This is a genomic window from Providencia manganoxydans (assembly GCF_016618195.1).
GTDB lineage: Bacteria > Pseudomonadota > Gammaproteobacteria > Enterobacterales > Enterobacteriaceae > Providencia > Providencia manganoxydans.
The window spans coordinates 403,700-461,370 of record NZ_CP067099.1 but is presented as its reverse complement, the minus strand read 5'-3'; the positions used below and the strand labels follow the sequence as shown (position 1 = coordinate 461,370).

Here is a 57,671-nt window from a genome sequence, read left to right as displayed (position 1 = left end):
GACATCATCTAATAGTGGTTTATTATTACAAAGTAATAAACTATTGCCAGAATCAGTTTTTGCTAATAATTCAGGGGAGTAATAACCAACAGGGTTACCTTCACGTTGGTAATCATGATGTGTTCTTGCAGACCAAGTTGCTATTCCGAATTCATCAACCAAACATTCAAAACGATCAAATGACCAAATAACATTGCCATACCAGTCTAATTGCACAATTTTTTTGTCTTCATGACATTGAAAATTGTGTTCGATTTCACTGCAACAAAGTAAATCTCCGTTAGGTAACATTTTACTAAGAGCACCTAACGCTTTTGGCCAAGCATGGATCTCATTACCATTCATATCAATCAATACGGCACCTTTATTATTTGCCGTATTAAATAATGTATAGCCATTCCATGTTTGATCTTTTTTATAAACAGTTGTTTTTGTAGGATAAACAGACGGGCACCCCATGATTTATTCCCTATTAATGTTAATAAAATAAACAGTAGAACATCGATAGCGAAATAATAATTTAATCGAAGAAAAACAATGAATAACAAAAAAATTTAGGCCTATAACAAGATTAAAAACACCATAAACAAAAAGGCCTCCATTAATTGGTTACCCAACTCTTGGAGGCCTTTTATAGATCAGGTGTTAAGGAATTAATCTTTTATCACCTATGATCGATGACTATAATTAGTGGCAACCACAGCCGCCATGTTTGTGACCGTGACCTTCACCGCCACCACAGCAACCACTTTCTTCGCCATGGCTATGACCATGACTACCACCGCAGCAACCACCTTCGTGGTCGTGATCGTGGCCATCAGCACCGTGTACGTGGCCATGAGCCAACTCTTCTTCTGTTGCTTCACGGATTGCCATGACTTCAACATTAAACTTCAGGTTTTGACCCGCCAGCATGTGGTTACCATCGACGATAACTTCATCACCTTCAATACCTGTAATTTCAACAGGTACTGGTCCCATGTCTGTGTCAGCTAAGAAACGCATACCCACTTGCAACTCTTCAACACCCATAAAGACATCTTTAGGAACGCGTTGAACTAAGTTGTCATCGTATTGGCCATAAGCGTCGTCAGAGGCAACTTCAACATCAAAATGATCACCAACAGCACGACCTTCTAATGCTTTCTCTAAACCAGAAATTAAAGAACCACGGCCATGTAGATAGTCAAGTGGCGCATTCGCCGGAGACTCATCAACTAAAACACCATCTTCTGTTCTTACTTGATAAGCCAAGCTGACTACCAAATCTTTTGCTACTTTCATGACATCTCCTACTACCCATAGGGGGAAAAATTTTGTCGATTGTACCGGAAAACAAGACTGCTGTATTGAAAATTGACAAAATTCCCCTTATTCAGGTGTAAAAATACCAATGACTTGTTCCTGTTTTCTCACATGAGGTGTTGCAGTGTCATCAACTTGGCGTTGCTGATCGCCGCAATTGACACATTCAACCACATCAATTTTATCTTCACGCCACATCATCAGTGTGTCTTGTGATTGGCATTTAGGGCAAACTGCCCCTGCGATAAACCGTTTACGTGTTGACGACATAATACTGCCCTTTATTCATCATGGTTCCAGTTATGGGGCTGGCGATGCTCCCTTAACATCTCTTTTTCAAATAGTTCATTCAGCTCTCGTCGCGCCTCTTTAACTCGAGAAACTTGGCCACTATCCCCTTCATTTTCAGGAATAATCTCTCTTAAAGTTCGCATATCTAATCGACGGAAATGCTGTTTAGCTCGATAAGCTTTATGGGGATGCATACCTGTACTAATTAATGCCTTGCTGCCTAATTCTAATGCACTAGAGAACGTTTCACGGCTAAAATCTTGAACACCATTTTGTAATAATTCATGGGCTTCTACCCGCCCTTTTGCTCGAGCGATAATATGTAAATTAGGAAAATTTTCTTGGCATAAGTGTACAATTTCCATTACTTCTTCAGGTACATCACTGGTGATCACAATGGCTTTTGCCTTTTCAGCGCCTGCCGAACGTAATAACTGCAATTCACGTGCATCACCATAGTAAACCTTATAACCATAGCGGCGCATGGTGCTGATTGCTGTGACATCCTGCTCAAGTACGGTAATTTTTACTTTATTCGCCATCAATAAACGCCCCACGACCTGCCCCATTCGGCCAAAACCAACTAAAATCACATGAGGATCGTTATCTTCAACAAAGGGCTTTTCATTTGAAACAGGATGGCGGTTATAACGGTAGTTGAGATACCCATCGATTAATTGCATTACTAATGGCGTTGTCATCATAGAGAGGGTGACAACCACTAAGAGCAGATCCATTTGCCTTTCATCAATCACGCTTGCTCCTGATGCAGTGGCAAAAATCACAAATGCAAATTCACCACCTTGGCTTAATACCCCTGCAAATTGGGCTCTTGCGCCATTACGCAGTTTAGCTATCCAACTGAGGATATAAAGGACCAACGCTTTAACCGCAACTAGCAGCAATACTCCTAGTAAAACTTGCGGTAAATAGCTCCATAGAATTTGTAAATTCAACGACATCCCTACTGAGATAAAAAATAACCCTAGTAGTAGCCCTTTAAATGGCTCAATATTGATTTCTAATTCATGGCGAAATTCGGTTTCAGCTAACATGACCCCCGCCATAAAAGTACCGAGTGCCATTGAAAAACCAAGGCTCTCCATAATCAGAGCTGAACCTAGTACGACCAATAATGCCGCAGCGGTGAAAATCTCATGAACTCCTGATTTGGCTGCTAAACGGAACATCGGACGTAGCAAATAGCGTCCAACGACCCATAAACCAACAAAGGCAATCACTTTTAAACCAATACGGTACCAATCACTGCTTGCAGTATCACCCGCTAGCAATGGGATCAGTGCCATAATAGGGATCACTGCCATATCTTGAAACAGCAATACAGAGAAGCCAAGTTGACCGCTCTCTTTATTCGACATCCCTTTTTCATTCATCAATTGTAAGGCCATCGCCGTTGATGACATCGCCATACCAAGACCACCGACGACAGCTGCTTGCCAAGAAAATTTTGCCAATAATAGCAGGCCTGCCATGATAGAAGCGGTCACCACAACTTGAGCGGTACCCACACCAAAAATAGAGCGACGTAGTTCCCACAATTTAGAGGGTTTGAGTTCCAATCCAATCAAAAACATCAGGAAAACTACCCCCATTTCAGAAAAATGGAGAATATCGTCTACATTGCGAATAAAACCCAATGCGAATGGGCCGATCACGATCCCTGCCAATAAATAACCGAGAACGGCGCCCAAGCGGATCTTCTGTGCTATAGGCACCATCACCACACCAGCACAGAGGAAGATAATTACTGATTCAAATAAATTAAGTTGATCCATCAGGATAAGCCCCCTATTTGCAGAGGCTGCTGTAACCATTCACGGTATCCCGCAATAATTTCCTGTAGATGCTCTTTACGCTGCCTACGTGCAGCATAAATAATATTAGGTTCTAACCATTGCATATCACACATGGCTGCCGTTAACTCAAATGGACGTAAAATCTCACTTAGCGGATAGCGGTTATACCCACCATGTTGATACGCCTCTTGAGGCTCTCCCGTCGTTATAATCGAACGCCAATATTTGCCTTTTAGTTTTTGATACCCCATATCTGTTGCAAAACGACGCGTTAATACTCTATCGAACCACTCTTTTAATAGGGCCGGGCAGCTATAAGTATAAAGAGGATGTTGGAACACAATAATGTCAAATTGACATACTAATTTTTGTTCGGCATTCACATCTATAAAATAGTCTGGATAAATCGCATAAAGATCATGAACCGTCACATGCTCTAAATCCTTAATGGCATCAAGCAATGCTTTATTCGCGACGGATTCTTCAGGGTCTGGATGTGCATAGAGCACTAATACTTTCGGCTTATTTGACATCTTTCCCTCCTCAAAGGCGTGTCAGACGGATAATTTTCCGTTACCATGCTGCCTGCATATTACTTTTATTTTATACTCTAAATAATTCGAGTTGCAGGTAGACGACAAACGAAGGTAGGCGGGAAACATAGATAAACTATGTAAGGTGAGCGTAGCATAGCCACTTATACCTCAATGAAAAGCCCTGCAACTTGAAGTATAACGAGTGCACACCTACACATTTTCGTATGGTCGTATACCAGCTGAAAATTCTAGGGTATTTATTATATAATTTAACATATTTTCAACTGACGGCTGCTATGATTGTTTTCTCTTCCTTACAAATTCGCCGTGGCGTGCGTGTTTTACTCGATAATGCCACCGCAACCATTAACCCAGGCCAAAAAGTTGGGCTAGTAGGTAAAAACGGTTGCGGCAAATCAACACTGCTTTCTTTGCTTAAAGGTGAATTACAAGCCGAAGCAGGCTCTGCCAATTTTCCAAGTACGTGGGCACTCGCTTGGGTGAATCAAGAAACTCCGGCATTAGACATTCCTGCATTAGAATATGTGATAGATGGCGATCGTGAATTCCGCGCTCTTGAACAACAACTACAACTTGCTAATGAAAAAAACGATGGTCATTCAATCGCTGCACTACACGGCCAACTTGATGCCATCAATGCATGGAGCATTCGCTCACGGGCATCCAGCCTGTTACATGGCCTTGGCTTTAGCCAAAACCAATTGCAAGAACCTGTAAAGTCATTTTCAGGTGGATGGCGCATGCGCCTTAACCTTGCACAAGCACTACTTTGCCGTTCCGATTTATTATTATTGGATGAGCCAACCAACCACCTTGATTTAGATGCCGTCATTTGGCTGGAAAAATGGCTAAAAAGCTATTCTGGCACACTCATATTAATCTCTCATGACCGTGACTTCCTCGATCCAATTATCGATAAAGTCCTACATATTGAGCAAGAAACCTTATTCGAGTACACCGGTAACTATTCCTCTTTTGAGCGTCAGCGCGCAACCAAGCTAGCTCAGCAACAATCTCTCTATGAGAGCCAACAAGCTAAAGCGGCTCACTTGCAAAGTTATATCGATCGCTTTAGAGCACAAGCGACTAAAGCCAAGCAAGCTCAAAGCCGTATAAAAATGCTTGAACGCATGGAAATGGTCGCTCCCGCTCATGTGGATAACCCTTTCCATTTTTCATTCCGCCAGCCTGAAAGCTTACCAAATCCATTACTGAAAATGGAAAAAGTCAGTGCAGGTTATGGTGATACAATTATTCTAAAATCAATTAAATTGAATTTAGTACTGGGGTCACGTATTGGCCTATTAGGTCGCAATGGTGCAGGTAAATCAACGCTAATCAAATTACTCGCTGATGATTTACAACCCTTACAAGGTAGCGTTTCTTTAGCAAAAGGGATCAAATTAGGCTATTTTGCTCAGCATCAGTTGGAATATTTGCATGCTGATGAATCACCATTACAACACCTTGCAAGGCTAGCACCACAAGAAACTGAACAGCAATTACGCGATTATTTAGGTGGATTTGGCTTTAAAGGTGACCAAGTCACTGACCCAAGCGGCCGTTTTTCGGGTGGAGAGAAAGCACGCTTAGTTTTGGCGCTAATTGTTTGGCAACGCCCTAATTTATTACTACTCGATGAACCGACTAACCACCTTGATTTAGATATGCGCCAAGCTCTGACCGAAGCTTTGATTGATTTTGAAGGTGCATTGGTTGTCGTTTCCCATGATAGGCATTTACTACGTTCTACCACAGATGACCTTTATTTGGTTCATGATGGTTTAGTTGAACCGTTTGATGGTGATCTGGAAGATTACCAACAATGGTTAGCGGAACAAAATAAAATGGAGTTGCAGCAGGCCCGTGATCTACAAGAAAAAGATCGCCCAGCAAATACAGCAACCGTCACGGCACAAGATAGGAAAGATCAAAAACGCCGCGAAGCCGAATTTCGCCAACAAACGCAACCTATCCGTAAACAGCTGACTGAATTAGAAAAGAAAATGGAAAAACACTCTAGTGTACTCGCTGAACTAGAAGCCACTCTTTCTGATGCAGCCATTTACGAGCAAGAGCGCAAAGCAGAGCTCGCTGAATGTTTAAAAAAACAAACAGAGCAAAAAAATGCATTGGAAGAGGTTGAAATGGCATGGATGGAGCTGCAAGAGCAGCTTGAAACCATGACCAGTGAGTTTGAATCTAACTAAGAGTATCTTAAACTTAATAGTAGGGTAGTTTGCAAACATACAAACTACCCTACTAATTAATTACTTCACACACATCACATAATACTGTCCATCAATCACTTCTGTGCCTTCCGTCTCATGTTCAAACCCAGGGAATTCCTGATCCCATGCCTGCAAACCATATAAGTAGCGAATATGAGGGCTATTTTCATCACCGAAATTTTCACCTGACAGTAGCATAGGAATACCCGGTGGATAAGGAATGATTGAGTTTGCAGCAACTCGGCCTGCTAATTGATGAATAGGAACAGCTTCTACGCGGTTGGCAACGATCTCTTGATAAGCATCTCGAGGGCTCATCATCACTTGTGGTAATTGTGAATAAGCCTGATTTAGCAATGCGCCGGGATTGTTTTTTTGTAAATAGGCAAACATTTTATCGCCTAAATCGTGTAGCCCCATTTCACCATAAATTTCAGGTGCGGATTCAACTACCTCTGGAAGTACCTTTTTTAATGGGGTATTACTGTCATAATGGCGCTTGAAAGAAAGCAGCGTATTCACTAGCGTCCCCCACTTACCTTTAGTGATCCCCATTGAAAACAAGAACATGATTTGGAAATCGGTCGTACGCGTAGGAACGATACCGTAATGGTTTAGCCACGCCGTCACCAGTGCCGCTGGCACACCTGAATCTAATAAATTGCCATCATCTCCCATACCCGGAGCAAGAATACTCACTTTGATAGGATCAAGCATCGCCCAATTATCAGGAATATCATGGAAACCGTGCCATTTATCTTCAGGATGCATTACCCAGCAGCTTTGTTCCTTCATCAATAATTCTACAGGGGCATCTTCGAATGCATGGCGCTTTCCTGTCACTGGATCCTTAACCATTTCTTGGTTCCAAGGCTTAAAGAACCATTCATCATCATTAAGAAACTCTTTATACAAAAAGGCTAATGATTGCCTAAAGTCAATCGCTTCGCGGATCACTTCATCCGTTAATGAGCGCCCACTATTACCATCCATCATATCCGCTGCAATATCATTCGAAGCACAAATGGCATACAGCGGTGAGGTGGTTGAGTGCATTAAATAAGCTTGGTTAAAGCGATTAAAATCAATGGCATTACGGCCATTTCTTACATGAATATACGAGGCTTGAGATAGTGCATTTAATAATTTATGGGTTGAATGAGTCGCAAAAATTGTCGGCTCATCCTCTGATCTTTCTTCATCTCTCATGGCGAAGTGATCACGATAAAGTGGGTTAAAGCGTGCATAGCCATACCATGCTTCATCAAAGTGAATGCGATCTAAAGAATCATCAAGGAGATCTTGTACCTTACGAGCGTTGTAACAAACACCATCATAAGTACAGTTAGTGATCACGCTGTAGGCGGGACGCTGGCCTATTTTATCCGTTGTGAGAGGGTTGCTAGCAATTTTGTGATTAATCGATTCTGAAGACATCTCTTTAGGGTAAATAGGCCCAATAATCCCATAACGGTTCCGGCTCGGAACCATATAAATCGGTTTTGCCCCTGTTAATATTAGCCCTTGTTCAATCGATTTATGGCAATTACGGTCAATCACCACCACATCATCATCGGTCATACAGGCTTGCATGATGGTACGGTTGGAGCCTGATGTTCCCACAACAACTGAATAAGATTGGTCTGCGCCAAAAATACGCGCGGCATTTTTTTCGCATTCACCAAAAGCGCCAGTGTGATCTAATAAAGAACCGACTGCTACGCGCTCAATCCCAATATCAGTACGAAATAGGTTCTCGCCAAAGAAATCATGGTAAATACGTCCAGCGGGGGTTTTAGTAAAACCGACTCCACCTTGGTGGCCAGGTGCTGCCCATGAATACTCATGGACATCACTATATTTGATAAGGCTTTTCATTAATGGTGGCAATAATTGGGAACGATAACGCTGAATAGCAGCCAATACCCGCCCTGCAATAAAATCAGCTGAGTCTTCGAGTATCCATGCAAACTCATCGACTTGCTCCATCATTTTACGATCGAAAGCCACTAAAGCTTCTTCACGGTCACTGAGAAGAAATACGGGAACATCTTCTTGTCTGCGATGTAATTGAGTGATTAAACGATGTGCTTGGGTTTGTTCATCGCGATCCGACATATCACGGCCATACAGTAGGCAATCGATACTGGTATTTGAGCGAATATAGGCAAGACCATCTTCGAAATCACGGATAATAACCGTTTCAACATGTTCATCATTGAGTTCACTTGCAAGCCTAGCCACAGCATGGCTTATCACTGAGTCTTCGTCAGTCAGTTCCGTGTAAACAATTAGCGCCCTCATTAATTGAACCTCTATAAGTTGCATTAAAATAATAATCTATATTAATAGTCTTAACGCAAATAAAGGTTTTTTGCAAAGATAGAACAAATAACTCACTGTTGAAAAAGCTATTTTTATTCATCTAATTTGTTAATCATCACTCTCGCATTCATGACTAACATTTTTGCACGAGCCTCACGCTTTTGTAATAACGCCATAAAAAGTAGGTCGGTTAGGGTATTTTGTGCCGTTCTTGATGAAATTGAGGAACTACGCCATTCATTTTCTTCTGCAATACTCTCAAGAACATAATCAGCTAACTGTGCAAGTGGCGATAATCGGCTACGCGTGATTGCGATGACATTTGCTCCTTGTTTACGACCGATACTCGCTGCGGTAAGCATATCTTTTCGCTTACCTGTAAACGAAATCACAATCTGAGTATCTTGAGGTGTCAATGTCAAAGCGGCAGCAATCTGCACATGATGGTCTGACTCGACCAGTGTCGTAATACCTATTTTTTGTAATTTATAGCTAAGATCTTTGGCTGTTAACCCTGAGCCACCAATTCCAACAATCTGTACCCGTTGTGATTTATCAATTGAATCAACAATTTTCTCAAATAACTTAAAATCAATATGGCGAGTTGTTTCGGTAATCGAGTAGTTTTTTTCCAACGCTAGCTTTTGTGCAACGACCATTAAATTGTCGCTTTGCGCGATCTTATTATGCAATGCAATATGGGGATTCGCTTCATCGAGCTGCTGACGACCAATAATCTCACTCAATGCCAGTTTTAATGCAGGATACCCTTTCACGCCGACTTTCTGGCTAAATTTAACAATAGCTGATTGGCTCACATTTAACGCTTCAGCCAGTTGCTGAGAGGATAAATTCAGAACCCGCTCGGGTTTTTCTAAAATAAACTGAGCTATCTTGCGTTGATTTTCAGCAAGCCTAGGCAATAAACAAGTGATCGTATCCAGCAAAGTCATCTAAATTCCTTTCCTTATTAATTAAATATAATAAATTATTCCTCTTAGAATAACCTCATTACTTAATATTAATCCTTTAAATTCAATAAGTAATTAACCTCGTCATTCTAATTCATACTCAAATATTCTTTCATAGTGACAATTCAGAATAGAGAACGCCGTGATCATTATCACATCACTGGAATAAATAATTCCTTAATATCCCCTCATTAACTGAGGTAGGAGTAATTAATTATGACCATTGATTTAAGCAAAATGGTAACTGAGAGCCGTAACACTGCAAGTACTAACATCGATCAACTCTCTACGATCAATATGTTGCAAGTCATCAATAATGAAGACAAGCAAGTACCATTAGCCGTCGAAAAAGTATTACCACAAATTGCACAATTGGTGGATAAAGTTGCACATGCATTTTTGAATGGCGGCCGCTTAATTTATTCAGGTGCAGGTACATCTGGTCGTTTAGGGATTTTGGACGCTAGCGAGTGCCCGCCAACTTATGGTACGCCTCATGAACAAGTCATTGGTTTAATTGCGGGTGGTCACCAAGCTATTTTCCGTGCAGTTGAAAACGCAGAAGATAAACCCGAACTTGGTGAGCAAGATCTGATTGATATTCAATTCAGTGATAAAGATGTTCTTGTGGGTATCGCTGCAAGTGGTCGTACCCCGTACGTCCTTGGCGCGCTAGCTTATGCACGCAAAATTGGTGCAGTCACCGCATCCATCAGCTGTAATCCCCATAGCCCTGTTGCCAGTGCAGCCGACATTGCCATCACTCCAATAGTAGGAGCCGAAGTGGTCACTGGCTCTTCACGCATGAAAGCAGGTACTGCGCAAAAACTGGTGCTCAATATGATCACCACTGGTGCGATGATCCGTATTGGTAAAGTCTTCGGCAATTTAATGGTCGATGTAGAAGCAACCAATGCAAAGTTGGTTGAAAGGCAAGTCAAGATCGTAATGGAAGCCACTGAGTGTGACAGGCAAACAGCGGAACTCGCATTACAACAATGTGATAGGCACTGTAAAACTGCAATTTTGATGATCCTATCTGGGCTCAATGCACAAGAGGCGCGTCAATTGCTATCAGACAATAATGGGTTCATTCGTACCGCTCTTAACGTTGCGAAATCCATTTAACACGGGAACTGATAGGGTAAATGGCATGGCTAAAATAACTAAAGAAATGATGCAGGAGATCCTGCAAAAGGTCGGGGGAAGTACAAATATTAAGCAGGCAGGTAACTGCATGACTCGCTTACGTTTGACACTCAACAATGACCAACTTGTCGACAAAACAGCAATAAAACAGATCGCAGGGGTGCTTGGTGTCATTGAAAGTGATGAACAACTACAAATTGTCCTTGGCCCCGGCAAAGCACAAACCGCTGCCGACTTAATGAATCAGATCCTCGAAAGTGGTGAACACATTGCCGCAGAAACACTGGACACATCGTTAGAAACTAACCTAAACGCTCTTGCATCATCGAATAAACAGCAAATGAAGCAAAAGCAAACGAGTGCTGTACATCGTTTTCTGTCTAAGTTTGCTACCATTTTTACTCCGTTGATCCCAGGTTTTATTGCTGCCGGCTTATTATTAGGATTTGCAACATTAGCCACGCAAACCTTCTATCCGGAAGGGCTACCAAAAGCACCTGAACAGCAAACATTCGGCGTGCACATGATTTTGTACATGTCTGTGTTTAGTAAAGGATTATTCAGCTTTTTAAGCATCTTAATTGGCTATAATGCACAAAAAGCCTTTGGTGGGAGCGGTGTTAACGGAGCCATTATTGCTGCACTATTTGTGCTTGGTTATGATCCGAACGCCACCTCAGGTGTCTTTTCGGGCATGACCAATTTCTTCGGTTGGGATATTGACCCTAGAGGAAGCATCATTGGTGTCTTGATTGCCTGTATTTTTGGTGCTTGGGTTGAAAAACAAGTACGCAAAATTATCCCAGCTAACCTTGATATGATTTTAACCTCAACAATTACGTTATTGATTGTTGGTGCTGCCGCCTATGTTGTCATCATGCCATTGGGTAGCTGGCTATTCAGCGGTATGTCATGGTTATTTATGCATTTAAATGGCAATCCATTCGGCACTGCTATACTTGCTGGCTTATTCTTGATTGCGGTAATGTTTGGCGTCCACCAAGGCTTTGTCCCTGTCTATTTTGCACTGGTTGATGCGCAGGGTTTCAACTCTCTATTCCCTATCTTAGCAATGGCGGGTGCTGGCCAAGTGGGAGCTGCATTAGCGCTATATGCGAAAGCAAAGAAAGACTCCATTTTACGTAACCAAATTCGCGGAGCCATTATTCCAGGTTTTCTTGGGATTGGTGAGCCGCTGATTTATGGTGTAACGTTACCTCGTGTAAAACCGTTTGTAACCGCATGTTTAGGCGGGGCAGCAGGTGGTTTCTTTATCGGTTTGATTGCTTGGATGGGGCTACCTGTTGGCCTTAACACAGTGTTCGGCCCATCAGGCTTAGTCGCTATTCCACTGATGACCTCTGCCCAAGGTGTATTTGCAGGTATGGCCGTGTATGTCGGTGGTATTGCAGTCGCTTATGTTTGTGGATTTATTTTTACCTATTTCTTTGGCAGCAAAAATATCGATTTAGATTAAGAATGAATCTTTCTAAAAGGGAAGCATGCATTGTTTCCCTTTTATACTGCTAACAAACGTATTTTGTGTGATAGCAGTAACTAAGAATTTGAAATAAACAAGGAAAATCAACGTATTGATTTTCGGCTGATAACACGAGGCGGGGAAAACCACGCTTTTATCCCGCCTCGTCAACAACCTCAAAGGGAAACTGCATGCTTCCCTTTATTTAATCATTACAACGCTGCGACTTGAAATATGGCAAATACATTTATTCAAACCAAATCAGTGGCACACACATCGCAGTCAACAGCCCCATCACTAAATTAAAAATAAACCACGCATGACGGCCCCGTAAAAAATAGCCAATTAATGACCCACCAGCCATCCAAATCAATCCAGCTATTAAATTAACTGTCACTACAGCAATACTCATCACGATAATAGACTGGGCAAATAGATCTCCGGGTAAACTATAACTTCCAACAGCCCCCAATCCCATTAACCATGCTTTTGGATTTAAAAATTGTAACAAACCACCTTGATACCACTTTATATTTTTCGCAGCAGCACTTTCTGTTTTCAATGGCTCATAATTTGCGGTTGCTGTTTTCCATGCTAACCACAGTAAATAGAGGCTACCAGCCACTTTCATAGCAATGTGCAATGCGGGATATAGCAATAAAAGCGCAGCAACGCCAAACGCAGATAAGTAAAGTATTGACTGCATCCCAAGCATTATCCCCAGTAATAAGGGGATACTGCGTCGGAAACCATAATTTGCGGTACTGGAGGTCAATAACATATTATTAGGGCCAGGTGTAACTGCTGCAATGAATAGAAACGTAAAAAGAGAAAAAACTAGCCCCAGACTCATTTATAATCTATCCCCCAAAATTAGCGCACTTGCATCACAAAAAAATAACAGTATGTTATGTGACCCACAAGGGTATTAAGAAATTAAATAAGGCTATGTCAGAAAACTTTCGCCCCATTAATTGGGCTAAAAATCCACATCTTCAAACGTTATTGCCAAGAATTTTTCGGCGGACCCCGAAAATTAAACCCATTTGGCAACGGCTTGAGTTACCTGATGGTGACTTTATTGACCTTGCTTGGAGCGAACCTCCTGAGCAGGCTTGTCATAAGCCGCGTTTAGTCATTTTTCATGGCTTAGAAGGTAATTTTAAAAGCCCCTACGCTCATGGCATGCTTGAAAGTGCCCAAAACCAAGGTTGGTTAGGGGTCGTCATGCACTTTCGTGGTTGTAGCGGTGAGCCCAATCGTCAAAAACGTATCTATCACTCGGGTGAAACCAGTGATGCACGTTACTTCTTGCATTGGTTAAAACAAACTTGGGGGGATGTGCCAACTGGCGCGGTGGGCTATTCTCTCGGTGGTAATATGCTTGCCTGCTATTTAGCTGAAAGTGGTGAAAATGCAGATATCGATGCAGGTGTCGTGGTATCAGCTCCATTAATGTTAGAGCCATGCTCTATACGAATGGAAAAAGGGTTCTCGCAGTTTTATCAACGTTATTTGCTTAATGGTTTAAAGCGTAATGCTACCCGTAAGCTGGTGCGCTACCCTGGTTCATTACCTCTTAATTTGTTGCAATTAAAACAACTAAAACGGATCCGTGAGTTTGATGATGTGATCACAGCAAGGATCCATGGTTTCGAAGATGCTACAGACTATTATCAAAAGTGTAGTGCTCTTCCTCGATTACCACGCATTACTAAGCCTACCCTGATTATTCACGCTAAAGATGACCCTTTTATGGCGCCAGAAGTTGTTCCTGATTTAGCGCATTTACCTGCCAATATTGAATATCAAATGACAGAACATGGGGGGCATGTCGGTTTCGTTAGTGGCACATTGAGAAAACCAGAAATGTGGTTAGAAAAACGTATTCCGCAGTGGTTAGCGTCTTATTTAGGCAATACAAAATCATGATTATCCCTTGGAAAGATTTAGATCCAGATACATTGGAAAACCTAATCGAGTCCTATGTATTACGTGAAGGAACCGATTATGGGGAACACGAAAAGTCATTACAGCAAAAAGTTGATGATGTGAAACGCCAATTGGCATCCGGAGAGATTGTGCTAGTCTGGTCAGAGTTGCATGAATCTGTTAATTTTATGCCTAACAGTCAGTTTCGCCCGTAACCCCGTTTCGCTCATGGCTCGGTTTAGCATGGACGCAAGCGCAACACAGGGAGTCCATGATGTCCAAAAAACATCCAATTATTGCAATCACTGGGTCTAGTGGTGCAGGAACCACTTCGACCAGCCAAGCATTTCGTAAAATATTCCATCAATTAAATATCCAACCTGCAACTTTAGAAGGTGATAGTTTTCATCGTTATACTCGCCCTGAAATGGATATGGCAATTAGAAAAGCCAGAGAACAAGGCCGCCATATCAGCTATTTCGGCCCTGAAGCAAATGACTTCTCCCTGTTAGAGCAGACGCTTTTAGAATACAGCCAACAGGGTAGTGGTAAATCACGTAAATACCTTCATACCTACGATGAAGCTGTTCCCTATGGCTTACAGCCGGGTACCTTTACGCCATGGGAACCCCTACCACCTAATAGTGATATTTTATTCTATGAAGGGTTACATGGCGGTGTTGTCACACCTGAAAACAATGTTGCTCGCCATGTTGATTTACTGGTTGGGGTTGTGCCTATCGTTAACCTTGAATGGATCCAGAAGCTGATCCGAGACACCACAGAACGAGGGCATTCACGAGAAGCAGTGATGGACTCGGTAGTTCGCTCAATGGGTGATTATATTAATTATATAACCCCACAATTCTCACGAACTCATATTAATTTCCAACGTGTACCAACCGTAGATACCTCAAACCCTTTCTCTGCTAAAGCGATACCATCACAAGATGAAAGTTTTATTGTTATCCGTTTTAGAGGGCTCGAACAAATTGATTTTCCTTATTTACTTTCCATGTTAAGCGGTTCATTTATTTCAGCTATGAATACTATTGTTGTGCCGGGAGGGAAATTAGGGTTAGCAATGGAGTTAATCATGACCCCTATTGTTGAGAAGTTAATTAAACAAAAACACGATTAATAGTTAATACATGATGCTTATTTTAAATTAATAAGCATCATAATTAAAAAAATAATATATATAATAAAAAATTATTGAGTTTTAATTTCAAAACTATGAGTAACTTTCACAGCTTTTTCTAACATCAAAGATACCGAGCAATATTTCTCAGCCGAAAGTTGAACTGCACGTTCAACCACTTTTTCCGTTAAATCAGTGCCTGTTACAATAAAATGCAAATTAATATGAGTGAAATAACGAGGAGCCTCATCACGACGCTGTGAGGTTAATTTAACTTCACAACCACTAACGTTATTACGGCCTTTTTGTAAAATAGATACCACATCCACTGAGCTGCATCCACCTACTGCCATCAATACCATTTCCATTGGGCTAGGTGCTTTATCACCTGAATTACCATCCATCATTACTTGATGACCAGAGGCGGACTCACCTAAAAAAGAAAGTCCTTCAACCCACTTAACTCTCGCTTCCATTATTTATTCCCCTAGAAAAAATTTGTATAAAAGATAACATTGTTACATAAATGCTTTCAATCGAATCGACACTTTAAGTAGCTGAAGCGATAAAGCCGAGACTTTCTAGGTTTATTATGTTACAAACAAACTATCACCTGATAGGAGCAAGATCAAAACTCAGGGTTTCAATTGATTATACACTCTAAATGATTCGAGATGCAGCTAGGCAATAAGTGAACAAATCGCGAAGAGCATAGAAAACTATGTCGCTAGTGCAAGTAAACGTAATCAACAACGCGGCAACTTGAAGCATGATGAGTATATTATAGTACTGGTATTAACTTACATTATGGTTAATATGCTAAGATAGTGACTTTAAAAACCAGCTTTCTGGTTATGGTTGACCGGAGGCTGTATTAACATACAGAGGATAACGCTAATGGTTCTCGGCAAGCCACAAACAGACCCTACTCTTGAATGGTTTTTGTCACACTGCCATATTCATAAGTATCCATCCAAGAGCACACTGATCCATCAGGGTGAAAAAGCAGAGACTCTTTACTACATCGTTAAAGGTTCAGTGGCTGTTTTAATCAAAGATGAAGAAGGCAAAGAAATGATCCTCTCCTATTTAAATCAGGGAGATTTCATTGGTGAACTAGGGTTATTTGAAGAAGGGCAAGAACGTTCTGCCTGGGTAAGAGCAAAAAGCGCCTGTGAAGTCGCTGAAATTTCTTACAAAAAATTCCGTCAACTTATTCAGGTTAATCCTGACATTCTTATGCGTCTTTCTGCGCAAATGGCAAGCCGCCTACAAACCACATCAGAAAAAGTGGGTAACCTCGCATTCTTAGATGTGACAGGCCGTATTGCTCAAACACTACTTAATTTAGCAAAACAACCAGATGCAATGACCCATCCGGATGGTATGCAAATCAAAATTACACGCCAAGAAATTGGTCAAATTGTTGGCTGTTCGCGTGAAACTGTTGGCCGTATCTTGAAGATGCTAGAAGATCAAAACTTGATCTCTGCGCACGGCAAAACGATTGTCGTCTACGGAACTCGCTAACATTTAAAATAACCCTCTATCCTTGTGATGCAGGGTTATTTTTTGCCTCTAATTGTATCAATATCCTATCACTTTCTGTTGCAATCATTTTGCGATACTCGTTATCGTCTAGCCGCGTTTCTTTATATTTAAATAATTATCAGTCACATAATATTAAAAACAATCACTTAATTTATTGTTTAAGGAATTTTTAATTTATGGTCGAGCTCACGATAACAATTAATAAACCATCTTTCATCAATCAAAGAACACTTAATGATACTCTGAATGAAATGAACTTTGTTGAAATAGGGAAAATGGTAAATAACATTGTTTATAATATAAAAAACGTTGCCAATATCAATTTAACGATAAATATAAACTATAAAACAAAGAGTGCTAATGCTAAAAAATTAAGTTCGACTTCATCGACAACCAATACATTAATTAATAACGATAATAATTGTTCAGGCAAAATAGATAAAGTAACACAAATAGAACTTGCTTCTCCTATGACAAAAAATATCGCAACCCAAACAGAACAACGGATCGAGATACAGCATAACCCAGATGAGGTTGACGCAAATGATTTATTATCAAAACAAACTAAGCATACCTTACCCACTAAACATGATGAAAATCAAGGAAGTAAGAGTACTCTAAACGAAACGCCTAACACGAAAAAAAAAGCTAACCCCGTACAAGTTGGAAGAGTTCCGCCAGAAGCGACCTTAGGATCTGATACTTTATCTCAATCAGCGCCTTTGATGTTGCACACTCCTCCCGCTCTTCAGGAGGTTGAACAAAAGACTCACATAGCGCCTTTTTCTTCAAACAAAGAAAACAACACTGACCGAGCAAAACAGTCCATCGAGAAAAAACCGAGTCTAATTTCAAATAAAGCAAATAAAATGACTCTACCCATACTCGCTAATACTCAACAACGTGAAAAACAGAGTAATGACTTTATTTTAAATGATGATAGCTCACGAGCTGAACCTACAGCATCTTATAATGACAATCCAACATTGAGTCATGTAAAAGAAATAATTCAAAAGATTGAGCAAAACACCTCTTCCCAGCCCAAAGTGACTTCACAAATTAACAAAGGTGCTCCTGCTCAACAACAAATCGCCTCTCAAACAACCGAATCAACTCCAGCAATCACTAACGGAAGAACACTGACGTATGCAGAAGAAATTCAAACGTCCCTCTCTTCCTATTCCCCAAGCAGAACGGCAAGCCAGAGTGGAAAATTATCTGTGGTAGAGAAAACACCAGATAGTTCACTCATGCTTGTTCCAAAAAATGCTAGCCGACCCAGTACACTCGATAGAAACACACTACCATCGTTGGCGCTAAGTGAAGCACTTCGGAAACGATTATCGGATAACACTTTCAAGAGTCAGATGAAAAATTCGGCCTTAAATAAATCTCCCAACAAAGACCCAGTAGAGAATATGCAGGTAGGTGTAGATAAAGACGCCAAATTGCTCTCTTCAATATTTAATAATATTGAAGATTATCTCACCAGTGCTCATAATAAGGAAACTCGACATCGTTATATTATAAATATAGATAATTTTGAGGTTATTATCACAATATCTCCCAAAAACTTCTTAAATTCCCCTATTGAAGGCCAAGATATAACAGAATTATTAGCTCATTATATTAGTGGATTAGATAATCATAATGTCTATTTAAACGTATTACAGAGAAATCTTGATAATGACTCATTTAGTGATATGGATGGCCAAGATGATGATCTTGATTCAGTCAATAGTTTTTATATTGATGAAGAATTCTCAGATATGGAAGATATCCAAAGCTATTATGATGATCCCTTTGATGAAATAAGCTGGGATATCTTTACTGAAAAACAAAATCAAACACCCCTGAACGCTTTCACTAAGCAGACACAAACCGACAAACAAACACTTGATAATGCTTTGGAGCAGAAGGAAGCAGAGCTATCTACTCAAAAGCAGATCCAAAGAGATACTGAAAAACAACTGCAACAGACCAATGAAAACCTTAAAATGGCTCAAACGCTCCTTAACCAAAAACAATTGGAATTGGACGCTTTCACCAAACAAGTACAAACCCACAAACAAGCTTTTGATAACGCACAAGCCGCGCTGGAGCAGATGAAAATCCAGCTGCAAGCGAGCCAAGAAGCCCTTAAACTGGCCCAGCAACAGACCGAAAGCCAGAAAAAAGCGGCTCAAGTCCTCTTTGAACAAAAGCAAGCGGTACTGGCCACTTTCACCAAGCAGACACAAACCGAGTATTCCAAAGTTACCGAGGCGCAGCAATCCGCTGAAATACAGACAGAATCAAATAAAATAGGTAACCATTCTGGTTTTATCGATCCGTCTTTTTATGAAAAAAAATTTGAAAGAGATATAGAGAGTGATGATGCATTTTCTTCTGATGAAGAAAATGATTATGATTATAAGGATACTTCTGTTATATCAAATCTGGGTAAAGTTCAAAACCCAATTTCAATGAATAAAAACAACCTTTCCCAAAATCAAAATGATACACGTTTATCAATAGCACCTGTACAGCCAGAGAATTATATTGACATATCTGAAGAGATTAATAAATTGACGATATCAAAATCATATTGTCCATATGCAACTAAATATAATAATGATAATGACGACTATGATAATGGTTCACCTCAACTTGAAAAAAAAACCAGATTTCCTACCACCAACACAAATAGAAACGATTTCCCTGAGAAGAAAAAATCTGTTGTTCAAGAAAAAAGCTTATATCCATCTATGACAAAAACAAACCAATTGATAGAGAAAGCTAAATTATTGAGCAAAGACATTCCAAATAAAACAAACTATCAATTTAATAATATTAAAAAAAATCTATCAGAAATGATAGAACAATTATCAGAGGTAGAAGAATCAAAAATAATATCAGCACTTGACCTCGCTATAATAAATAAAACACGCTATTCGCCTAGTATTCTTCTTGCTCATTCATTAGCTACAAATAAAAAAACAGATAACTCAATAACACAAGATCGTGCTGTACAAACTGAGCCATTTACAGTGGCACAACAAAAAAATCCAGCTAAAATGACTCAAGGAATACAGACGGATATTTCTTCAATGACGGAGACAAAAAAAGCGTCTACCATTACGTTAACACTTGCAAATACAATATCCCCCTCATTAGAAGAGGATAATAAAACCATTCCCCTTTCTCAAACAAAAATATCTACACTAAAAGCTACAGCTAATACAACAAAATCAGTAAAAAAGACAAGCCCTACTCAGAATAAAGAAAAACTTATCTATACGAAATATAGTCCTAGTCTACTGACTCAAGGTTTACCAAGTTACATGACAGAAGGGGAGTATCATGCATTAAATGAAATCCAAAAATCAAATTTCCCATCAAATCTTAATGAAAAAGAGTCTATATTATTGAATAAAATCGCGGAGGCTCCCCGTTATTCATTACCAACGATCAATAAAGAGCAGTATAAAAAGTTAAAGGAAATTTTAAATTTACCTTTTTATAAAAATATAACAGCGATTAATCTTCAGCGACCTACTCTTATATCCCTAGTATCAGGGAAAAGTGGCTCAAGTAAGAAAAGAAGAGACGATGAAAATAAAGAAGAAAAAGACAAGCATGAAAATGAATAGTATGACAAGATATATAAATAATTAAAATTAAGATAAATCGCCCCTATTTTACACTGGGGCGGATTTATAATTCAAATTACGATGCTAATTGATAACTTTTAGATAAAGAGCTTGATAGCAAGAACGTCAAACCACATAAAGCAATAAAGCCCCCTACATAGCCGACATTGATACCAACCAAATAGCTAATCACCAACGGCGTTATCCCACCGATAAAGGTTGTTGCTAAATTATAACCAACAGCAAGAACTACCGTCTGCCCACCAGAAATTGAGAACAGTATTGCAGATAAATTACATAATATCATTGCCCCATTGATAATTATAATTAATTGAGCAATAGACACCAAAATCATTATTCCACTGCTCATTGCAAAATACAATGGAATAGAAAGCAACACCATACCAAATACACCCAGTCTAAATATTTTTTGTGGTGAACTGTATTTATCGGTTAACCATCCACAAATTAGCATAAAGACCAATAAAAGACTTGATAATACAATTGAATATAGACTTTTCAGTTCGCCGAGTTGTAAATGTTCGCTTAGTATAGAGGATGAGATATTTTGCGAATAAAACGTAACAGTCCCAGGTACAGTTAATAAAAATATCTGTAATATTTTAAACCCACTCATTTTATTGTTGCGTTTTTCTACCAGTGGTTGATCTGGTAATTTTAAGCGAAACCAAAAGCTAATGGCAATATTCACCAAACCTAATAGTAAGGGTATACGCCAACCAATTGACTGCATCATTTCTACGGTTAATTGATTTTCTAAAACTAACACAACTGCTAATGAAATAATGACACCAATTATTGAGCTACCAACAATTAATGAAGAAACTTTAGAGCATTCTTTTTCAGAAATATTATTAAGTAAGTAGGTGATTAATGAGGGATATTCGCCACCGAAGCTAAAAGATAATATTAATTGCAACATTAAAATCGCGATAGGCGTATATGAACCTAATAATTGAATCGGCAATATTGCCATACATAAGGTTGCAGTCCCAGTAAGTAAACTGGTAAAGACTAAAGCGGGCTTTTTACCCACTCGATCGGCATAGCGACCAATTACATAACCACCAATAGGTCTAGCCAGAAAACGTAATGCAAATATTCCCCATACCATTTCAGTCGCTGAAGAGTAACCTAATCGTTCTAATTCCGCACTTAAATATACAGATATTGCAGCAAATACGGCAATATCATAATATTCTAAAGTATTCCCTGCTACCGCTCCTAATCTGAATTTCCATTTCATTTTTTATTTCCTTGTTGAATATTTTTCAGAGTAATTAATGTATCTAAACAAGCTAATGTAATACCACGTTCTTTAAATGCTTTAAATAAACCACTCGGTGAGGCATGAGGACAACCCAGCTTCTCTTTGATATTCATGATGCGTTTATGCTCTGAGTTTTCAGAGCACCCTTGAATAGCACTAATTTCCTTAATTCGGCATTGAGAAAGCAACATACAGATAGTTATCATTTCTTTTCGAGTAAAACGCACATCTCCAAATTTCATAAAGCCGTGAATATCAATAGGCTGTTGCTTTGTTTCTTCGCCTTCAATCCCAATAATAGGTAATGAAATACTTTCTCGCATTGGTAAAACCATCTGTTGGTAATTTTTCCATAACCTATCTGCATAATCCGAGATGATATGGCGGTGCTTATGAATTTTAATTATATCAGCTACAGATAATTCTTTATTTGAATTAATTGATGCCACTTCAAATACATCTTTATGATTAAAACAAAAATCTAATTTAAATTTATTTTTCTGCGTTTTAGACAATGTAGACATATGAGCATTTGAATAATCATTCCAACATTGAATGCCAGCCCCAAGTCTTTCACTAATACTTAGATCTAAATCCGCATCCCAATACATTAAAAGCCACTCATAATTACTTGATAATGTGCTTACTTCCTTAGTATTTAAATCAATTTTTGAAAAGGAAAAACCAATATCATTCCAATCAAAACAATTCGCAAAGTCATCTTTAAAGCTAAAACATCCTTTTTCCAGAGAAATACTTTCAATATCCATTATTACCATCCCATACTTTATTAGTGAAATGCAGAAACATACATTTAACATATAAAAAATAGGATGAGAATGCCATTCTCACCTAAAAAGAACATATTTAACTGATGATTTATAAATAAATAAAAATAAAATAAATAGCTCTCAAAAAAAATAATTTAATTGAGAGCCCAAGAACTTAGTTGTTAATTAAACTATCAATCGCTTTATTTAATTTCACCATACCTTGATTAATCTCTTCTTCTGAGATAATTAATGATGGTGTAAAACGTAATACATTCGGCCCTGCATTTAACATCATTAATCCTTCAACAGCACAAGCCTGTAGAATATCTTTAGAACGTTCTTTTAATTTACCCTTTAATTCAGCACCAATGAGTAATCCCATCCCTCTGATTTCAGAGAATATGTCATATTGCTGGTTGAGTTTATTTAAATGAGATACAAATAATTCACGGCGCTTAGCAACACCATCAAGGACTTCTTTGGTATTAATAATATCAAATGCCGCATTACCGACCGCACAAGCCAGTGGATTACCGCCATAGGTAGTACCGTGAGTACCCGGCCCCATTGCCTTAGCGATTTCATTAGTCGTTAACATCGCACTAATTGGGAATCCTCCACCAAGTGCTTTTGCAGTGGTCAAAATATCTGGAGTCACACCATAATGCATATAAGAGAACAAATGCCCTGTACGCCCCATACCGCTTTGTATTTCATCAAACACTAACAATGCTTGATTATCGTCACATAGCTTACGCACACCCTGCATAAACTCTTGCGTTGCAGCAGTTACACCACCTTCACCTTGAACAGGCTCCAGAACGACAGCACAGGTATTTTCATCGATAACCGCTTTCACAGCCTCAAGATCATTAAACGGCACATGAATAATATCAGCGGGTTTTGGGCCAAAACCATCCGCATACTTCGCTTGTCCACCAACAGATACGGTAAAGAGAGTGCGCCCATGAAACGCTTGTTTAAATGCGATGATCTTCGTTTTATACGGATTATATTTAGTGATAGCGTAATGACGCGCTAATTTAAAAGCAGCCTCATTCGCTTCCGCCCCTGAGTTAGCAAAAAAAACACGCTCCGCAAATGTAGCATCAATCAGTTTTTGTGCTAAAACCAAGGTAGGCTCATTAGTAAAAATATTACTAAGATGCCATAACTTTTCGCTTTGTTCGCGAACCGCAGCAACTAAAGCAGGATGGCAATGACCTAGTGCAAGTACCGCAATACCACCAGCAAAATCAATGTATTCTTTACCTTGCTGATCCCATACTCGGCTACCTTCTCCGCGTACAGGAATAAACTCAGCGGGAGAATAAATAGGTAAAATGACCTGATCATAAGTCTGCCGATTCACTGCTTGTTGTTGTTTCATACCCCTCACCTACTTTTATTTAGTGCAAAGTGAAAATATAAGCATTAAATATGAATAAAAAATCACAAAAGCGCAATAGCTAAGCAGGTGATAGTGTAAATTTTATTTTTTACTGAGGTAAGTAATAGTCAGAGTCCGTGGATCTTTGCTGCTATTTTTTACAGCTAGACAGAATTAAAAAACAGTCTATTTGGCTGATTTATAATTCTTAATAGACGGGTTCATTGAGGTTTAAGTTAAAATGATGCTTGAATGCCGTCCTGATGATCCGTTCATTATTTGATGCTCTATTGAGAGGCTCTTACCTAGTTCACTAGGCAGCCAACCTCTCACCTTAGCAAAAATATCTTGAATTCGAATAAAAATTCATCTTTAAAGATCAATAATCCTAATACTTTAAAAAGTTATTCAATAATTCATGCCCTTGTTCACTCAGAATGCTTTCTGGGTGAAATTGAACACCTTCAATAGGCAAAGTTTTATGGCGAATTCCCATGATCTCATCAACATCACCGTTATTCAGAGACCATGCCGATACATCAAAGGATGCAGGTAATGTATCCGCCGCAATAACAAGAGAATGATAACGGGTTACCGTCAATGGACGGTTAAGCCCTTTAAACACCCCTTGATGATTATGATGAATAGCCGATGTTTTGCCGTGCATCACTTCTCTAGCTTTCACAACAGTAGCACCAAAGGCTTGCCCAATAGCTTGGTGACCGAGACAAATACCTAAAATAGGGATTTTACCTGCAAAATATTTAATAGCTTCGAGAGAAATTCCCGCCTCATCAGGCGTACAAGGGCCTGGTGAGATCACTAGGTGTGTAGGCGAAAGCAATTCTATCTCTTCGATAGAAATTTCATCATTCCGTTTAACCACGACTTCTGCGCCTAACTCGCAAAAGTATTGATACAGGTTATAAGTAAATGAATCGTAATTATCAATAAGTAAAAGCATAGTAGCCTATCCGACTGATTTTTATCATTATCTATTATATACCCATGCACAACTTTTCACTTTTAGCAATCAGAGTTCTAGCTAAAAAAACAGCAAAAAGTAATAAGGGGCGGCTATCATAACACAGCCGAAGCAGGAAAATAGCCTATTTAAGTCAAGTAATCTGATTTATCTAAACTATTTTCCATATAAAAATCAGGGGATTGTATTTACATACTTATAACAAGCCACTCTTAATTATGAAAATTTATTTTTTTACTAAATGGATTAATAGCTTCTACAACTCTCACGGGGGGATGGGAGAAAGGGAGCTGAGTGGGCAAATGCATGCGATCTACCCACTCATGATAAATTATGGCTTTTTAATTACTTCAGCAGAAATAATCGAAATAGGTTCAACAGGTACGTTTTGGTATGGACCAACATTTTCTGTTTTGACTTTAGATATTTTATCAACAACATCCATGCCTTTCACTACCTTACCAAAAACTGCGTAACCGAAATCACGCTGACCGTGATCTAAGAACGCATTATCGGCAACGTTAATAAAAAACTGGCTGGTTGCACTGTCTTTATTCGCGGTACGTGCCATAGAAATCGTTCCACGCAAATTACGTAAGCCGTTATCCGCTTCATTCTTAATTGGAGCACGAGTCTGTTTTTGCTGAAGATCTTTGTTAAAACCGCCACCTTGGATCATGAAACCAGGGATAACACGGTGGAAGGTAGTTCCGTTGTAATAACCTTCGTTTACATATTGAAGAAAGTTTTCAGTGGTTACTGGTGCTTTTTTATCATTCAATTCGAGTTCAATATTGCCCATCGACGTGACTAACTTCACGTAAGTTTCACCCGCAGCGAGAGCAAGAGAAGATGCACTGATAGCACAGACTGCTAGTAGAGGCACAAAAATTCGTTTTAACATTCAAGATCCCTTTCGCTATAGCTAATGACTTATTTATACTGTAATGACTTCGCACCTTTTAGATGCGAAGCTTCCCACTTCCTTGACTGCTGCTGAGCTTCCTCAGTCTGATGCAAGCCTTAATGGGCAGTAACGACGTATCCGCCGCATTGCTTGTACTATAAAACACGAAACCTTTGGCTTCAATGCTCTATCTTTCAGCGCACATTAAATACTGGTTCACGGTGAATATAATTAAATAACTCGCAATGCGGCTTAGTAAACCTATGAAAATAATTATTCATCTATAACTCGCCAACAATTTCACTATTTATTGTAGGTTATTGCACGCTGAATCTAATCCACCAATTCTAGAGCGAAGATTATTATATTGTTGAATATTTACCTTTATTTACGCCAAATCGCCCTCTCCTCATCAAATATAGTCTAATTTATATAAATACTGATTAAATTGTATTTTTCATCATGTGAAATGAGCTCACTCACTCAGGTTGAAAGAGCATATAAGCATCAACTGCCATTTTAGCTTTGTTTGTCTGTCTCCTATAGCTATAATCCCTGAGCCTCAAAAGGTAAACTCAGGGAGAACAACCAATGGCAATTAAAAATCATAATTATCACATGGCAAAATTTGTCATCAGTGCACCCGATATCCGTCATCTACCTAAAGATACGGGTATAGAAGTTGCCTTTGCAGGCCGCTCCAATGCAGGAAAATCCAGTGCACTAAATGCACTAACCCAACAAAAAAGTTTAGCACGTACCAGTAAAACGCCAGGGCGAACACAACTTATCAACCTATTTGAGGTTGAAGAAGGGATTCGTTTAGTCGATTTGCCGGGTTACGGCTATGCCGAAGTTCCTGAAGAAATGAAGCGCAAATGGCAAAAAGCGCTTGGTGAGTACCTACAAAAAAGAGAATGTATCAAAGGGCTGGTTGTACTGATGGATATACGTCATCCATTGAAAGATCTGGATATGCAAATGATCGAATGGTCGATTGCGATGGAAGTCCCTGTTTTGGTATTGCTCACTAAAGCAGATAAACTCGCTTCTGGCGCCAGAAAAAAACAGCTAATGGAAGTTCGCCAAACACTTGAACCATTAGGTGGTGATGTTGAGGTTGAATATTTTTCTGCGCTGAAAAAGATTGGGATCGATAAACTGCGTATCAAACTCGATAGCTGGTATAGCACACAAGCCTAATTTCCATTTATTTCCTTGTGCGTCATGCTGTTGGCGCATAACGGCAGATTTATATCAATACGTCGAATTTCAGATAAAAAAATGCTCCAGTCAAAAATATTGACTGGAGCAGCTAATATTCAGCTAAATCCGATTACGTGAAGTAAAAGGTCTGAAAGATAGAACATCTTACCTCTGTACCCTACGCCGTATACTTTACTTGATTCTTTGCACAAAAAAAAGCTTTTATGTAATTTTTTTTCAATGCTTACTACGATTCAGCGAATAAAACATCGTTTCAAAAGCCAAAAACCGTATTTTTATTACATATTTATGAGAGCTAAGTCGCATTAATATGTAATGTAAATTTTTTTACTAACTAAGTATAACGACGCTAATAAGAGCAAAAAATAAACTATTCATTCATAATATGAATAAATAGTCATTGTAAAAGCTTGCATTACCAATCATGATAACTAGCAATCGTGACAGTTTTATAACAAAAGAATAAAGGCCATTCTTACATTGTGGCACTTGTAAGACACCTCGATTGGAAATGTAGGCTGTTGCTGATTAAATCGTTGTCTCGGGTAACAATGCCCCGCCATCTACAACAATGGTTTGTCCTGTAATATAACTCGCTACAGGCGATGCTAAAAACACCATCGCCGCGGCAATATCTTCCCCTTCACCTAAGCGCCCTAATGGCACATTCCGCGCAATACTCTGATTAAGCTGTTCATCACCTAAATTAGCCATGGCGGGTGTACGGATCATACCCGGTTCGACACCATTAACAGTGATCCCAAAAGGGGCTAATTCAAGTGCCGCAGCTTTAATGAAACCATTCACTCCTGCTTTGGAAGCCGCATAGTGAGCTAATCCTGGATAAGCCACTTTTGGCCCAGTGACTGAAGAGGTGATCAAAATACGTCCACCACCTTGCTTTTTCATTAACGGCTGAGCCGCTTGGGTTAAATAGAATGGTGCTATTAAATTAACACTCAGCGTTTTCTGTAATAATGGCTCATCAATTTGCATAAAATCAGTCAATGGAAAATAGGCCGCATTATGTACCACAATGTCTAATCGATGATATTCACGTTCTATTTTTGCCACTAATGCACTAATTCGCTGTTGTACAGAACAATCACAACTTTCTGCATCAACGTGATAACCCTGCTCAGTTAATGAGGTGGCGACTTGCTGTGCCTTTTGACGCTGTAAATCCACTACAATGACTAAACCACCTAATTTAGCAAAGGCTTCAACAATCGCTAAACCAATACCTTGAGCGCCACCAGTGACGAGTACTACCTGCCCTTGAAATGCAGTTGGAGAAAATAAGCGTTCCATGATTAATCCTTTGGCTCTGAGATAAGCCTGTCGCCACAAAAGATAAAACGCTATATTGAGGTAAAAAAATGTACTGTGACAATCGTTCTTAGGAACTAAATATAGATTACGTTCGATAGTACAATAAACTCATTTTCACCCTAACTTAATCAAGTGGGCTTATATAGCAAAACATATACATTAAATTAAATTTTTAAATTCGATTTTTTATATTTACATTTTAATAGCAGAGTTATAATTTAATTAAAATATCTTTCTTGATATCCCATTTAAAAATTTTCAGAAACTAATTAGGAATCAACACTAATGAATAAAATAATTAAATTATTTATTTTAATGAGTTCAATAATTATAGGTTATAATTGTAACGCAGAGGACTTATTGCAAATTTATAAAATAACGAAAGATAACAATCCTGTATTAAAAAAAATAGAAAGTGAGCGTTATCAAGCCTATAAAAAAATAGATGAGGCTCGTAGCCCATTACTTCCTCAGCTAAATGTCACTGCTAATTCAAGTTATAAAAATAGTGATGAAATAAATAACAAAAAAAACATTAAAAACTCCGAAGTATCTCTACATGTAATACAATCCATAATTGATATATCTAAATGGCAATCATTATCCATCCAAGAAAAGAATGCTGCTGTATCAAATATTAATTATCAAGTAAGTCAACAAGATCTTTTGTTAGAAACAGCTATTTCTTACTTTAATATATTGAAATCTATTGATGCTCTCACTTATCTAAAAGCCCATAAACTTGCTGTTTATAATCAGCTAGATCAAACGACACAACGCTTTAATGTAGGGCTAACCACCATCACTGATGTACAAAATGCGAGAGCTAACTATGACAGTATCATTGCTCAAGAAGTTCTAGGTTACAACGAATTGAAGAATTCAGTTGAGATATTAAGAAAAATCAGTGGGGTACAATATACTCAATTAGCGAAACTCAATATTAATAAGTTACAACCCACCAAACCCGATAACATCACATTTCTACTTGAAAATGCTCGAATTAAAAACCTTAGCTTATTAAAATCTCGACTTACACAAGAAATATCAAATGATAAAATATCTCTCGCTAAAAGTGGGCATTTGCCGGTAGTGACTTTAAATGCCTCTACAACTCTCAATAGTACTCAGTATGATAAAAATAGTTTCGAAAATCTGTATAAAACAAATAATCATTCTGGAAAAAACCAAACGGCTCTCTCATTAAATTTACCAATTTATCAAGGCAATGCGGTTAATTCTCAAGTCATACAAGCTCAATATGATTTTCAAGCTAAAACAGAGCAACTTGAAAGCGATATTCGAAAACTTATCCACCAAGTCAACTCATCATACAATGATATCTTATCATCAATCAGTCATATTAATGCCTATAAGCAACTTACCGTTTCGACTCAAAGCTCATTGGATGCTACAGAAGCAGGTTATCAAGTAGGCACACGTACCATTGTCGATGTGCTGTCCGCAACTTCCGCTCTTTATCAATCAAAACAAAAATTATCGAATGCTCAATACGATTACATTATCAACCAATTAAAAATGGAGTATTTACAAGGATCTTTAAATGAAAATAGCATTCAACGTATCAATAACATGCTAGAAGATGAAATATTTATTCCCAGTTAACAATATAAAAAGCTTATTTTTTTATGATTGGTAATCTTGATTTTATAACTAGTTTAAACTTCAATAATAATATCAAATCTTCATATATATTCTATATATTAATAGAATATATAGAAACTTAACCTAATATATTTAAATAAACCTGAGTCGAATAAATTATTATCCGACTCAGATCTGATTTTACTTAGTGAGCTTCATCCCAATTCTCACCAATACCGACATCAACTTTCAACGGAACATCAAGTTGCATACTTTGTTCCATCAGTTCACGCACTTTTGCGATCACCCCATCTAATTCACTTTCTTTCACTTCAAATACTAATTCATCATGAACTTGCATTAACATATCAGCATTAGGTTTCTCTGCTCGCAGCCAGCTATCAACGGCGATCATAGCCTTTTTGATAATATCCGCTGCGGTTCCTTGCATTGGTGCGTTGATCGCTTCACGCTCAGCAGCCTTCCGGCGCATTCCATTACTTGATTTAATATCAGTAAGATACAAACGACGTCCTTCTAATGTCTCTACATAGCCTTGTTCCGACGCTTGGTGGCGAGTGTTTTCCATATAACGCAACACACCTGGATAGCGCTCAAAATAGAGATCCATATAACGCTGCGCTTCACCACGAGGGATCCCTAACTGACGCGCCAAACCGAATGCGCTCATACCATAAATTAAGCCAAAGTTAATCGCTTTAGCGCTACGGCGCTGATCATTTGTTACTTGCTCAAGCGGAACGCCAAATACTTCTGCTGCGGTTGCACGGTGAATATCTTTGCCTTCCGCAAATGCGGTTAATAACCCTTTATCTTGCGATAGGTGAGCCATTATACGCAATTCAATTTGTGAATAGTCTGCCGCAACCACTTTGTAGCCTTTACGTGCAATAAATGCTTGGCGAATACGACGGCCTTCTTCTGTTCTCACTGGAATGTTTTGCAAGTTAGGATCACGAGATGATAATCGGCCCGTCGCAGTAACAGCTTGATGATAAGAAGTATGTACCCGCTGGGTTTTCGGGCTAATCATTAGTGGCAGCTTATCAGTGTAGGTTGATTTCAATTTTGCCAAGCTACGGTGCTCAAGTAGTAGTTTAGGCAGCGCATGATCCAACGCTAGCTCTTCCAACACCTCTTCATTGGTCGAGGCTGCTCCACTTGGCGTTTTTTTGATAATGGGTAATTGCAGCTTTTCAAAAAGAATAGTTTGTAATTGTTTTGGCGAAGCCAAGTTGAACTCTTCACCTGCTAATTCAAAGGCTTCTTTTTCGAGCTCAGCTAAACGGGCGGTAATTTGTTTCGATTGAGCCGCTAAAACATTCGCATCAATTAATACACCAGTGCGCTCCATTCTGACTAGAACGGGAACTAATGGCATTTCAATTTCACGGAACACTTTATTCAGTTTAGGCTCAGCTTCAAGCTGCGGGTACAACGCTTGGTGCAGTAGCAAGGTGACGTCGGCATCTTCCGCCGCGTAATTTGCCGCTTGCTCAAGTGCTATTTGATTGAAAGTGAGCTGCTTTTTACCTTTACCTGCGATCTCTTCGAATGATACCGTTTTATGGTTAAGATGGCGCTCAGCTAAGCTATCCATATCATGACGCCCCATGCCTGCAACGCTATTTAGCACGTAAGACTCTAGCATAGTGTCAAATTCGATACCTTTTAACTCAATACCATAGTTGAGCAGCACTTCAGCGTCATATTTTAAATTTTGGCCAACCTTCAATATTTTGTCATTTTCTAATATCGGTTTCATTGCAGCCAAAACATCGTCTAGTGGCAATTGTACTGGCGCATCAAGGTAATCATGACCCAAAGGTAAATAAGCCGCTCGTCCTGCTTCAATAGCAAATGACATACCGACTAAACGCGCTTCTTGTGTGTTTAAACTGTCGGTTTCGGTATCAAAGGCAAACAGTGGTGCGGAGGCGAGTTTTTTGACCCAGCGCTCTAAATCAGCCTGCTCTAAAATAGTTTGATAATTTTCAGCGTTGAGTATTGGTGCTGCAACAATTGCCTCTACTTTCTTTTCAAACTTAGTGGCTGTTGGTGCTGAACTCTTACCATTTTTAGCATCCATCCATGTGCCACTTTCAACATCAGCGAGCCAACGTTTGAATTCGTAGCGACTAAATAACTGATGGAGTTTATCGACATTAGGCTCAGATACCGCTAATTCCTCACAGGTTTTTTCGAGTTCAACATCTGTTTTGATGGTAGCAAGTTGGTATGAAAGAAAGGCCAGTTCACGATTTTCTTCCATTTTTGGCGCTAAGGTTTTAGATCCCCTAAAACCAAGCGGAGCAATATCATCTAAAGAATTATAGATTTTTTCTAAACTACCGATCCCTTGTAATAAGGCGAGAGCCGTTTTTTCACCGACCCCTGGTACGCCCGGAATGTTATCTGATGAATCGCCCATCAGTGCAAGAAAGTCGATGATCAGCTCAGGTGGTACACCATACTTATCTTCAACTTCTTGAGGACCAAGAATAGTATTGGTCATGGTATTGATAAGAGTGATATTCGGTTCCACCAGCTGTGCCATATCTTTATCACCCGTGCTGATCAAAACAGGGATCCCTTTTTGGCTCGCTTGTCTTGCCAACGTACCAATGACGTCATCAGCTTCAACACCTGAAACCACTAATAATGGTAGCCCCATCGCCTCAACCATTTCATGTAATGGTGCGATTTGTTCACGTAAATCATCAGGCATTGGTGGACGGTGTGATTTATAGCTTTCAAACAATTCATCACGAAATGTTTTTCCTTTAGCATCAAAGACGACAGCCACATGGCTTGGCTTATATTGCATAATCAAGCTACGCAACATATTGAGCACACCATACATGGCTCCTGTCGGTTCACCCGCACTGTTGGTTAGTGGTGGGAATGCATGATAAGCACGGTACAGGTAAGATGAACCATCTACCAATATAAGGGGATTTTCTGCTATCTGAGCCATAATCTGTCATCATCTTTTTTGTCAGGAATGAATGCTGATAGGATGCCACAATGTGCTTTCAGATACACGTTGAGTTTGCATCTACTCAAAATCGACCAAGACATTATTCACGTTATTTTGATGTTTTTTCTGATGGTTAATGGTTATTATAACCTGTGGATAACTCTGTGGGCAAAACTGCGTTCTGGCTTAGATTCAATAACTAAGAAAAGATCAAGTAGTTAAACAAGAAAATAAAATCAATGAGTTAGCTACATGAACATTGATCCTGCGCAAAAAAAGTATTTTTGCTCTATTGTGGATATTGATTACGGAGTGTGACAATTTTTGAAATGTGGCGGCAAACCGCACCGCCACAAGAGAAGGCTATTTTTTATTAACGAGATAGTTCACTACGTTAGAGAACTCTTTCGCATAGTCTGCTGCGTTTTCAACCGCAATACCATTATTGCGAACTTGGTATTTGCCATCAACAAACATTGCTGGAACCCCGCGCAGTTTAAGATCTTGAGCTGCATTTTGCTGTTTAGCAACCAGTGATTTTACAACAAAGCTATTCAGTGCTGCATCATACTCGTCACCACTTACACCCGCTTTAACGAAGGCATTACGGATATCCGCAGGCGTGTTGATAGATTGTGTTTTTTGAATACCTTCAAACAGAACTGGCGTGACTTTATCTTCAACTTTCAACACCATCGCGACTGCCCACGCTTGAGTTAGGTTTGGACCTAATGGGCCTAAAAAGTCAACGTGGTAGCGTTCCATTTTCACGCCTTCTGGTAGATTTTTTTCTACCGTTTGCGGCACTTTGTACACATTTTCAAACTGATAGCAATGTGGGCAATAGAAAGAGAAGAACTCTAACACTTGCGGTAGGTTTTGCACTGGTTGTTTAATATCAGTGTACTCTTTACCTTCCGTATAATTTGCGGCGGCAGCCCCAAATGACATGGCTATACCAATTAACGCCAACATAATTTTTTTCATATACTATATTCTCCAAAAAACTCATTGAGTTATTAAAATTGAGGGGCTAACTGCAAAGGTGGCTCTTGCAACCGTTCAAGTTGCTGAGCAAATTCGATAGACTGTCTTTGCCAAAAATCGTCCTCTCTGATCCATGAAAACGCCCTTGGAAAAGCAGGATCCTGCCAACGGCGAATAATCCACCCTAAGTAATGAACCATTCGCATCGCTCTTAGCGGTTCAATTAACTTAAGTTCTTTCACATCAAAGTCACAAAACTCATTATAAGCTTCAAGCAAAGTGTCCAGTTGAAGCACTTGCTCTTGGCGAGAACCATTCAATAGCATCCACAAATCTTGTACTGCTGGACCATTGCGTGCATCATCAAAATCCACTAACCATGCCTCATCACGCCATAAGATATTCCCCGGATGACAATCTCCCTGTAAACGCAGCGGTGATGTAATAACCGGCCAATCTTTTTTCACTTGAGCGATTAATTTATCCAGCGATTCGAGAAAGGTTTCTTTCCACTTTGACGCAATCAACTCAGTTTGCGCCATGATTTGGCGAGGTTGATCAAGATATTCGGTTACCCCTAGTGTAGGGCGAAACATAAAAGTACTTTTTTTACCGATTTGATGGGTACGACCTAATAAGCGACCAACTTCTTCCAGTTGGAATAGATTATCCGCTTCATATTGACGACCACCAATACTCGGAAAAATAGCAAACATAAAACCGCCAAACTCTAATACGGTTTGTCCTGCAAATTCGAGCGGAGCGGCAACAGGTAATTCAGCATCTTGTAATTCAAGCGTAAAATCGTGTTCTTCTTGAATTTGTGAACGGTTCCAACGCTCAGGGCGATAAAATTTGACTACAAAGCGTTTACGGTTTTCATCTTGAAACTGATAAACCCGATTCTCATAGCTATTTAGCTCAGTTAATCCTGATTCAGGGTAAATACCCGCTTCCATCAGCGCATCAAGGATTAAATCAGGGGATATTTCGCTAAAATGAAAATGCGATTGTTCAACGTTATTCATTGCATGTTAGTCTTTTATAATACCGCGGGCGCGTAATAATGCCGTTTTGAAGTCTTCCTCATAATCTTTTTTCAAACCAGGGATCGCTTCATTACTCTCTGTACCACGCATTTTCAGATGATAAATCAGTACATCATCCGTTAACTCAGATAATGAGCCTTTAAACCCTGCTTCATCAGCTAGTTTTTGCAATAATTCAACAAGATTTAGATCTGAGTTGTCCTTCCATACAGGATGTATTAGCTCAATAACTTCATTTAAGCGATGGCATTTCATGTATATTCCTTCATCACAAATATTTAGGCCAAATTAATTGATATCATACAAGAGAAAAAGCGAATTGATGTCAAGCTACGTAAAGTTTAACCTTAATATGCATGAATATTCGTTGAATTTATATACTCGTGATACTCCAAGATGCAGGGCTTCCATTAAGGTACACTAACGACGCTTAGCGAGTTGAGTCATAGTGTTTGTCTATACTCCCCGCCTATCTTAGTTTATCGCCAGCCTATAACTCGCATTATTTAGCGTATAAATTTTAACGAATATGTGTTTTTGTGTATGTTGAAACATTTTATTGAAGATCTTCAGAGATATTGAACATGCGACAATCCATTACAGGGGTGATTTTGGCTGGCGGCTTAGGCCGACGTATGGGCGGGCAAGATAAAGGCCTAATCACTTTACTTGATAAACCACTTTACCAACATATTGCCGAGCGCCTTGAACCTCAAGTCGAGCAATTGATGATCAACGCTAATCGTAATCAAGCACGTTATCAACAAAGTGGGTTCCCAGTTATTTCAGATCTTACCGAAGATTTTTCTGGGCCGCTCGCTGGTATGCAAGCAGCATTGCACGCAGCCAAAACAGAATGGCTATTATTTGTTCCTTGTGATGTTCCTGCATTTCCATTAGATCTTGCGGTAACATTCTTTGAAAATAAAGGTGACAGCCTCGCTTGCTATGCGAATGATACTGAACGTGACCATCCTACATTTGCTTTAATTCATCGTTCTCTCGCACCAAAATTAGATGAATATCTCGCCCGAGGAGAGCGTAAGCTAATGTTCTTTATGCAGGAAATCGCCGCAAAATGCGTTGTTTTTCCATCACAATTAGGCGCATTTACTAACTTGAACACACCCGAAGAGAGTCTCAACTGGGAGCTGCAACAAAAATAATGATGAACCAGAAATCGCTACCCCTACTTGCTATCACTGCATACAGTGGTACAGGTAAAACAACCCTATTAAAAAAAGTGATCCCATTACTACGTCAACGCAATATTCGAGTTGGTTTAGTCAAACATACCCATCACGATATGGATGTTGATAAACCAGGTAAAGACAGCTATGAGTTGCGTAAAGCAGGTGCCGATCAAACGCTGGTGGCAAGCCAAAAACGTTGGGCGCTAATGACGGAAACACCTGATAACGATACAGAGTTAGATCTGCAATATCTTGCTAGCCGTTTTGATGCAAATTCACTAGATCTGATATTGGTTGAAGGGTTTAAACATGAAACGATCAGCAAAATCGCCTTGTTTAGAGCTGAAGTCGGAAAGCCTCTTGATGATCTGCTCGATCAACATGTCATTGCCGTTGCAAGCAATCAAATTATCGATACTGTGTTGCCCCAGTTGGATATTAATAATCCTGAGCAAATCGCTGATTATATTGAGTCTTGGTGGCAAAAAAGCCAGTAACTATATGTGGCTTATCGAGAAAAAATAGGCCACGCTTTATTAATGTCGTATTTGATTAAACATAGGAAATAGGTCGATGAATTGTAATGAATGCAATTTAGTTGAAGCAAATAAAGCATCAGGCCTATGTGACCGATGTGAACAAATTGAGATGACTAAAATTAATGATGTACTTTATCTACCTGCATTAGGTTTAATTATTAGTCTATTGGTTATTCCTTGGGAGCTTTATCATTTTACACAGGTAATATTCAGCTATTTAAAGCATGGTAGTTTTTTGAACAGCTATTTAATTGGAGCAATGGGGTGCTTACTCCTCAACTTTCTGATCACACTCTATGCTTCATGGCGTTTTTTCATGCGTAAAAAAGGCATACGTAAAGTGATGATTACCTATTATATCTTTTCACTGCTTGCTTCATTATACTTTACTGTTATTCCTACTATGTTATATGGCATACAGCTCAAATTCACCGATTTAGGCAATGTCATATCCGGTATTATTGGTGTCGTGATCTGGATCCCTTATTTCTTACTATCAAACCGGATCAATGTGGTGTTTACCAAATAACATTACCTCCACTCAAAACTCCTATTTTTAAATATAGGGATCAATTTAGAAGAATAAAAACCTTTTCGTTTGAAAGAGATAGTTATATTTCCTCTTGGATGAGCCGAGTCAACAAAACAGATATTATCATCAAACATAAAATCACCAAGAAAATAGGAAGCTAGCATTGTCACTACGACATCCTCATCAGTGAATTTTTTTTGGCTCTCTTTAAAAAAGACTGGAGAATAAATATCATGGTCATGAACCCAAAACCACTGCCCCTGAGGATCCCAAGCTAACATTTCATAGCCATCTCCAACAAAAAAATAAACCACTAAGCTACGTTGATAAAGCTTTCCGACCCTACTATCAGCAGATAGTGCGTCAATAAAGTCTTCGGGAAATGAGCGTTCTGCTAAAAAATCAAGTACATTGCCCATGTCTTTAACATCAACAAAATAACCCTCATTACTCATTTCAATATCATATTGATCAATCACTTTAATCACTTCAGGCAGGGTGACATTTAAACGTTTTTCAATCTCTTGATAAAATTCTTTTGTTGGTAGATTCGCTTTTAGGGCTAATGTATTACCTGTATTTTCTTCGAAATAATTATCATCATCCAGTAAATTGAAAAGCGCTTGTAACCGTTGTATCACCGTACGATTATCATCGTGTAATGCCGCTGTCTCCACGCCAATATCAACAATCTTACATTGATGGTCAAAATGGCGCTTTTTCCCTTCTGAATTAATTAAAGAGCCAGTTATTTTCAAAGTTTGCGCATTTTCAGGAATTGAAAACATAGCGATAGAAGCAGGAGTCGTATTAACGTGAGATGATTGATTAGTAGGATCCAGTGTTGCCATCAACTGTCCATCGATAAATATTTTTCCCTCAAGCTGAGTTTCTTTATCAAGATATGAGTAAAAAGAGGTCATTCCTTTTGCTGAGGCCATAAAAGAATTTCCAAATATAAGAAATAAACAAAGTAATAAATAAGATTTCATCAATCACTCAAGAAAAAGGCCGAATCCAATAGATTCAGCCTATTATATGACCTATTTACTGAGGTAGTTAACGCATCGTGACAAATTCTTCTGCCGCAGTTGGGTGAATCGCCACGGTATTGTCGAAATCTTTCTTCGTTGCACCCATTTTCAGCGCTACTGCGAAGCCTTGTAAGATTTCATCCATGCCAAAGCCAATACCATGAATACCGACAATTTTCTCATCAGCCCCCGCACACACTAATTTCATACGGCATGGCTGGCGATGAGAGGTCACAGCAGTGTACATCGCCGTAAATGATGACTTATAGCATTTGACCTGATCTGCGCCATATTTTTCAATCGCTTCAGGCTCAGTTAATCCAACAGTACCAATTGGTGGGTGGCTAAATACAACCGTTGGTATATTGCTGTAATCTAAATGTTCATCAGGCTTATTATTAAATAAGCGCTCAGATAAGCGGCGACCTGCGGCAACAGCAACTGGGGTTAATTCAACCGCTCCCGTGTTATCACCTACCGCATAAACACCTGCAACATTAGTATTTTGGTATTTATCAACCTTGATATAACCTTTATCATTCAGCTCTACACCAGTCGCTTCGATATTTAGGTTATCTGTCATTGGCTCACGACCAATTGCCCAGATCAACACATCGACCGTTTGCTCTTTGCCATTTTCTAGCTTCAGAGTCAGAGAACCATCTGCATTCTTAATCACTTCTTTTGGTACTGATTCAGTGTGCAGCGTTGGACCTTCAGTGTTCATTACTTCCACTAACGTCTCAACAATCAGAGGATCAAATGAGCGAAGCGGTGCATGTTTACGCACAAATAGATGCGCTTCACTACCAAGACCATTTAATACCCCTGCAAGCTCTACCGCGATATAGCCAGCACCAACCACAGCAACACGTTTTGGTAGCTCTTCTAATTCAAAGAAACCATCCGATGTCATACCATACTCTGCACCTGGAATAGCAGGGATCACAGGACGACCGCCCGTTGCAATTAAAATATGATCAGCGGTATAAATTTCACCATCGACTTCAACAGTGTGTGCATCAACAAAACGGGCAAAGCCGTGGATCACATCAACTTTGTTATTACCTAAAACACGATCATAAGATTGGTGGATACGATCAATGTAAGCTGTACGGCTCGCAATTAAAGTTTTCCAATCAAAACGGTTAATTGTCGCGTCAAAACCATAGTCAGGACCGTAAGCACGGATCGCTTCTGAAATTTGTGCAGCATGCCACATCACTTTCTTTGGTACACAACCGACGTTTACACAGGTTCCACCCAATGCTTTCGCTTCGATCAGGGCACATTTTTGTCCATACATCGCTGCTCGGTTCATCGAAGCAATGCCGCCACTACCACCACCAATTGCAATATAGTCGTAATGCTTGCTCATAACTTGGTTATCCCATTTTTACTCGTCATACTTCAAGATGCAGGGTTGTTGGCTGCGCTCCGCTGGCCGAGTCACATAGTTCATCTATGCTCCCCGTCTATCTTCGCTTGCCGCCTACCTGCATCTCGAACTATTTAGAGTATTGATTAATTAAAAAGCTAATACTTACCATTATGCTAATTATCCCTCTAAGCACAATAGTTTCAATGGATAGGAATTTCCTTTTAATGCAATAGGTTTTGCCTATTCAGGTACAACCCATTCAACTAACGTGTGCCCTGTTCCCTCTGGGACAAGTGTTTTATGTAACCAAGGCAGAACATTTTTCATTTGCTGTTCAAGTTTCCATGGCGGATTGATGACAATCATGCCAGATGCAGTCATACCACGTTGATCACTATCAGGGCGCACAGCTAACTCAATTTGCAGTATTTTGCGGATCCCTGTGGCTTCCAATTGGTTGAGCATTCGCTTGATTTGTTGACGTAATACCACTGGATACCAAATAGCATAAGTCCCTGTTGCAAAACGTTTATATCCTTCAACAATGCCTTTTACAACAGCTTCGTAATCCGATTTCAGTTCATAAGGTGGATCCATTAACATAAAACCACGACGACTCGGAGGTGGAAGTTTGGCTTTTAACTGTTGGTATCCATCGCCTTTAGAAACTTGTGCACGTGCATCACGAGAGAATTCCGCTCGTAATAACGGGTAATCGGTAGGGTGTAACTCAGTCAGGGCTAATTTATCCTGCTCACGCAATAAATACTTAGCCAGTAAAGGCGAGCCTGGGTAATAACGTAGTCGCCCACTATCATTCATTTGGCGAACAATATTCATATAAGGAACAAGTTCTTCAGGTAAGTCGGGCTGTTCCCAGATCCGCGCAATTCCTTGCAGATATTCGCCCGTTTTTTCTGCATGCTCACCCGTTAATTGATAGCGGCCAGCACCTGAATGGGTATCAACATATAGAAAAGGCTTTTCTTTCTCTTTGAGAGACTCGATGATGAGGCTTTGAACAGTATGTTTTAGCACATCTGCATGATTGCCTGCGTGAAAACTGTGGCGGTAACTTAGCATGATACTCTTATTTCCTGAGGAAATTCCATAGTCACCCGCATGGCAACTATCGAATAAATTCTTTAAAGATAGTCTGTGAATAAATAGACTGAATGAGCTGTTTTTATCTTGCGATAGTATAGCGAACTTTCGTTCAAATTAGCACTATTCCTAATTTGATGAATTTAACATGACCTCAGCAAAATAAAAAGTTATCCTAAATTAAATTAAAATGTCATTGAGAGGTAAAAATGCGTAATTTAATCATAGCAACCACAACTACCGTTCTGTTGTTAACAGGAACTTCTGCATTCGCCGCCACCAACAAACAAAATGGCTGCGATATTAAAAAACAAAAGATTGAAACTCAAATTGATTACGCCAAAAAGCACGGTAATACACACCGCATTGCAGGGTTACAAAGAGCTCTAGATAATGTGAATACTTATTGTACACCTGAGTCGCTTTATCGTGATAGTCAAAAAAATGTAGCCCAAAAACAGGAAAAGGTTCAAGAAAGAGAAGCTGAATTGCTCGAAGAAAAAGAAACAGGCGATAATGCTAAAATTGCTAAACGTGAACGTAAACTAGAAGAAGCTAAAGCTGAATTGAAGGAAGCCCAAGCTGAACTTGAGTTATATTCAAAATAATTCAAGAAACAGATAGGTGAGCAACTCTATACCTTGAAGTGTTACAAGTAGATAAAAACAGTAATTAACCCTGTTTATATAACATAGTCATGAGGCCTCAAAGCCTATTTGTAAATTGAAATAGGCTTTGAGGTAAAAAGTTTGGTTAATTTAAGCTATATTATAGCGAAAACTAGATAAAACACATGATGAGTAGCAAAGGGGATAGAATGTCGAATATGCAGGATGAAGAGCAAAAAGACACCAACAAATTAAAATCTACACTGAATAAAAGTATCGATAATAGTAAAAAGGCACTCACATTTTCTATGCGGGTTGTGAATTTTATTTGTGCGATCCCTTTTATTGCACATTTGATCCGTACCGCACAACGTTTTACCGACCGAATGGGTAACCAGTTCGGTGCAGCGATCACCTATTTTTCCTTTCTGTCTCTGATCCCCGTATTAATGTTTACCTTTGCGGCTGCCGGTTTCGTGCTAGCCAGCAATCCAGAGCTATTAGAACGCCTAATACGTGGAATCTCGACTAGTATTAGTGACCCAACACTTGCTGGCACCTTAGAAAGAACTATCGATACTGCTATTCGCCAACGCACAACCGTAGGACTAACGGGTTTAGCGTTAGCGGTCTATTCGGGGGTCAATTGGGTTAATAACTTGCGATTAGCCATCTTGGCGCAATCACGCCCAGTGTGGGAGCGTAATGAAGATGAACACGAAAAAATCTATTTCCGCTATTTACGTGATTTTCTTGCTTTAATCGGTTTACTGGTTGCTTTGATCGTGACCATCACACTGACTTCTGTCGCAGGCTCTGCGCAAGCCACCATAGTAAGAACACTTGGATTAGATGGTATTGAATGGCTAAGGCCCGTTTGGACACTGATTGGTCTAGCGATTTCGATTACGGCTAACTTCTTACTGTTTTTATGGATTTTTTGGATCCTACCACGTATGCAACACCGCCGTTCTTCTTTATTAAAAGGCACTTTATTGGCAGCAATTGGCTTCGAAGTGATTAAAACCATCATGACTTGGATCTTACCAAATCTAGCCTCATCACCCTCTGGCGCGGCATTTGGTTCTGTGATTGGGTTGATGGCATTTTTCTATTTCTTCGCTAGGCTAACGCTGTTTTGCGCGGCATGGATAGCGACCGATGAGCCAAAAGATAGTAAAGACAATCAAACACTCACGCCATAGAACATATTGAAGGGATGGTTTGCCATCCCCATCAACAAATAATTTTAAATATTCATTTCTTTAACTAATACCTTTATTAATTCTTTTGCTGGCATTTCACGTGCTTTAGATGCATTTTGACCCGCCCAGTGAGCAGCAAAATCATCACTACCAGATTGGCTAGCAGCCGCATTTAGCTGCTTACCAACATCATAAGCTATCGGATAATCAGGTACTTTCGGGCAATTTTCTTGCTGAGCAATACGAATAAACTGATTCACTATACCTCTTGCTGGACGCCCTGAAATAGCCGCAGTCAATTGCGTATTAGCCGCCTCTTGGCTTTTAAGTTTTTGCCGATAGGCATCACTCGCCGCTGATTCAGGACATAAAATAAACGCAGTACCTAACTGAGCCGCCACGGCTCCCTTTTCAAGAGCGATTAAAATATCTTGTCCATCCATAATGCCGCCAGCGGCAATAATTGGCAGATCAATATGTTGTGATAGTAATTGCACTAAATCATAAGTGGTTACTTGTTCATCATCCGCATCGACATTAAACATACCGCGATGCCCACCGGCCTCAATGCCTTGGGCAACAATCGCATCAATACCGGTCTCTTTAATCAATAGAGCTTCAGCTAAATTGGTTGCGGTTCCCATGGTGTAGATTCCCTGAGATTGTAGCTGTTCAACAACATGCTTTGCAGGCAGATTAAAATGGAAGCTAACTATGGCAGGTTTCATTTCCAAAAATAACGCTAACATTTCAGGGTTATCTAAAAAAGATTGGTAGATTTCCGAAAGCTGCACAGGTGGAACCGCATTGAACTCAGCAAACTTTGGCGAGAGATAATCAACCCAAGCTTGTTCTACTTTAGCATCACGAGTTGGTGTTAAATGGCAAAATACATTCACATTGAATGCCTTATTCGTTAGCGCTTGAGTCGCCGCGATCATTTTTCTTGCTTGCTCAACTGAGCTTGCCCCTAAAGCTAAAGAGCCTAATCCACCCGCCTCTGATACAGCAGCAACCAGCTCAGGTGTTGAAATACCTGCCATAGGTGCTTGAATAATAGGGTAGCGCAGGCCAAAACGTTGTAGAAATAACGCTGAATTATTCATTGTTCTTCCTTTTTATGAGGTAAGTTTACTGCTATCATTCTATAATTAAGAATAAATATAGCATCATATTCACAATAAAAGAAAATGAACTCTGAATCACTGAAAATATTTTGTACGGTCGCTGAAGAACTCAGTGTGACGCGTGCAGCCACTCGCCTTGGGCGAGTACCATCAAACATTACAACACGAATTCAGCAACTTGAGGCCGATCTCGGGGAGCTGCTGTTTATCCGTCAAGGTAAACAAATGCTACTGTCAGAAGCAGGCTCACGCTTTTTACAATATGCGCATCGATTGCTTGCTTTAGAGCAAGAAGCACGCCATGTCACCAGTTTAGGCCGAGAAGGTGGTCAACTCAGAATAGGCAGTATGGAAAGTACCGCTGCGTGTCGTTTGCCTTCATTACTTGCAACATATCATCAAAAAAACCCAACAACACAGTTACTACTCACTACAGGAACATCAAAGGATTTAATCGAACAAGTAAGTAGTGAAAAGCTTGACTGTGCGTTTGTTGCATCAGGGCGATATGATGTTCACCAACTCAATGAAATGGGGATACAAGCAATAAAAATATGGCGAGAGCAATTGCTCTTACTGCTACCTGAACAAGATAAATTAGCCAGATGTCCTTCAGATATCAAAACGCGCTCTCTAGCTACCTTTGCGGCTGGCTGTAGCTACCGATATATCGCTGAACAGTGGTTGAATATTCCTAGTCAACTTGATTGGCATATCCATCAACTCAGCTCATACCATGCCATGATAGCTTGTGTCAGTGCAGGAAGTTGCGTGGCTTTATTGCCTGAAAAATTACTTCAATCAATGCCTCAAGAGCAGCTATCAATTAATTCATTGCCTATTGTAGAGTGTGATACCTATTTAATTTATCGAAGGGGTTATCAAGTGCCCGCTTTTGATGCATTTCAATCGCTAATCGTCTCAACTTGCACCTAAGAGCCTTTCTGAACACATGCTTTTGAAACAATTAAAGTATCTTATAAAACACATACAACATTCATACAGTATTGAAGCATTAAGGGGATTAGCAAAATGAGCACAGCACAATATATGCAACGATTAGAAGATCTACCTTGCGGCGTTGTTTTGTACTATCACAATCAAATAAAAAATAGCATCAGTACATTCTGTGCAAGAGGTAGCGACCTTTCTGGCCAACCACTAACGGTTGATACCCCATTGCGCATTGCCAGTAATAGCAAAACCTTCACAGCAGCCGCCATATTAAGATTAGTTGAAATGGGAAAGTTGTCGCTAAATGATGCAATTTCGCAGCATATCGACCCTAAATTCAATCAATTACTGAGTGAAAATTATAACACGCATAATATTACGATTAGACATCTACTTAACCATAGCAGCGGGTTGTTCGATCACGCTGATGAGCAATATCTCAAACAAGTACTTGCTAAGCCCAATTATCAATGGAGTCGCTTGGAACAAATAGAGCTCTATACACGCAAGCAGTTTCCGATAATTGCACCTTCTGAAACCTTTATTTATTCAGATACTGGTTATATTTTACTCGGTGATATTATTGAGCGCCTTACTGGCCAATCACTTGGCCTCGCAGTCAGAACATTGTTAAACTTCAATAAAATAGGACTAGATAGTGCTTATTGGGAGTGTTTAGAGCAACCGACCACTGAGGCTCCTCGTGCTCGTCAATATTTGAAAGAGATCGAAGGCACACATATTCATGCATCAATGGATCTCTACGGGGGCGGGGGGCTGATCACCTCTTCTCGGCAAATGGCGCTTTTCCTTGAAGCGTTATTCAACGGGGAAATATTTGAGCAGTCAGAAACACTAGAAATTATGTTAAGTGCTGGTGAACATGAAGGAGCACAAGAGTATCGTTTAGGGATCATGGTGAATATTGTGAATGGCATGACACTCTATTCACACCTTGGTTTTTGGGGTTCTGTCGCTTATTACTCACCAAGTACAAAAACCAGTGCGGCAGGATTTGTTGATGATAAACAGTCAAGAGAAGTATTAATTGAAGTTATTGAAGCCATGCTCACACATGGTTAATCAATGATTAGCCATTAACCTTAATCAGGTTAATGGCTATACCCGTTACACTTCAAGTGACAAGCGCTTTCATCAAGGTATGCTGACTACGCTCACTTACACTAGTTGTATACTTATCTTTGCTGCTCGCAACTCATTCACTTATCAGCTAACTGCACCTGAAATTATTCAAAGAATAAATAGTTACTGTGGTGCTTTCACTGCCGGTTCTTTCGCGGTATTAGAGCCAACCTCAGCAGCAGAGGATGACTCTGCTTGAGGCCATAAAACTTTAGTGAATTTCTGCCGAATTTGCTCCGCATCCATCAATTGTTTTTCTTTCGGTTGCGTCAAGACAAAAGCCGCCTCTTGGGACAATAAACGGCGTACTTCCATATTGACTTGCTCTAACGTCTGCCCAACTAAGAAAGACTGCCTTAAGCGCTGGTATTGCTCAGGTGCAATATCAACCACACCATTTTGCTGGGAAATTAAACGCTGGCTAGCCAAGACATCGGTGCTAGTACGTGCATAAGCAGCAAACAGTTGAGAAAGCTGAGCTTGCTTCTCATTGATCATCTCATCAAATAATTCAGGTGAGATACCATTTTGGTTAATCGTTGATAACTCATTCAGCACAACATCAGCCACCGCCATCATTTTTTCAGGAGCCGCAGCGACAGTCAAAGTACAGCTTGCTTTTTGGTATTGAACACGGCAATCCAAATTAGATGTGACTTCATCTTGACTGAATTTTTGGTTAAAGGTTTTTTGCAATGAGCGGTATAGCGCTTCACGCGCTAAGTCACTTCCCCAATAGCGCAACAGTACCACCGAATCATTGATTGGTTGCCAATCAATATCCCAAATCAAAGACAACGAGTCGTTAACTTGTTTCTCTTGGAGGATATCAATAGATTGTGGTTTAACCTGTGATAGTACGGCAACAGAAACAGGCTCTGAGCGTTTACCCTCTAATGACGAAAAAGTCTGTGAGATAGCATCCGACAACATACGTGAGTCGACATGACCCGCAACATATAATGTCATCACATCAGGTGTATACCATTTGTGATAGAACTCGTTAATGCTTTCAAGGTCAACATCATGCTTAATTTTTTGGCCGGGATCATACCCCATCATGGCTGAGCCTTTCAGACGTGCACGCCATACAGGATCACTCGCATCAACAGGTAAAGTTGCAACAGGCGCATTAGTCACACTCAAACCATTACTCAATGACGTTTCTGTGTAGGTGGCCCCAGCCGCAGAAGTTGCTAGCCAATTCAAGGCTTGTTTGAGTAGCTCGGGTTTATTGTGTGGTAAGCTTAAATTATAAATTGTGTAGTCGTAAGAAACCACCGCGGGTGGAATAGGCATATCAGGATCGGTTGCCTGACGCCAAAAATTTTGTAACGTTGTCGCGGGGAATGCTTCTGATTGATGCAATAACGCCATTTTAGGAATGAGATAGCTATAGCCTTTTTCATTCGCCTTTTCTGACAGTGAGCCAGCTTTTATGGCTAACCTAAGTTGAATGCGGTCGTTAGGACGTTGCGGTGTCTGTAGCAGCTGCCAGCTAAAGCCGTTTTCTAGCTTCCCTTGCTGCCATGCTGGATCAGGTTGTAATGGCTCAGCACTAGCAAAACTAGCCACTGATAATAGTACAACACTGATAGTGTAGCGAATTTTCAACCCCTGCATGTAAACCCCTATGTATTTTCTATCCTTGTATTTAACCGCAAAAGTGTGACTGATAAATTAACCAAAAGCGTTAATTATAGGGTTGAACGATATGGTTCATTTCACACTCTAATAATACTCACTATACTCTAAATAATTCGAGATTCAGCTAGGTGACAAGTGGGTGAGTCGCTAGAAACATACACATCATGTCATTGATGTGAGCGAATATCATCACCATACCTCAGCGAAAACGGCTGTAGCCTTAAAGCATGACGAGTATAGTAACGTTATTAGACCACAAAGCCCCCTACATGTTCACCCGTTAATCTGAATTTTGCTGTTTTCTTTGACGGTTATAACTTTTTGCCAATAAACCTATTTCATCATCTTCATGATAACTTGAAATTTGAATATCTTGATTATTGGCATCCTGTAATTCTAACGCAATTTTGCGTAATGGCCTGACAATCATTCGACTTACGCACCACGTCATCGCAATTGCGATAATCAAAACCAGCAATAAATAGGTCGTTATCATTAAAGCCAATGTATTAAAGGCAAAACGATAAACACGATTGGAGTCGACCTGTAACGTCAAATACCCTTGTGGCTTGACTGTTAGCAACGAATTACCATAAGCATATAAAGGTATCGTCATCTCAACAGGGATACCGGTAAATTTTATCGCCCAATCAGGGATAGGGCGAACCGTAGCAAAATCGAGACTCATCACAGTGGTATTATCTACCGTGACGATAGCTTTCCCCATAATACCTGACGTTTTTAAACTGACCAGCAAACGCTTCACTTCATTCAGATCAGAGCTTAATAATGACTCAGTGAGTGGTTTTTGTATTTGCACAACCGCATTACTAAGCTGATCCAGATAATCACTTTTTCTTTGCTCAAGCAGATAGCTAAATTGAATTGCCAAAAAAAGGGCGAGCGAAATCAACGTGATCACAAAAAATGCAACCATACTTTTTAATGTCAATGAACGCTGAACTCGGGTCTTCATGTCAACGAAACCTTCTTCACCAAGCTTCTTTTAGATTACATACTCTTTGTCTGCGCCTTAATTGCCAGACAAAACCGCCCCCACTACACCATTTCATACCCAGTGTACAACTTCAAACCAATATTACATCACTGCAATAGAATACAGGCTATTAATCAAGCCAAATATATATAAATTCGGATACCGCGCCCAACAAGACGGGTTTTATGGGGTATGAATATAATAGGGTGTTACTGAGTATACTTGATTTTATCGAGAAATGAGCGGTTAAAAATGAAAGTTTATGTAATTAAGACAAGGAGCAAATCCTTCAGTTAAAGACGCAAAATTCCCTAAAGTAATGGCAGAAAAAATATATTTTCTGCCATTTTATTAAGATTAACTCACAATCATGGTATTTTTTTCATCTTCATCAACGGCGAAGCAAGCAACTAGCTGACCATCATACTCTTTAAGTGTCGGTTGAAACTGAGTACATTGACCAAACGCTCGGCGGCAACGCGCGGCAAAAGCACAGCCCGGAGGTGGATTCATTGGGCTTGGTAACTCACCTGTTAATTTGATCCGCTCACGCCTTGAATCAGGATTTAGCCTTGGTGTTGCAGACAGCAGTGCTTGAGTATATGGATGTAGAGGATCATTAAAAATTTGCTCTTTCGTTCCCTTTTCAACACAACGACCTAAGTACATCACCATCACTTCATCAGCGATATGTTCAACTACTGACAAATCATGTGAGATAAACACATAAGAAAGGCCAAGTTCTTGCTGTAAATCCATCATTAAATTTAGAACTTGTGCACGAACTGAAACATCCAACGCAGAAACAGGTTCATCAGCAACAACCACATCAGGATCGAGCATCAAACCACGGGCAATCGCAATCCGCTGACGTTGGCCCCCTGAAAACATATGTGGGTAACGATCATAATGCTCTGTTTTCAATCCCACTTTCGCCATCATCGATAATACTTTTTCTTTACGCTGCTCTTTCGACAGTGAAGTATTAATCAATAAAGGTTCTTCCAATATCTGCCCCACTTTTTTACGTGGATTCAAAGAACCATATGGGTTTTGAAAAACAATTTGAATTTTCTGACGACGTAATTTTTCTGCCGCTTTATCTTTCACTAGCAAATTTTGATCTTGATAGTACAGCTCACCTTCTGTTGGCTGCTCTATCATTGTCAATAAACGGCCTAGCGTTGATTTGCCACAACCTGATTCACCCACCACTGCGAGCGTTTTGCCTTTTTCTAACTCAAAAGAAACACCATCAAGTGCTTTCACTAATTTTTCAGCCGAAAATATACCGCTTTTAGCTGAGTAATATTTCTTTAAATTAATGGCCTGTAGCAAGGGTTTATGATTATTTTCACTCATAGTGTTGGCCTCCCCATATCATCCAGCGGCATGTGACATTTTACTTGTCTATCCCCAATTGAGCGCAATTCAGGCTCTTCAACACGACAACGCTCCGTTGCATATGGGCAGCGTGGATTTAATAAACAACCTTGTGGGCGATCGTACTTACCTGGCACAACCCCCGGTAAAGAAGCAAGCCTTGATTTATTAGTGGCAAACTCAGGTAGAGCACGTAACAGCGCCTGAGTATAGGGATGGCGAGGGTGTTTAAAAATATCAGTCGCTTTTGCTGACTCAACCACTTGACCTGCATACATCACAATAATGTGGTGAGCAGCTTCAGAAACTAATGCAAGATCATGAGTAATTAGTACCAATGCCATATTTTCTTGCTGCTGTAATTCAAGCAATAATTCAATAATTTGTGCCTGAATAGTCACATCTAGCGCAGTGGTAGGTTCATCAGCAATCAATAATTTTGGCCGACAAGCAATTGCCATTGCAATCATCACCCTTTGGCTCATACCACCTGACAATTGATGAGGATACACATCAAGCCTTGATTTCGGATCAGGGATCCCAACCATGTCCAATAGGTCAATCGCTCGCTGTTTACGTGTACTTTTACTACCGCCCTGATGCACTTTCAATGCTTCCATGATCTGATAACCCACAGTAAAGCAGGGATTCAGACTCGTCATGGGATCCTGAAATATCATCGCAACATCAGCCCCTACAATCTGCCGACGCTCTTTTTCTGGAATAGTCAGCAAGTCACGACCATCAAACTGCAACGCATTTGCCATGACTCTACCGGGGTAATCAATCAACCCCATAATTGCCAATGAACTAACTGATTTACCAGAGCCTGACTCGCCAACAATCCCAACCACTTGCCCCTTCTCAACGCTATAGCTGATGCGGTCAACGGCGCGGAACGGGGTACCTTCATCACCAAAATGTACCGAAAGTTGTTCTACATTTAACAATGCCATTAGATTACCTCATCACTGCTTGAGTTTTGGATCAAATGCATCACGTAACCCATCACCCATCAGGTTAAACGCTAATACAGTCAATAAAATTGCCAAACCAGGGAAAGTCACTACCCACCAAGCACTTTGAGCAAATTGCAGTACATCAGAAAGCATTGTGCCCCACTCAGGTGTTGGAGGCTGAGCCCCCATGCCAAGGAAACCCAACGCAGCCATATCTAAGATGGCATTAGAAAAACCAAGCGAAGCCTGTACGATTAATGGTGCTAAACAGTTAGGTAAAATATTCACAAACATCTGGCGAACAGCACCTGCCCCTGCAACACGCGAAGCTGTCACATAATCACGGTTAACTTCAACTAATACCGCCGCTCTCGTAAGTCGGATGTAGTGAGGTAATGCCACGAAGGTAAGTGCAATAGAGGCATTGACGATGGAAGGGCCAAAAATAGCGACTAATACTAAGGCTAATAACAAGCTTGGTAATGCTAGCATGATATCAACAACACGCATGATGATGGCATCAACCACACCGCCAAAATAGCCGGCAATGACCCCTAACGTAACGCCTGAAATCAATGACAGGACAACCACTAGGCAACCAACTAATAAAGATAAACGCGCCCCATACATCAAACGAGACAGTAGGTCACGCCCCACATCATCAGTACCTAAAATAAATTGCCAGCTACCACCATGCTCCCAAACAGGTGGAACCAATAGGAAATCACGGAATTGTTCATCAGGTGCATGAGGTGCTAATACACCAGCAAAAATGGCGATTAAGATCATTAAGATGATATAAACCATCCCAGCAACCGCACCTTTATTACGTTTAAAGTAATACCAGAATTCTTGAAATGGCGTCATCGGCTTAGGGGCGCTGATAACAGTTGGCTCAGTAGATTGAGACATTTTTAGCGCTCCTTATTTCTTATGACGAATACGTGGATTAACAATGCCATACAGCACATCAACCACTAAGTTAACAAAAATGATTAATGTCGCGACCAGCAGAACGCCCCCCTGTACCACAGGGTAGTCACGGCGCTGAAGCCCTTCAATTAACCAACGTCCCAAGCCCGGCCATGAGAAAATAGTTTCAGTCAGAATTGCCCCTGCCAACATCACGCCAACTTGTAAACCAATAACAGTGACAACTGGCAACAACGCATTACGTAACGCATGGATCAAGATAACACGTGCACGACTCACCCCTTTCGCCCTTGCGGTACGAATGTAATCCTCTCCAAGAACCTCCAACATTGACGAGCGAGTCATGCGTACGATTACGGCTAACGGAATGGTTCCAAGAACAATGGATGGCAGGATCAGGTGTTCCACTGCATCAATAAAGTTACCTTCATCACCCCAAATCAAGGTGTCAATTAACATAAAGCCAGTTAATGGGTAGGAATCGTCGAGGAACACACTGTCACTGACCCGCCCCGATACAGGGGTTAAGTCCCATTGAACGGACACTAACATGATCAACATGATCCCCCACCAAAAGATAGGCATTGAGTAACCCGTTAGTGATAGACCGATAGCAGTGTGATCAAAAATAGAACCACGCTTAACCGCGGCTAAAACCCCTACAGGGATCCCCACTGATACAGCAAAAATCATTGCGCAGATCGCCAGTTCCATTGTGGCTTTGAAACGAGGGAAAAACTCATCCCAAACCTCAATACGGCTTTTCAATGAAATACCTAAGTCACCGTGAAATATGCCATTAATATAGTGGAGGTATTGCTGCCATAGTGGCTGATCTAAGCCCAATTCAGCCATTAAATACGCGTGCCTTTCAGGCGATAACCCACGTTCTCCTGCCATGATCATCACTGGGTCACCAGGGATCATATGCACGAAAGCGAAAGTCAGTAATGTGATACCGATAAACGTGGGGATCACTAACCCCAAGCGTCGGAGGATAAATTGCAACATATCCCGAATCTCTTTAATAATGCCTTTGACGGTTCTAAGTCCGTTTGGCTAATCAGAAGCAACAAGCGACTTCTGCCTGCTCACAAAGAACTAAGTTTTCTGTTTCCCTGAAATTCAGAGGTGAAAACGCCCTTCGCAACCAATGGGTGGCAAAGGGCAAGTACAAATTACAAACGATTATTTTTCAATATCAACGTTTTCAAAGTGATGCTTGCCGAGTGGGTCGACAACGTAGCCCTTCACTTCTTTACGTACTGGTTCAAATACCGTTGAGTGAGCGATGATCAATGCAGGCGCTTGGTCATGCATCACAACTTGAGCTTGTTTGTAGAGATCGACTCGTTTATCGTGATCAGCAGTCATACGAGCAGGTTGGATCAGATCTTCGAAACCTTTATAACACCATTTCGAATAGTTAGAACCTTGCTCTTTTGCCGCACAACTAAATAAAGTTGCAAAGAAATTGTCTGGGTCACCATTGTCGCCCGTCCAACCCATCATTACCGTCTGGGGCTCACCATCTTTAGCACGCTTAAGGTATTCCCCCCACTCATAGCTAACGACTTTTGATTTAACACCGACTTTTGCCCAGTCGGCTTGGATCATTTCGGCCATGCGACGTGCATTTGGGTTATATGGGCGTTGAACAGGCATTGCCCATAGGTCAATTTCAAAACCATTAGGGAAACCCGCTTCCGCCAATAACGCTTTGGCTTTTTCTGGGTTGTATTCGTAATCCTTAACATCATCGTTATAACCCCACATGGTTGGTGGGATTAAATTTTTCGCTTTCTGACCAGCACCTTGATACACCGCATCAATAATCGCGTCTTTATTCACAGCCATGGATAATGCTTGGCGAACTTTTTGGTTATCGAGTGGTTTTTTCTCAACGTTAAAAGAGAGATACCCCACGTTAAGACCCGGTTGTTCCATTAACGTGATGTTTTTATCTTCTTTCATGCGTGCTAAGTCAGCTGGATTTGGGTATGGCATAACTTGGCATTCATTTTTTTGCAATTTTGCGTAGCGAACAGATGCATCAGGGGTGATCGAAAATACCAAACGATCAATTTTAGGTTTATTGCCCCAATAATCTTTATTCGCTTTATACAGAATGCGAGAATCTTTTTGATATTGTTGTAGCTCAAATGGACCAGTACCAATCGGGTTCAAGTCAACTTTTTCTGGTGTGCCCGCAGCTAACATTTGGTCAGCATATTCGGCTGAAAGAATAGATGCAAAATCCATTGCCATATCGGCTAAAAATGGCGATTCTGGGCGAGTTAATGTAATACGAACAGTATTATCATCCACTTTTTCAACTTTATCGATAATCTTATCCATATCCATTCCCATAAAGTACTCATAGCTACCACCAGAGACTTTGTGATATGGATGATTTGGATCTTTTTGACGCATGAATGTGTAAATCACATCATCGGCATTCAAATCACGGCTTGGTTTAAATTCTTTGTTAGAATGCCACTTAACACCTTTACGTAAATGGAAGGTATAAGTTTTACCATCTTCACTGACTTCCCAGCTTTCCGCTAAGCCAGGTTCAATTTCTGTAGTACCTAGTTTAAATTCAACTAGACGGTTATAAAGAGGGATAGAACTTGCATCATAAGTCGTCCCTGAAGTAAATAGCTGTGGGTTAAAGCCTTCTGGAGAGCCTTCTGAGCAGTAGACTAATGTTTTTGCTTGCACCGAAGCAGAAACTGCCATTGCTGCAAGTGTTAATCCAACTGTCAATAAACCTGTCTTTTTAATAGAGAGCGTCATCTGTATGCTCCTGTGGCGTTCATGTGTTATTTGCTTAAAACCCTAGACCATCATTAATAATGACAGATGAGGGATCTGTATTTTTAGTTATTCACTGTGCAATTAATCAACTGTCGCTCACTTCGTCAATAGCATCTCTCACTAACAGTACAACCAATTTATAACATTTTAGAAACATTTATCGTGTAATGTTGGTTTATTATACAGGCAAGAATTCATTAAGGCAGAGATAATAACCATAAAAAGTGTACCGAATAGGTTTTTATCACTGGGTGATTTATTTTTATATTTGTGATTAAGTGCTGAATTACTGAACGAAAATAGTGTCGCATCTGAGAGAGTGCGGCATAAAGTTCTGAAGCACTTTGTGATAAATATTATTTTAGCCTGTTATTATTTTGCTTATTTTTTATTCAGATAAAAAAGGCCACCTTATAAATAATTAACATTTTATTGACTAGTTAATTGCTTCAATAAAGTCCTGATTAACTTGATTTCCTTCTTTACACCATTCAATATCTTCTTAATTGGATGATTAGTAATCAATACTTAGTTTTGCACCTAACAAAATAGGGTCTGCTTTTATCGTTGATGAATACCAAAGTGGTAATTCAAAAAAAACTTTATAGCCCATGCGCTTGTATTGCCCTTGTATTCCAACCTCACCGCCAACCAATTTATTTTTCTGCCAAAAATGTGCTCGTTTATTGGATGTAGAGGCAAAATCTAGTCCACTATAAATTTTATGTTCTTGCCATGGTAATAACCATCCCCACTCATTTTTAATCTTTAGCGTATTTTCGCCTGCATTCTCAATCGGTAAGCTACCTGTAAATCCTCTAATTCCAAACCTGCCTGTAATGGTATTAACTTCAAGTAAAGGATCGAGCTTCGCATGACTTAATTGAAGCTCTACTTCATGCCTGTGATACATTGGTTGATTCAAAAATGTAAATTGTCGCTGATAATCGGCTGAAAACTGATAAATACGTGCACGATCTAACCCTGTGGTTTGCTTCCTCGTTGAACCAAACCAATCAAGGCTCTGCTTATAGCTGATTGAAACAGCAACGCTACCTTGCAAGAAATCGCGCTTATGTGACAAACCGAATAAACCATAACTGCTAAAACGCTGTTGAGTCTTCAATCGATAATTATTTAAAAAAACATCTAATGTCTGAACTTGTGCTCCAACACTCGCTGACGTCGTACTATTCAATGAGCGATGCAAAACATATTCTGCTTGCATTAATAGCAGGCGATTTCGTAGGTCATTTTTCAGTGCTATTTGATCAAATAATTGGATGTTTTTATAAGCAGTGCTTTCTTGATAACCTGCATAAAAACTCAGTAACCAATAATGATAGGGAATTGAATATAACAACGAAGCAGATTTAAATTTTTTCGACGTCCCTTGCCCAATATCACTATCTAGACTAAAAAAGAAAAAATCATTCAATAGCAGTGGGTTGGCTAACATAACGACTTGGCTAATAACCTGATTAGGCTGCTCTTTTGACTGTTTTGATTCAAATAACAACCGTCCTTTAAATGCCCTCACCGCTGTACGTTGAATAATTAATTGATTCATGTTGTCCCTTTCATTATCTGACATGATCTGGATTTGATAAGGTACTAACTGAGTATTGCGTAAATTCGCTAACCCTTGATTTAATTGATGCAAGTGCACTACATCCCCGCTCTGCAAAGGGAAAGCGTTAGCCAATGACCATCCTGTATCAACACCATCTTGGAACTCAATGCCCTGCAATTTTCCGGCTATTAGGTCGACATATAGCAAACCGAAGAGTAAATTTTGTTGTGGATAGTGAATATAAGATGTGACGTACCCTACCTCAGCTAATTGCTGATTGAGATAGTCTGCATACACCAACAACGTTTCGTCACTAGCACACAAGCCTTCAAGTGCTGATTTCCACTCGCTAACATGTTTTGAGGTGACTAAAGGGAATAACTTTAATGGGGTAAAATAGACCTGATTAATGACAACACAAGATGATTTAGGCTCTTTTATAATAGGCATTGCACCTGCATAGGAAGGTAGCCATTTTAATAATAATAAGAACAATAATAGATAAACCACTTTCATTAACAGCATCCTTGTCATGAAAAGTCCATACATACTCATCATACTTCAAGTTGCAGTGGCTTGGCTCACTCACACCAATCGCATAGTTTTCTATGCCGTCAACAATTCATTCACTCAGCGCCTAGCTGCACCTTGAATAATTTAGCGTTTATGGGTAATCAACGACTAGCTACTGCATAGCTATACAAAATAGCGATGGCTAATGATGTGCTAAATATAAAAGCAGATTAAGTTGAAGAAAGGAAACAAAGTTGTTCTGAAAGTAGAATTAGAAATGCAAAAGTTACAGACATAAAAGAACCCAGCTTTATAAGCTGGGTTCTAAAATTTGGTCGGCGAGAGAGGATTCGAACCTCCGACCCACTGGTCCCAAACCAGTTGCGCTACCAAGCTGCGCTACTCGCCGAAAACGAGGTGAATCATACTGTTGAGAGCGCGATCCGTCAACCCATTTTTCACTAAATTTGTTTGTATGTCGATAAAACCATCAACTTGATGTGGTTTTTTAACCAATTACACTTTTACTACAAAAAATAAACGCCCGCAGATTACTACTGCGAGCGTCGGTTGCCTTATATTACTGAGATGTCTTGTATTATTGCAGTAACGAAATATCTGCAACTTTCAAGAACAGCTCACGTAATTGGCTTAATAACGTTAAACGATTAACACGAACCGCTTCGTCTTCATCCATTACCATGACACCAACAAAGAAAGCATCAACAACTTCACGCAATGATGCCAGCTCAACTAAAGCTTCTTGGTAGTTACGTTCAGCAAACATTGGTTCAAGTTTTTCTTGTAGCACAACCAAATGCGTTGCCAATTTCACTTCTTCTGGCGCTTTGAGTACCGATGCCAACACCTTATCAGACAGTTTCTCATTTGATTTACTCAAAATATTAGAAACTCGTTTATTCGCTGCGGCTAGTGCTGCTGCATCTTCCAATGTGCGGAAATGGCTCACCGCTTTAACACGGGCATCGAAATCAGCAGGTGCAGTTGGACGACGAGCCAGTACCGCTTGAATAGTATCGATACTGTAACCTAGCTCTTGATACCAAGAACGGAAACGACCCAGCATAAACTCAACT

General features: G+C 39.9%; 50 protein-coding genes and 1 tRNA gene (2 of these 51 running past the window's edge). 17 read left to right on the top strand and 34 right to left on the bottom strand.

Annotated elements, in window-relative coordinates; translation table 11 throughout:
• The 5 genes from JI723_RS02010 to kefG all read right to left on the bottom strand — a co-directional run.
• Positions 1-459 carry the beginning of an aryl-sulfate sulfotransferase gene (locus tag JI723_RS02010; RefSeq protein WP_337979749.1) on the bottom strand. 864 nt of this gene lie to the left of the window's left edge, so only the first 459 of its 1,323 coding nucleotides appear in the window; its start codon is at positions 457-459; its stop codon lies off the left edge, out of view.
• Between the two features lie 228 nt (positions 460-687).
• The gene (gene slyD, locus JI723_RS02005) at positions 688-1,284 is read right to left on the bottom strand and encodes a peptidylprolyl isomerase (protein WP_070929369.1); all 597 of its coding nucleotides are present in this window, start codon (positions 1,282-1,284) and stop codon (positions 688-690) included.
• An 87-nt stretch (positions 1,285-1,371) separates the two neighbouring features.
• On the bottom strand, positions 1,372-1,575 hold the full coding sequence (locus JI723_RS02000) for a YheV family putative zinc ribbon protein (RefSeq protein ID WP_070929370.1): 204 nt from the start codon (positions 1,573-1,575) through the stop codon (positions 1,372-1,374).
• A gap of 11 nt (positions 1,576-1,586) precedes the next feature.
• Complete coding sequence (gene kefB / locus JI723_RS01995; protein ID WP_272580462.1) at positions 1,587-3,392, bottom strand: glutathione-regulated potassium-efflux system protein KefB; 1,806 nt, start codon at positions 3,390-3,392, stop codon at positions 1,587-1,589.
• Positions 3,392-3,946, bottom strand: coding sequence for a glutathione-regulated potassium-efflux system ancillary protein KefG (kefG, locus tag JI723_RS01990; protein ID WP_070929372.1), 555 nt, complete (start codon positions 3,944-3,946; stop codon positions 3,392-3,394). Before kefG ends, kefB begins: the two co-directional genes overlap by 1 nt.
• A gap of 299 nt (positions 3,947-4,245) precedes the next feature.
• Between kefG and JI723_RS01985 the strand changes: the two genes are divergently transcribed.
• The gene (locus JI723_RS01985; RefSeq protein WP_337979748.1) at positions 4,246-6,180 is read left to right on the top strand and encodes an ABC transporter ATP-binding protein; all 1,935 of its coding nucleotides are present in this window, start codon (positions 4,246-4,248) and stop codon (positions 6,178-6,180) included.
• A 60-nt stretch (positions 6,181-6,240) separates the two neighbouring features.
• On the opposite strand, the gene adiA is transcribed toward JI723_RS01985, so the two are convergent.
• Positions 6,241-8,505, bottom strand: coding sequence for an arginine decarboxylase (adiA, locus tag JI723_RS01980; protein ID WP_140179610.1), 2,265 nt, complete (start codon positions 8,503-8,505; stop codon positions 6,241-6,243).
• Between the two features lie 113 nt (positions 8,506-8,618).
• Complete coding sequence (locus JI723_RS01975; protein WP_070929373.1) at positions 8,619-9,479, bottom strand: MurR/RpiR family transcriptional regulator; 861 nt, start codon at positions 9,477-9,479, stop codon at positions 8,619-8,621.
• 234 nt (positions 9,480-9,713) lie between these two features.
• Between JI723_RS01975 and murQ the strand changes: the two genes are divergently transcribed.
• Together murQ and murP are read left to right on the top strand one after the other, a co-directional pair.
• Positions 9,714-10,625 (top strand): N-acetylmuramic acid 6-phosphate etherase, encoded by a 912-nt coding sequence (gene murQ, locus JI723_RS01970; protein WP_272580464.1) that lies wholly within the window; start codon positions 9,714-9,716, stop codon positions 10,623-10,625.
• A gap of 25 nt (positions 10,626-10,650) precedes the next feature.
• Entirely contained in the window at positions 10,651-12,123 is a 1,473-nt protein-coding gene (gene murP / locus JI723_RS01965) for a PTS N-acetylmuramic acid transporter subunit IIBC (protein ID WP_070929375.1), read from the top strand.
• Positions 12,124-12,373: 250 nt separating this feature from the next.
• Here murP and JI723_RS01960 read toward each other — a convergent pair whose 3' ends face one another.
• A complete protein-coding gene (locus JI723_RS01960) occupies positions 12,374-12,979 on the bottom strand; it encodes a LysE family translocator (protein WP_070929376.1) in 606 nt (201 codons plus the stop codon).
• A 95-nt stretch (positions 12,980-13,074) separates the two neighbouring features.
• Between JI723_RS01960 and JI723_RS01955 the strand changes: the two genes are divergently transcribed.
• The 3 genes from JI723_RS01955 to JI723_RS01945 are packed head-to-tail and all read left to right on the top strand — an operon-like array spanning position 13,075 to position 15,199.
• Positions 13,075-14,058 carry a hydrolase gene (locus tag JI723_RS01955; protein ID WP_272580465.1) on the top strand — a complete coding sequence of 328 codons (984 nt, stop codon included), beginning with the start codon at positions 13,075-13,077 and terminating at the stop codon, positions 14,056-14,058.
• The gene (locus tag JI723_RS01950) at positions 14,055-14,273 is read left to right on the top strand and encodes a YheU family protein (protein ID WP_070929378.1); all 219 of its coding nucleotides are present in this window, start codon (positions 14,055-14,057) and stop codon (positions 14,271-14,273) included. Before JI723_RS01955 ends, JI723_RS01950 begins: the two co-directional genes overlap by 4 nt.
• A 59-nt stretch (positions 14,274-14,332) precedes the next feature.
• Entirely contained in the window at positions 14,333-15,199 is an 867-nt protein-coding gene (locus tag JI723_RS01945) for a phosphoribulokinase (protein ID WP_140179789.1), read from the top strand.
• A 71-nt stretch (positions 15,200-15,270) separates the two neighbouring features.
• Here JI723_RS01945 and JI723_RS01940 read toward each other — a convergent pair whose 3' ends face one another.
• Complete coding sequence (locus JI723_RS01940) at positions 15,271-15,675, bottom strand: OsmC family protein (RefSeq protein ID WP_070929379.1); 405 nt, start codon at positions 15,673-15,675, stop codon at positions 15,271-15,273.
• A gap of 421 nt (positions 15,676-16,096) precedes the next feature.
• Between JI723_RS01940 and crp the strand changes: the two genes are divergently transcribed.
• Together crp and JI723_RS01930 are read left to right on the top strand one after the other, a co-directional pair.
• A complete protein-coding gene (gene crp, locus JI723_RS01935; RefSeq protein WP_004923862.1) occupies positions 16,097-16,729 on the top strand; it encodes a cAMP-activated global transcriptional regulator CRP in 633 nt (210 codons plus the stop codon).
• Positions 16,730-16,926: 197 nt separating this feature from the next.
• Complete coding sequence (locus JI723_RS01930; protein ID WP_337979747.1) at positions 16,927-20,382, top strand: HlyD family secretion protein; 3,456 nt, start codon at positions 16,927-16,929, stop codon at positions 20,380-20,382.
• Positions 20,383-20,458: 76 nt separating this feature from the next.
• Here the strand turns inward: JI723_RS01930 and JI723_RS01925 are convergent, their stop codons facing one another.
• The 5 genes from JI723_RS01925 to ppiA form a co-directional block, all read right to left on the bottom strand.
• Positions 20,459-21,649, bottom strand: coding sequence for an MFS transporter (locus JI723_RS01925; RefSeq protein WP_337979746.1), 1,191 nt, complete (start codon positions 21,647-21,649; stop codon positions 20,459-20,461).
• Complete coding sequence (locus tag JI723_RS01920) at positions 21,646-22,443, bottom strand: helix-turn-helix domain-containing protein (RefSeq protein ID WP_337979745.1); 798 nt, start codon at positions 22,441-22,443, stop codon at positions 21,646-21,648. The genes JI723_RS01925 and JI723_RS01920 overlap by 4 nt, the downstream gene beginning before the upstream one ends.
• A 175-nt stretch (positions 22,444-22,618) precedes the next feature.
• Positions 22,619-23,836 (bottom strand): bifunctional acetylornithine/succinyldiaminopimelate transaminase, encoded by a 1,218-nt coding sequence (gene argD, locus JI723_RS01915; RefSeq protein ID WP_272580469.1) that lies wholly within the window; start codon positions 23,834-23,836, stop codon positions 22,619-22,621.
• A 388-nt stretch (positions 23,837-24,224) separates the two neighbouring features.
• Positions 24,225-24,800, bottom strand: coding sequence for an aminodeoxychorismate synthase component II (locus JI723_RS01910; protein WP_272580470.1), 576 nt, complete (start codon positions 24,798-24,800; stop codon positions 24,225-24,227).
• Positions 24,801-25,152: 352 nt separating this feature from the next.
• Positions 25,153-25,725, bottom strand: a complete 573-nt coding sequence (gene ppiA / locus JI723_RS01905) for a peptidylprolyl isomerase A (RefSeq protein ID WP_140179621.1) — start codon at positions 25,723-25,725, stop codon at positions 25,153-25,155.
• A 594-nt stretch (positions 25,726-26,319) separates the two neighbouring features.
• On the opposite strand from ppiA, the gene yihA reads away from it, so the two are divergent.
• A complete protein-coding gene (gene yihA / locus JI723_RS01900; RefSeq protein WP_140179623.1) occupies positions 26,320-26,931 on the top strand; it encodes a ribosome biogenesis GTP-binding protein YihA/YsxC in 612 nt (203 codons plus the stop codon).
• Positions 26,932-27,050: 119 nt separating this feature from the next.
• Here the strand turns inward: yihA and spfP are convergent, their stop codons facing one another.
• Positions 27,051-27,098, bottom strand: a complete 48-nt coding sequence (gene spfP / locus JI723_RS19965) for a small protein SpfP (RefSeq protein ID WP_438361642.1) — start codon at positions 27,096-27,098, stop codon at positions 27,051-27,053.
• A 385-nt stretch (positions 27,099-27,483) separates the two neighbouring features.
• Complete coding sequence (locus JI723_RS01895) at positions 27,484-28,266, bottom strand: SDR family oxidoreductase (protein WP_272580471.1); 783 nt, start codon at positions 28,264-28,266, stop codon at positions 27,484-27,486.
• A gap of 306 nt (positions 28,267-28,572) precedes the next feature.
• On the opposite strand from JI723_RS01895, the gene tolC reads away from it, so the two are divergent.
• Positions 28,573-29,913: an outer membrane channel protein TolC gene (gene tolC, locus JI723_RS01890; protein WP_337979744.1), complete on the top strand. Its 1,341-nt coding sequence runs from the start codon at positions 28,573-28,575 to the stop codon at positions 29,911-29,913.
• 184 nt (positions 29,914-30,097) lie between these two features.
• On the opposite strand, the gene polA is transcribed toward tolC, so the two are convergent.
• The 4 genes from polA to JI723_RS01870 all read right to left on the bottom strand — a co-directional run bounded on the left by polA (position 30,098) and on the right by JI723_RS01870 (position 35,184).
• Complete coding sequence (gene polA, locus JI723_RS01885) at positions 30,098-32,890, bottom strand: DNA polymerase I (RefSeq protein WP_272580473.1); 2,793 nt, start codon at positions 32,888-32,890, stop codon at positions 30,098-30,100.
• Positions 32,891-33,256: 366 nt separating this feature from the next.
• On the bottom strand, positions 33,257-33,880 hold the full coding sequence (gene dsbA, locus JI723_RS01880; RefSeq protein WP_272580474.1) for a thiol:disulfide interchange protein DsbA: 624 nt from the start codon (positions 33,878-33,880) through the stop codon (positions 33,257-33,259).
• A 32-nt stretch (positions 33,881-33,912) separates the two neighbouring features.
• The gene (locus JI723_RS01875; RefSeq protein WP_272580475.1) at positions 33,913-34,908 is read right to left on the bottom strand and encodes a serine/threonine protein kinase; all 996 of its coding nucleotides are present in this window, start codon (positions 34,906-34,908) and stop codon (positions 33,913-33,915) included.
• Positions 34,909-34,914: 6 nt separating this feature from the next.
• The gene (locus JI723_RS01870) at positions 34,915-35,184 is read right to left on the bottom strand and encodes a YihD family protein (protein ID WP_070929397.1); all 270 of its coding nucleotides are present in this window, start codon (positions 35,182-35,184) and stop codon (positions 34,915-34,917) included.
• A 329-nt stretch (positions 35,185-35,513) separates the two neighbouring features.
• Between JI723_RS01870 and mobA the strand changes: the two genes are divergently transcribed.
• The 3 genes from mobA to JI723_RS01855 all read left to right on the top strand — a co-directional run bounded on the left by mobA (position 35,514) and on the right by JI723_RS01855 (position 37,190).
• Positions 35,514-36,095, top strand: coding sequence for a molybdenum cofactor guanylyltransferase MobA (mobA, locus tag JI723_RS01865; protein WP_420704844.1), 582 nt, complete (start codon positions 35,514-35,516; stop codon positions 36,093-36,095).
• 2 nt (positions 36,096-36,097) lie between these two features.
• Positions 36,098-36,619 carry a molybdopterin-guanine dinucleotide biosynthesis protein MobB gene (gene mobB, locus JI723_RS01860; RefSeq protein WP_140179791.1) on the top strand — a complete coding sequence of 174 codons (522 nt, stop codon included), beginning with the start codon at positions 36,098-36,100 and terminating at the stop codon, positions 36,617-36,619.
• A 76-nt stretch (positions 36,620-36,695) separates the two neighbouring features.
• The gene (locus tag JI723_RS01855; RefSeq protein ID WP_272580477.1) at positions 36,696-37,190 is read left to right on the top strand and encodes a DUF2569 domain-containing protein; all 495 of its coding nucleotides are present in this window, start codon (positions 36,696-36,698) and stop codon (positions 37,188-37,190) included.
• 2 nt (positions 37,191-37,192) lie between these two features.
• Here JI723_RS01855 and JI723_RS01850 read toward each other — a convergent pair whose 3' ends face one another.
• The 3 genes from JI723_RS01850 to JI723_RS01840 form a co-directional block, all read right to left on the bottom strand.
• Positions 37,193-38,185, bottom strand: coding sequence for a hypothetical protein (locus JI723_RS01850; protein ID WP_319067854.1), 993 nt, complete (start codon positions 38,183-38,185; stop codon positions 37,193-37,195).
• 67 nt (positions 38,186-38,252) lie between these two features.
• Complete coding sequence (gene gorA / locus JI723_RS01845) at positions 38,253-39,605, bottom strand: glutathione-disulfide reductase (protein WP_070929402.1); 1,353 nt, start codon at positions 39,603-39,605, stop codon at positions 38,253-38,255.
• Between the two features lie 243 nt (positions 39,606-39,848).
• Positions 39,849-40,691, bottom strand: coding sequence for a 23S rRNA (adenine(2030)-N(6))-methyltransferase RlmJ (locus JI723_RS01840; protein WP_140186267.1), 843 nt, complete (start codon positions 40,689-40,691; stop codon positions 39,849-39,851).
• Positions 40,692-40,921: 230 nt separating this feature from the next.
• Here JI723_RS01840 and JI723_RS01835 point away from each other — a divergent pair, with 230 nt between their 5' ends.
• Positions 40,922-41,320, top strand: a complete 399-nt coding sequence (locus JI723_RS01835) for a DUF1090 domain-containing protein (protein ID WP_070929404.1) — start codon at positions 40,922-40,924, stop codon at positions 41,318-41,320.
• Between the two features lie 209 nt (positions 41,321-41,529).
• Positions 41,530-42,525, top strand: coding sequence for an inner membrane protein YhjD (gene yhjD, locus JI723_RS01830; RefSeq protein ID WP_139158705.1), 996 nt, complete (start codon positions 41,530-41,532; stop codon positions 42,523-42,525).
• 44 nt (positions 42,526-42,569) lie between these two features.
• Here the strand turns inward: yhjD and JI723_RS01825 are convergent, their stop codons facing one another.
• Positions 42,570-43,631: an NAD(P)H-dependent flavin oxidoreductase gene (locus tag JI723_RS01825; protein WP_272580479.1), complete on the bottom strand. Its 1,062-nt coding sequence runs from the start codon at positions 43,629-43,631 to the stop codon at positions 42,570-42,572.
• A gap of 84 nt (positions 43,632-43,715) precedes the next feature.
• Between JI723_RS01825 and JI723_RS01820 the strand changes: the two genes are divergently transcribed.
• Together JI723_RS01820 and JI723_RS01815 are read left to right on the top strand one after the other, a co-directional pair.
• A complete protein-coding gene (locus tag JI723_RS01820; protein WP_272580480.1) occupies positions 43,716-44,588 on the top strand; it encodes a LysR family transcriptional regulator in 873 nt (290 codons plus the stop codon).
• Between the two features lie 96 nt (positions 44,589-44,684).
• Complete coding sequence (locus JI723_RS01815; protein WP_272580481.1) at positions 44,685-45,689, top strand: serine hydrolase domain-containing protein; 1,005 nt, start codon at positions 44,685-44,687, stop codon at positions 45,687-45,689.
• Between the two features lie 183 nt (positions 45,690-45,872).
• Here JI723_RS01815 and JI723_RS01810 read toward each other — a convergent pair whose 3' ends face one another.
• From JI723_RS01810 to glyS, 10 genes are all read right to left on the bottom strand, one after another.
• Entirely contained in the window at positions 45,873-47,372 is a 1,500-nt protein-coding gene (locus JI723_RS01810) for a M16 family metallopeptidase (RefSeq protein WP_272580482.1), read from the bottom strand.
• 304 nt (positions 47,373-47,676) lie between these two features.
• The gene (locus JI723_RS01805; RefSeq protein ID WP_272580483.1) at positions 47,677-48,372 is read right to left on the bottom strand and encodes a HAMP domain-containing protein; all 696 of its coding nucleotides are present in this window, start codon (positions 48,370-48,372) and stop codon (positions 47,677-47,679) included.
• 378 nt (positions 48,373-48,750) lie between these two features.
• A complete protein-coding gene (dppF, locus tag JI723_RS01800) occupies positions 48,751-49,755 on the bottom strand; it encodes a dipeptide ABC transporter ATP-binding subunit DppF (protein WP_070929409.1) in 1,005 nt (334 codons plus the stop codon).
• A complete protein-coding gene (gene dppD, locus JI723_RS01795; RefSeq protein WP_140186273.1) occupies positions 49,752-50,732 on the bottom strand; it encodes a dipeptide ABC transporter ATP-binding protein in 981 nt (326 codons plus the stop codon). Before dppD ends, dppF begins: the two co-directional genes overlap by 4 nt.
• Positions 50,733-50,744: 12 nt before the next feature.
• Positions 50,745-51,647, bottom strand: coding sequence for a dipeptide ABC transporter permease DppC (gene dppC, locus JI723_RS01790; RefSeq protein WP_140179651.1), 903 nt, complete (start codon positions 51,645-51,647; stop codon positions 50,745-50,747).
• 12 nt (positions 51,648-51,659) lie between these two features.
• Complete coding sequence (gene dppB / locus JI723_RS01785; protein ID WP_140179652.1) at positions 51,660-52,679, bottom strand: dipeptide ABC transporter permease DppB; 1,020 nt, start codon at positions 52,677-52,679, stop codon at positions 51,660-51,662.
• Positions 52,680-52,856: 177 nt separating this feature from the next.
• A complete protein-coding gene (dppA, locus tag JI723_RS01780; protein ID WP_140186275.1) occupies positions 52,857-54,467 on the bottom strand; it encodes a dipeptide ABC transporter periplasmic-binding protein DppA in 1,611 nt (536 codons plus the stop codon).
• Between the two features lie 535 nt (positions 54,468-55,002).
• Positions 55,003-56,577, bottom strand: a complete 1,575-nt coding sequence (locus JI723_RS01775; protein WP_337979743.1) for a ShlB/FhaC/HecB family hemolysin secretion/activation protein — start codon at positions 56,575-56,577, stop codon at positions 55,003-55,005.
• Between the two features lie 329 nt (positions 56,578-56,906).
• Positions 56,907-56,983, bottom strand: a tRNA-Pro gene (locus JI723_RS01770).
• A 189-nt stretch (positions 56,984-57,172) separates the two neighbouring features.
• On the bottom strand, positions 57,173-57,671 hold the final stretch of the coding sequence (gene glyS / locus JI723_RS01765) for a glycine--tRNA ligase subunit beta (protein WP_272580485.1). The gene runs 1,571 nt beyond the window's last position; the window shows 499 of its 2,070 coding nt (coding positions 1,572-2,070); its start codon lies beyond the right edge, outside the window; the stop codon is at positions 57,173-57,175.

Excerpts from the sequence above, each read along its gene's own strand:
- slyD (WP_070929369.1), bottom strand. The coding sequence starts at position 1,284 with ATGAAAGTAGCAAAAGATTTGGTAGTCAGCTTGGCTTATCAAGTAAGA.
- JI723_RS02000 (WP_070929370.1), bottom strand. The coding sequence starts at position 1,575 with ATGTCGTCAACACGTAAACGGTTTATCGCAGGGGCAGTTTGCCCTAAA.
- kefB (WP_272580462.1), bottom strand. The coding sequence starts at position 3,392 with ATGGATCAACTTAATTTATTTGAATCAGTAATTATCTTCCTCTGTGCT.
- kefG (WP_070929372.1), bottom strand. The coding sequence starts at position 3,946 with ATGTCAAATAAGCCGAAAGTATTAGTGCTCTATGCACATCCAGACCCT.
- JI723_RS01985 (WP_337979748.1), top strand. The coding sequence starts at position 4,246 with ATGATTGTTTTCTCTTCCTTACAAATTCGCCGTGGCGTGCGTGTTTTA.
- adiA (WP_140179610.1), bottom strand. The coding sequence starts at position 8,505 with ATGAGGGCGCTAATTGTTTACACGGAACTGACTGACGAAGACTCAGTG.
- JI723_RS01975 (WP_070929373.1), bottom strand. The coding sequence starts at position 9,479 with ATGACTTTGCTGGATACGATCACTTGTTTATTGCCTAGGCTTGCTGAA.
- murQ (WP_272580464.1), top strand. The coding sequence starts at position 9,714 with ATGACCATTGATTTAAGCAAAATGGTAACTGAGAGCCGTAACACTGCA.
- murP (WP_070929375.1), top strand. The coding sequence starts at position 10,651 with ATGGCTAAAATAACTAAAGAAATGATGCAGGAGATCCTGCAAAAGGTC.
- JI723_RS01960 (WP_070929376.1), bottom strand. The coding sequence starts at position 12,979 with ATGAGTCTGGGGCTAGTTTTTTCTCTTTTTACGTTTCTATTCATTGCA.
- JI723_RS01955 (WP_272580465.1), top strand. The coding sequence starts at position 13,075 with ATGTCAGAAAACTTTCGCCCCATTAATTGGGCTAAAAATCCACATCTT.
- JI723_RS01950 (WP_070929378.1), top strand. The coding sequence starts at position 14,055 with ATGATTATCCCTTGGAAAGATTTAGATCCAGATACATTGGAAAACCTA.
- JI723_RS01945 (WP_140179789.1), top strand. The coding sequence starts at position 14,333 with ATGTCCAAAAAACATCCAATTATTGCAATCACTGGGTCTAGTGGTGCA.
- JI723_RS01940 (WP_070929379.1), bottom strand. The coding sequence starts at position 15,675 with ATGGAAGCGAGAGTTAAGTGGGTTGAAGGACTTTCTTTTTTAGGTGAG.
- crp (WP_004923862.1), top strand. The coding sequence starts at position 16,097 with ATGGTTCTCGGCAAGCCACAAACAGACCCTACTCTTGAATGGTTTTTG.
- JI723_RS01930 (WP_337979747.1), top strand. The coding sequence starts at position 16,927 with ATGGTCGAGCTCACGATAACAATTAATAAACCATCTTTCATCAATCAA.
- JI723_RS01925 (WP_337979746.1), bottom strand. The coding sequence starts at position 21,649 with ATGAAATGGAAATTCAGATTAGGAGCGGTAGCAGGGAATACTTTAGAA.
- JI723_RS01920 (WP_337979745.1), bottom strand. The coding sequence starts at position 22,443 with ATGGATATTGAAAGTATTTCTCTGGAAAAAGGATGTTTTAGCTTTAAA.
- argD (WP_272580469.1), bottom strand. The coding sequence starts at position 23,836 with ATGAAACAACAACAAGCAGTGAATCGGCAGACTTATGATCAGGTCATT.
- JI723_RS01910 (WP_272580470.1), bottom strand. The coding sequence starts at position 24,800 with ATGCTTTTACTTATTGATAATTACGATTCATTTACTTATAACCTGTAT.
- ppiA (WP_140179621.1), bottom strand. The coding sequence starts at position 25,725 with ATGTTAAAACGAATTTTTGTGCCTCTACTAGCAGTCTGTGCTATCAGT.
- yihA (WP_140179623.1), top strand. The coding sequence starts at position 26,320 with ATGGCAATTAAAAATCATAATTATCACATGGCAAAATTTGTCATCAGT.
- JI723_RS01895 (WP_272580471.1), bottom strand. The coding sequence starts at position 28,266 with ATGGAACGCTTATTTTCTCCAACTGCATTTCAAGGGCAGGTAGTACTC.
- tolC (WP_337979744.1), top strand. The coding sequence starts at position 28,573 with ATGAATAAAATAATTAAATTATTTATTTTAATGAGTTCAATAATTATA.
- polA (WP_272580473.1), bottom strand. The coding sequence starts at position 32,890 with ATGGCTCAGATAGCAGAAAATCCCCTTATATTGGTAGATGGTTCATCT.
- dsbA (WP_272580474.1), bottom strand. The coding sequence starts at position 33,880 with ATGAAAAAAATTATGTTGGCGTTAATTGGTATAGCCATGTCATTTGGG.
- JI723_RS01875 (WP_272580475.1), bottom strand. The coding sequence starts at position 34,908 with ATGAATAACGTTGAACAATCGCATTTTCATTTTAGCGAAATATCCCCT.
- JI723_RS01870 (WP_070929397.1), bottom strand. The coding sequence starts at position 35,184 with ATGAAATGCCATCGCTTAAATGAAGTTATTGAGCTAATACATCCTGTA.
- mobA (WP_420704844.1), top strand. The coding sequence starts at position 35,514 with ATGCGACAATCCATTACAGGGGTGATTTTGGCTGGCGGCTTAGGCCGA.
- mobB (WP_140179791.1), top strand. The coding sequence starts at position 36,098 with ATGAACCAGAAATCGCTACCCCTACTTGCTATCACTGCATACAGTGGT.
- JI723_RS01855 (WP_272580477.1), top strand. The coding sequence starts at position 36,696 with ATGAATTGTAATGAATGCAATTTAGTTGAAGCAAATAAAGCATCAGGC.
- JI723_RS01850 (WP_319067854.1), bottom strand. The coding sequence starts at position 38,185 with ATGAAATCTTATTTATTACTTTGTTTATTTCTTATATTTGGAAATTCT.
- gorA (WP_070929402.1), bottom strand. The coding sequence starts at position 39,605 with ATGAGCAAGCATTACGACTATATTGCAATTGGTGGTGGTAGTGGCGGC.
- JI723_RS01840 (WP_140186267.1), bottom strand. The coding sequence starts at position 40,691 with ATGCTAAGTTACCGCCACAGTTTTCACGCAGGCAATCATGCAGATGTG.
- JI723_RS01835 (WP_070929404.1), top strand. The coding sequence starts at position 40,922 with ATGCGTAATTTAATCATAGCAACCACAACTACCGTTCTGTTGTTAACA.
- yhjD (WP_139158705.1), top strand. The coding sequence starts at position 41,530 with ATGTCGAATATGCAGGATGAAGAGCAAAAAGACACCAACAAATTAAAA.
- JI723_RS01825 (WP_272580479.1), bottom strand. The coding sequence starts at position 43,631 with ATGAATAATTCAGCGTTATTTCTACAACGTTTTGGCCTGCGCTACCCT.
- JI723_RS01820 (WP_272580480.1), top strand. The coding sequence starts at position 43,716 with ATGAACTCTGAATCACTGAAAATATTTTGTACGGTCGCTGAAGAACTC.
- JI723_RS01815 (WP_272580481.1), top strand. The coding sequence starts at position 44,685 with ATGAGCACAGCACAATATATGCAACGATTAGAAGATCTACCTTGCGGC.
- JI723_RS01810 (WP_272580482.1), bottom strand. The coding sequence starts at position 47,372 with ATGCAGGGGTTGAAAATTCGCTACACTATCAGTGTTGTACTATTATCA.
- JI723_RS01805 (WP_272580483.1), bottom strand. The coding sequence starts at position 48,372 with ATGAAGACCCGAGTTCAGCGTTCATTGACATTAAAAAGTATGGTTGCA.
- dppF (WP_070929409.1), bottom strand. The coding sequence starts at position 49,755 with ATGAGTGAAAATAATCATAAACCCTTGCTACAGGCCATTAATTTAAAG.
- dppD (WP_140186273.1), bottom strand. The coding sequence starts at position 50,732 with ATGGCATTGTTAAATGTAGAACAACTTTCGGTACATTTTGGTGATGAA.
- dppC (WP_140179651.1), bottom strand. The coding sequence starts at position 51,647 with ATGTCTCAATCTACTGAGCCAACTGTTATCAGCGCCCCTAAGCCGATG.
- dppB (WP_140179652.1), bottom strand. The coding sequence starts at position 52,679 with ATGTTGCAATTTATCCTCCGACGCTTGGGGTTAGTGATCCCCACGTTT.
- dppA (WP_140186275.1), bottom strand. The coding sequence starts at position 54,467 with ATGACGCTCTCTATTAAAAAGACAGGTTTATTGACAGTTGGATTAACA.
- JI723_RS01775 (WP_337979743.1), bottom strand. The coding sequence starts at position 56,577 with ATGAAAGTGGTTTATCTATTATTGTTCTTATTATTATTAAAATGGCTA.